Source organism: Catenulispora sp. GP43, from assembly GCF_041260665.1.
Lineage (GTDB): Bacteria > Actinomycetota > Actinomycetes > Streptomycetales > Catenulisporaceae > Catenulispora.
On the sequence record NZ_JBGCCT010000008.1, the window covers coordinates 1 to 55948 of the forward strand.

General features: G+C 70.7%; 55 protein-coding genes (1 of these 55 cut by a window edge). 32 read left to right on the forward strand and 23 right to left on the reverse strand.

Annotated features, from left to right (window positions below; genetic code table 11):
• Positions 1-172: 172 nt before the first annotated feature.
• Entirely contained in the window at positions 173-781 is a 609-nt protein-coding gene (locus ABH926_RS17650; RefSeq protein WP_370366733.1) for an NAD(P)-dependent oxidoreductase, read from the reverse strand.
• A gap of 89 nt (positions 782-870) precedes the next feature.
• Between ABH926_RS17650 and ABH926_RS17655 the strand changes: the two genes are divergently transcribed.
• Positions 871-1317, forward strand: a complete 447-nt coding sequence (locus tag ABH926_RS17655; protein ID WP_370366734.1) for a winged helix-turn-helix transcriptional regulator — start codon at positions 871-873, stop codon at positions 1315-1317.
• 316 nt (positions 1318-1633) lie between these two features.
• Here ABH926_RS17655 and ABH926_RS17660 read toward each other — a convergent pair whose 3' ends face one another.
• A complete protein-coding gene (locus ABH926_RS17660; RefSeq protein ID WP_370366735.1) occupies positions 1634-2374 on the reverse strand; it encodes an anti-sigma factor domain-containing protein in 741 nt (246 codons plus the stop codon).
• A gap of 8 nt (positions 2375-2382) precedes the next feature.
• Positions 2383-2964 (reverse strand): ECF RNA polymerase sigma factor SigK, encoded by a 582-nt coding sequence (gene sigK / locus ABH926_RS17665; RefSeq protein ID WP_370366736.1) that lies wholly within the window; start codon positions 2962-2964, stop codon positions 2383-2385.
• A 215-nt stretch (positions 2965-3179) separates the two neighbouring features.
• Between sigK and ABH926_RS17670 the strand changes: the two genes are divergently transcribed.
• The 4 genes from ABH926_RS17670 (at position 3180) to ABH926_RS17685 (ending at position 8984) form a co-directional block, all read left to right on the forward strand.
• Entirely contained in the window at positions 3180-4805 is a 1626-nt protein-coding gene (locus tag ABH926_RS17670; protein ID WP_370366737.1) for a molybdopterin-dependent oxidoreductase, read from the forward strand.
• Between the two features lie 126 nt (positions 4806-4931).
• Positions 4932-5594: a fasciclin domain-containing protein gene (locus tag ABH926_RS17675; protein ID WP_370366738.1), complete on the forward strand. Its 663-nt coding sequence runs from the start codon at positions 4932-4934 to the stop codon at positions 5592-5594.
• Between the two features lie 106 nt (positions 5595-5700).
• Positions 5701-7899: a DUF6461 domain-containing protein gene (locus tag ABH926_RS17680; protein ID WP_370366739.1), complete on the forward strand. Its 2199-nt coding sequence runs from the start codon at positions 5701-5703 to the stop codon at positions 7897-7899.
• Between the two features lie 32 nt (positions 7900-7931).
• Complete coding sequence (locus ABH926_RS17685) at positions 7932-8984, forward strand: hypothetical protein (RefSeq protein ID WP_370366740.1); 1053 nt, start codon at positions 7932-7934, stop codon at positions 8982-8984.
• Positions 8985-8988: 4 nt separating this feature from the next.
• Here the strand turns inward: ABH926_RS17685 and ABH926_RS17690 are convergent, their stop codons facing one another.
• The 4 genes from ABH926_RS17690 to ABH926_RS17705 are packed head-to-tail and all read right to left on the reverse strand — an operon-like array spanning position 8989 to position 12334.
• The gene (locus tag ABH926_RS17690) at positions 8989-9405 is read right to left on the reverse strand and encodes a hypothetical protein (RefSeq protein ID WP_370366741.1); all 417 of its coding nucleotides are present in this window, start codon (positions 9403-9405) and stop codon (positions 8989-8991) included.
• A 48-nt stretch (positions 9406-9453) separates the two neighbouring features.
• Positions 9454-10263 (reverse strand): DUF1295 domain-containing protein, encoded by an 810-nt coding sequence (locus tag ABH926_RS17695; protein ID WP_370366742.1) that lies wholly within the window; start codon positions 10261-10263, stop codon positions 9454-9456.
• 2 nt (positions 10264-10265) lie between these two features.
• A complete protein-coding gene (locus ABH926_RS17700; RefSeq protein WP_370367060.1) occupies positions 10266-10994 on the reverse strand; it encodes a DUF1365 domain-containing protein in 729 nt (242 codons plus the stop codon).
• The gene (locus ABH926_RS17705; RefSeq protein ID WP_370366743.1) at positions 10991-12334 is read right to left on the reverse strand and encodes an NAD(P)/FAD-dependent oxidoreductase; all 1344 of its coding nucleotides are present in this window, start codon (positions 12332-12334) and stop codon (positions 10991-10993) included. The genes ABH926_RS17700 and ABH926_RS17705 overlap by 4 nt, the downstream gene beginning before the upstream one ends.
• Positions 12335-12514: 180 nt before the next feature.
• On the opposite strand from ABH926_RS17705, the gene ABH926_RS17710 reads away from it, so the two are divergent.
• Both ABH926_RS17710 and ABH926_RS17715 read left to right on the forward strand, forming a co-directional pair.
• A complete protein-coding gene (locus ABH926_RS17710) occupies positions 12515-13897 on the forward strand; it encodes a deoxyribodipyrimidine photo-lyase (protein ID WP_370367061.1) in 1383 nt (460 codons plus the stop codon).
• Positions 13898-14043: 146 nt separating this feature from the next.
• Positions 14044-14595: a hypothetical protein gene (locus tag ABH926_RS17715; RefSeq protein WP_370366744.1), complete on the forward strand. Its 552-nt coding sequence runs from the start codon at positions 14044-14046 to the stop codon at positions 14593-14595.
• A gap of 6 nt (positions 14596-14601) precedes the next feature.
• On the opposite strand, the gene ABH926_RS17720 is transcribed toward ABH926_RS17715, so the two are convergent.
• From ABH926_RS17720 to ABH926_RS17730, 3 genes are all read right to left on the reverse strand, one after another.
• Positions 14602-14943 (reverse strand): transcriptional regulator, encoded by a 342-nt coding sequence (locus ABH926_RS17720; RefSeq protein WP_370366745.1) that lies wholly within the window; start codon positions 14941-14943, stop codon positions 14602-14604.
• Positions 14940-15398, reverse strand: a complete 459-nt coding sequence (locus tag ABH926_RS17725; protein ID WP_370366746.1) for a hypothetical protein — start codon at positions 15396-15398, stop codon at positions 14940-14942. Before ABH926_RS17725 ends, ABH926_RS17720 begins: the two co-directional genes overlap by 4 nt.
• 69 nt (positions 15399-15467) lie before the next feature.
• A complete protein-coding gene (locus ABH926_RS17730; protein WP_370366747.1) occupies positions 15468-15905 on the reverse strand; it encodes a DUF2000 domain-containing protein in 438 nt (145 codons plus the stop codon).
• A 106-nt stretch (positions 15906-16011) separates the two neighbouring features.
• On the opposite strand from ABH926_RS17730, the gene ABH926_RS17735 reads away from it, so the two are divergent.
• Positions 16012-16473: an Lrp/AsnC family transcriptional regulator gene (locus ABH926_RS17735; protein WP_370366748.1), complete on the forward strand. Its 462-nt coding sequence runs from the start codon at positions 16012-16014 to the stop codon at positions 16471-16473.
• A 67-nt stretch (positions 16474-16540) separates the two neighbouring features.
• On the opposite strand, the gene ABH926_RS17740 is transcribed toward ABH926_RS17735, so the two are convergent.
• A complete protein-coding gene (locus ABH926_RS17740) occupies positions 16541-17206 on the reverse strand; it encodes a DUF4097 family beta strand repeat-containing protein (RefSeq protein ID WP_370366749.1) in 666 nt (221 codons plus the stop codon).
• Positions 17207-17331: 125 nt separating this feature from the next.
• Between ABH926_RS17740 and ABH926_RS17745 the strand changes: the two genes are divergently transcribed.
• On the forward strand, positions 17332-18141 hold the full coding sequence (locus ABH926_RS17745) for a phosphotransferase (RefSeq protein ID WP_370366751.1): 810 nt from the start codon (positions 17332-17334) through the stop codon (positions 18139-18141).
• Positions 18142-18250: 109 nt separating this feature from the next.
• Here ABH926_RS17745 and ABH926_RS17750 read toward each other — a convergent pair whose 3' ends face one another.
• Positions 18251-18571 carry an EthD family reductase gene (locus tag ABH926_RS17750; RefSeq protein WP_370366753.1) on the reverse strand — a complete coding sequence of 107 codons (321 nt, stop codon included), beginning with the start codon at positions 18569-18571 and terminating at the stop codon, positions 18251-18253.
• A gap of 98 nt (positions 18572-18669) precedes the next feature.
• Between ABH926_RS17750 and ABH926_RS17755 the strand changes: the two genes are divergently transcribed.
• Positions 18670-19662: a cupin domain-containing protein gene (locus ABH926_RS17755; RefSeq protein WP_370366754.1), complete on the forward strand. Its 993-nt coding sequence runs from the start codon at positions 18670-18672 to the stop codon at positions 19660-19662.
• Between the two features lie 39 nt (positions 19663-19701).
• On the opposite strand, the gene ABH926_RS17760 is transcribed toward ABH926_RS17755, so the two are convergent.
• Together ABH926_RS17760 and ABH926_RS17765 are read right to left on the reverse strand one after the other, a co-directional pair.
• Positions 19702-20190, reverse strand: a complete 489-nt coding sequence (locus ABH926_RS17760) for an inorganic diphosphatase (protein ID WP_370367062.1) — start codon at positions 20188-20190, stop codon at positions 19702-19704.
• Positions 20191-20226: 36 nt separating this feature from the next.
• The gene (locus ABH926_RS17765) at positions 20227-21684 is read right to left on the reverse strand and encodes a cellulose binding domain-containing protein (RefSeq protein ID WP_370366755.1); all 1458 of its coding nucleotides are present in this window, start codon (positions 21682-21684) and stop codon (positions 20227-20229) included.
• Positions 21685-22031: 347 nt separating this feature from the next.
• Here ABH926_RS17765 and ABH926_RS17770 point away from each other — a divergent pair, with 347 nt between their 5' ends.
• The 5 genes from ABH926_RS17770 (at position 22032) to ABH926_RS17790 (ending at position 28526) form a co-directional block, all read left to right on the forward strand.
• Complete coding sequence (locus ABH926_RS17770; RefSeq protein WP_370366756.1) at positions 22032-23078, forward strand: lytic polysaccharide monooxygenase; 1047 nt, start codon at positions 22032-22034, stop codon at positions 23076-23078.
• Between the two features lie 170 nt (positions 23079-23248).
• Entirely contained in the window at positions 23249-24043 is a 795-nt protein-coding gene (locus ABH926_RS17775) for a hypothetical protein (protein ID WP_370366757.1), read from the forward strand.
• On the forward strand, positions 24043-25251 hold the full coding sequence (locus tag ABH926_RS17780) for a cellulose-binding domain-containing protein (RefSeq protein WP_370366758.1): 1209 nt from the start codon (positions 24043-24045) through the stop codon (positions 25249-25251). The genes ABH926_RS17775 and ABH926_RS17780 overlap by 1 nt, the downstream gene beginning before the upstream one ends.
• Before the next feature lie 73 nt (positions 25252-25324).
• Positions 25325-27433: a cellulose binding domain-containing protein gene (locus ABH926_RS17785; RefSeq protein ID WP_370366759.1), complete on the forward strand. Its 2109-nt coding sequence runs from the start codon at positions 25325-25327 to the stop codon at positions 27431-27433.
• Between the two features lie 91 nt (positions 27434-27524).
• The gene (locus ABH926_RS17790; protein ID WP_370366761.1) at positions 27525-28526 is read left to right on the forward strand and encodes a hypothetical protein; all 1002 of its coding nucleotides are present in this window, start codon (positions 27525-27527) and stop codon (positions 28524-28526) included.
• Positions 28527-28553: 27 nt separating this feature from the next.
• Here ABH926_RS17790 and ABH926_RS17795 read toward each other — a convergent pair whose 3' ends face one another.
• The gene (locus tag ABH926_RS17795; protein ID WP_370366762.1) at positions 28554-30347 is read right to left on the reverse strand and encodes a condensation domain-containing protein; all 1794 of its coding nucleotides are present in this window, start codon (positions 30345-30347) and stop codon (positions 28554-28556) included.
• 120 nt (positions 30348-30467) lie between these two features.
• On the opposite strand from ABH926_RS17795, the gene ABH926_RS17800 reads away from it, so the two are divergent.
• The 3 genes from ABH926_RS17800 to ABH926_RS17810 all read left to right on the forward strand — a co-directional run bounded on the left by ABH926_RS17800 (position 30468) and on the right by ABH926_RS17810 (position 33735).
• Complete coding sequence (locus ABH926_RS17800) at positions 30468-31142, forward strand: hypothetical protein (protein ID WP_370366763.1); 675 nt, start codon at positions 30468-30470, stop codon at positions 31140-31142.
• A 183-nt stretch (positions 31143-31325) separates the two neighbouring features.
• A complete protein-coding gene (locus ABH926_RS17805; protein WP_370366764.1) occupies positions 31326-33023 on the forward strand; it encodes a carboxylesterase/lipase family protein in 1698 nt (565 codons plus the stop codon).
• Positions 33024-33186: 163 nt separating this feature from the next.
• Positions 33187-33735 (forward strand): hypothetical protein, encoded by a 549-nt coding sequence (locus ABH926_RS17810; protein ID WP_370366765.1) that lies wholly within the window; start codon positions 33187-33189, stop codon positions 33733-33735.
• On the opposite strand, the gene ABH926_RS17815 is transcribed toward ABH926_RS17810, so the two are convergent.
• The 7 genes from ABH926_RS17815 to ABH926_RS17845 are packed head-to-tail and all read right to left on the reverse strand — an operon-like array spanning position 33722 to position 41782.
• A complete protein-coding gene (locus tag ABH926_RS17815) occupies positions 33722-34591 on the reverse strand; it encodes a phytanoyl-CoA dioxygenase family protein (RefSeq protein WP_370366766.1) in 870 nt (289 codons plus the stop codon). The two genes, ABH926_RS17810 and ABH926_RS17815, sit on opposite strands and share 14 nt — an antisense overlap.
• A 20-nt stretch (positions 34592-34611) precedes the next feature.
• Positions 34612-36417, reverse strand: coding sequence for an IucA/IucC family siderophore biosynthesis protein (locus tag ABH926_RS17820; protein ID WP_370366767.1), 1806 nt, complete (start codon positions 36415-36417; stop codon positions 34612-34614).
• On the reverse strand, positions 36414-36971 hold the full coding sequence (locus ABH926_RS17825) for a GNAT family N-acetyltransferase (protein ID WP_370366768.1): 558 nt from the start codon (positions 36969-36971) through the stop codon (positions 36414-36416). The genes ABH926_RS17820 and ABH926_RS17825 overlap by 4 nt, the downstream gene beginning before the upstream one ends.
• Entirely contained in the window at positions 36968-38290 is a 1323-nt protein-coding gene (locus tag ABH926_RS17830) for a lysine N(6)-hydroxylase/L-ornithine N(5)-oxygenase family protein (RefSeq protein ID WP_370366769.1), read from the reverse strand. Before ABH926_RS17830 ends, ABH926_RS17825 begins: the two co-directional genes overlap by 4 nt.
• On the reverse strand, positions 38287-39807 hold the full coding sequence (locus tag ABH926_RS17835) for an aspartate aminotransferase family protein (RefSeq protein ID WP_370367063.1): 1521 nt from the start codon (positions 39805-39807) through the stop codon (positions 38287-38289). Before ABH926_RS17835 ends, ABH926_RS17830 begins: the two co-directional genes overlap by 4 nt.
• Positions 39808-39842: 35 nt before the next feature.
• Positions 39843-40766, reverse strand: a complete 924-nt coding sequence (locus ABH926_RS17840) for a siderophore-interacting protein (RefSeq protein ID WP_370366770.1) — start codon at positions 40764-40766, stop codon at positions 39843-39845.
• 5 nt (positions 40767-40771) lie between these two features.
• Complete coding sequence (locus ABH926_RS17845) at positions 40772-41782, reverse strand: ABC transporter substrate-binding protein (protein WP_370366771.1); 1011 nt, start codon at positions 41780-41782, stop codon at positions 40772-40774.
• A 143-nt stretch (positions 41783-41925) separates the two neighbouring features.
• On the opposite strand from ABH926_RS17845, the gene ABH926_RS17850 reads away from it, so the two are divergent.
• The 13 genes from ABH926_RS17850 (at position 41926) to ABH926_RS17910 (ending at position 54859) form a co-directional block, all read left to right on the forward strand.
• Complete coding sequence (locus ABH926_RS17850) at positions 41926-42990, forward strand: FecCD family ABC transporter permease (RefSeq protein ID WP_370366772.1); 1065 nt, start codon at positions 41926-41928, stop codon at positions 42988-42990.
• On the forward strand, positions 42987-44012 hold the full coding sequence (locus tag ABH926_RS17855; RefSeq protein ID WP_370366773.1) for a FecCD family ABC transporter permease: 1026 nt from the start codon (positions 42987-42989) through the stop codon (positions 44010-44012). The genes ABH926_RS17850 and ABH926_RS17855 overlap by 4 nt, the downstream gene beginning before the upstream one ends.
• Before the next feature lie 32 nt (positions 44013-44044).
• Positions 44045-44884, forward strand: coding sequence for an ABC transporter ATP-binding protein (locus ABH926_RS17860; RefSeq protein WP_370366774.1), 840 nt, complete (start codon positions 44045-44047; stop codon positions 44882-44884).
• Between the two features lie 425 nt (positions 44885-45309).
• On the forward strand, positions 45310-46410 hold the full coding sequence (locus ABH926_RS17865) for an ABC transporter substrate-binding protein (RefSeq protein ID WP_370366775.1): 1101 nt from the start codon (positions 45310-45312) through the stop codon (positions 46408-46410).
• Complete coding sequence (locus tag ABH926_RS17870) at positions 46407-47507, forward strand: ABC transporter permease (protein WP_370366776.1); 1101 nt, start codon at positions 46407-46409, stop codon at positions 47505-47507. Before ABH926_RS17865 ends, ABH926_RS17870 begins: the two co-directional genes overlap by 4 nt.
• A 168-nt stretch (positions 47508-47675) precedes the next feature.
• Positions 47676-47759, forward strand: a complete 84-nt coding sequence (locus ABH926_RS17875; protein WP_143765908.1) for a putative leader peptide — start codon at positions 47676-47678, stop codon at positions 47757-47759.
• Between the two features lie 125 nt (positions 47760-47884).
• A complete protein-coding gene (gene ssuE / locus ABH926_RS17880; protein WP_370366777.1) occupies positions 47885-48448 on the forward strand; it encodes an NADPH-dependent FMN reductase in 564 nt (187 codons plus the stop codon).
• A complete protein-coding gene (locus tag ABH926_RS17885) occupies positions 48445-49479 on the forward strand; it encodes an ABC transporter substrate-binding protein (RefSeq protein ID WP_370366778.1) in 1035 nt (344 codons plus the stop codon). The genes ssuE and ABH926_RS17885 overlap by 4 nt, the downstream gene beginning before the upstream one ends.
• Before the next feature lies 1 nt (position 49480).
• The gene (locus tag ABH926_RS17890; RefSeq protein ID WP_370366779.1) at positions 49481-50305 is read left to right on the forward strand and encodes an ABC transporter ATP-binding protein; all 825 of its coding nucleotides are present in this window, start codon (positions 49481-49483) and stop codon (positions 50303-50305) included.
• A complete protein-coding gene (locus ABH926_RS17895) occupies positions 50298-51134 on the forward strand; it encodes an ABC transporter permease (protein WP_370366780.1) in 837 nt (278 codons plus the stop codon). The genes ABH926_RS17890 and ABH926_RS17895 overlap by 8 nt, the downstream gene beginning before the upstream one ends.
• A gap of 20 nt (positions 51135-51154) precedes the next feature.
• Entirely contained in the window at positions 51155-52519 is a 1365-nt protein-coding gene (locus tag ABH926_RS17900) for an LLM class flavin-dependent oxidoreductase (protein ID WP_370366781.1), read from the forward strand.
• Between the two features lie 14 nt (positions 52520-52533).
• On the forward strand, positions 52534-53448 hold the full coding sequence (locus ABH926_RS17905) for a TauD/TfdA dioxygenase family protein (protein ID WP_370366782.1): 915 nt from the start codon (positions 52534-52536) through the stop codon (positions 53446-53448).
• Between the two features lie 310 nt (positions 53449-53758).
• A complete protein-coding gene (locus ABH926_RS17910; protein ID WP_370366783.1) occupies positions 53759-54859 on the forward strand; it encodes a hypothetical protein in 1101 nt (366 codons plus the stop codon).
• 62 nt (positions 54860-54921) lie between these two features.
• Here the strand turns inward: ABH926_RS17910 and ABH926_RS17915 are convergent, their stop codons facing one another.
• Entirely contained in the window at positions 54922-55701 is a 780-nt protein-coding gene (locus ABH926_RS17915; protein ID WP_370366784.1) for a helix-turn-helix transcriptional regulator, read from the reverse strand.
• Positions 55702-55769: 68 nt separating this feature from the next.
• Here ABH926_RS17915 and ABH926_RS17920 point away from each other — a divergent pair, with 68 nt between their 5' ends.
• Positions 55770-55948 carry the 5' end (the start) of a zinc-binding dehydrogenase gene (locus ABH926_RS17920; protein ID WP_370366785.1) on the forward strand. Its footprint extends 874 nt past the window's final position, so 179 of the gene's 1053 nt are visible here — the first part of the coding sequence; it begins with the start codon at positions 55770-55772; the stop codon falls past the right edge of the window.

Genomic DNA, 55948 nt, shown 5'->3' on the forward strand with positions numbered 1-55948 from the left:
GGGGGGGGGGGGGCGCGGGGGGCGGGGGGGGGCCCCCGCCGGGGGGGGGGGCGGGGGGGGGGCCCGCGGGGGGGGGGGGGGGGGCCCCCCCCGCCCCCCCCCCCCCGGGGGGCGCCCCCCCCGACGCCCTGGCCGCGCGGCTTTCACCAGTAGTCGGAAGGAGCCAGCCGCTTTAGTTGGCCGCGGTGAACCGCTGCCGCCGGAACGCGGGCTTCTCGATCTCGTCCAGCATCGCGACCGCGTAGTCCTCGGCGGAGATCGCGTCGCCGGCGGGGGAGTCGGTCGCGGTCTTGTACTCGCCGGTGCGGGTGCCCGGCTGGATCAGCGGGGCCGGGCTGAAGTAGGTCCAGTCCGCGCTCTCGCCGAGGCCGCGGATGTAGTCCAGGGACTCCGCGCCGATGAGCGCCTCGGCCTTGTACAGGTCGGGGAACTCCGGGTCGTCGACCAGGCGGTGGTCGCCCACCAGCAGCGAGCCGGCGCCGCCGACGACGAGCAGGCGCGCGCCGCCGAGCGTCTCGGCCAGGGTGCGGACCTGGGCCAGGAACTCGCGGCGGTCGCCGCCGGTGCGGCTGGGGCCGATGGCCGAGACCACGACGTCGGCCTCGGCGGCGACGCGCTTGGCCAGCTCGGCGTCGCCGGCGTCGCCCTGGACCGGGTGCACGCCCTCGGGCAGCGCGGCGGCCGAGCGGGTGATGCCGGTGACGGCGTGGCCGCGGGTCAGGGCCTCGGCCACCACCCGGCTGCCGATCATGCCGGTGGCCCCGTAGACGGCGATCTTCATGGTCGTGTCTCCCTCGTTGCTGGTCTTTTGCTCGGTACGAGGACAGTAACCATTGGTAACTGATTACTTCAACGTGCTATAAGTACCTCATGGTTACTATCGCCCCACCACGGCTGGTCGACCGCTTCCGGGCCGCCCGCCGCACCGGCGAGCGCGGGGACCTGTTCGACGCCGACTGCCCGACCCGGCTCCTGCTGGACCGGATCGGCGACAAGTGGACGGTCCTGGTCGTCCTGCTGCTCTCCGACGGCCCGATGCGCTTCACCGAGCTGCGCACGCACCTCGGCCGCGTGGCGCCGAAGGTCCTGACCCAGTCACTGCGCCGCATGGAACGCGACGGCCTGGTCACCCGCCGGATCTTCGCCGAGGTCCCGCCGCGCGTGGAGTACACCCTCACCGAGCTGGGCCACTCCCTGGCCGAGCCGATCGCGGTGATCGGCGACTGGGCCGAGCTGAACATGCCCCGGTTCATCGCCGCCCAGCAGGAGTACGACGCCGCGCACGCGGCTCCCGGCGAAGGCTCGGAGTCGGAGTAGTCGGAGTCGGAGTCGGAGTCGGCGCCAGAGTCGGAGGCGGCACCGGAGACTGCTGGCGGCGGCTGATCTGCCTGATCCGCAGCTCGCTTAGGGCCACGCCTGGCCGGCCGCTCAGCAGCCGGACGGTCCCAGCCACCCGAGGATGCCGGCTGCTCGAAGCCCTCGGCGGCCGGAGCTCCCAGCTGCTCGTAGCTCTCAGCAGCCCGGAGCTCCCAGCTGCTCGTAGCTCTCAGCAGCCCGGAGCTCCCGGCCGCCCGAAGCCCTCAGCGGCCCGGAGCTTCCAAAGCTCCCAAAGCCCCCGAACCTCCCGCCCCCGTCACGCCGGCATCGGCAGCAGCATCACCGGCTCCGTGGTCGGCTGCGCCGAACCCCCGGCCGGCTCCACCGTCAGCCCGATCGTCCGCGCGTCGCCGAGCCCGTGGGCCAGCACCGAGTCGAACGCCTCGGCCGTCACCGGCACCACGCCGCCCGAGCGCGCCCCCGACGGACCCATCATCCACAGCTGATACACCTTGCCCGGGGCCAGCCGGCTCAGTCCGCTGACCGTGATCGCCGCCTCGTCGCGGGAGCGGGACACCAGGACCCGGCCGTTGCCGCCGGTGCTGACGTTCACGCTCTCGGCGTGCACGTCGGGGGCGGCCAGCAGGGTGGAGATCGCCGTGCTGCGCTGGCGGGCCTGGTCGATCTGGTTCTGCTGGTCGTTCAGCCGGACGCCCAGTACCGCGACCACCGCGGCCAGTCCGGCGGCCAGGCCCCAGCCCAGGGCGGTGAACCAGCGGCGCCGCGGCCGGCGGTCGGCCTGCCGGGCCGGTTCGTGGCTGACGACCGGCGGGATCTGCCGGGTCACCGCGATTCGCGCGTCGACCGCCGCCTTCAGGCGCGGCGGGGGAGTCTGGGCCGCGGCCGAGGCCAGCAGCGCCGCCGTCTCCTGGAGCTCGGCGACCTCCTGGACGCAGGTGGGGCACCGGGCCAGGTGGCGCTCGAACGCCTCGAGCTCGGCCGGCTCCAGCGCGTGGCACACATACGCGCCGGTCAGGGAGTGGACCTCCGGATCCATCGCGTTCATCATCCCACCCCCAGGCAGTCGCGGAGCCGGGCCAGGCCGTCGCGCAAGCGAGTCTTCACGGTTCCCAGCGGGCTGCTCAACAGATGCGCCACCTGCGAATAGGTGTACCCGCCGTAATACGCCAGCGTCACCGACTCACGCTGTAATTCCGTGAGGCCCTCCAGACACCGCCGCACCCGCTCCCGGTCCAGCCGTGCCTCCACCGCCTCCACCACCTCGTCGAACGGCGGCACGACCATCAGCTCCGCGGCGCGCGCCTCGCGCCGGGCCGAGGCGTCGGCGGACCGGACGCGGTCCACGGCGCGCGCGTGCGCCATCGTCAGCGCCCAGGCGCGCGCCGACCCCCGGTGCGCGTCGAAGCGGCTGGCGGTGCGCCAGATCTCGACCAGCACCTCCTGCGCCACCTCCTCGGCCTGCGCGGGGTCGCGCAGCACCCGGCGCGCCACGCCCAGGACCGGGCCGGCCAGCTGCTCGTACACCGCGTCGAAGGCGTCGCGGTCGCCGAGGGCGACGCGGTGCAGCTGCGCCTCCAACGTCGCCTGCTCCTCCGAAGCGGTCCTGGAGCCGGCACGTCCGAGCATGGGCTGTGGTCTCCACTCGTCGAAGTCGTCGGGGGCGCGCCGGCGCGCTGCCTGTCCCAATTCTCGCCTCACGACAGCTATTCGGTGCCCAGGCCGTGCCGGATTGGTCCGGACGTGTCGCCGGTTCCGGGACGGACCGGTGCTGCCGACCCTCGATCGGGTGACGCCCGGCGCGCCATTCCAATCCGCGGCGCGCGCCGTTCCGAACGGCTGGCATGAGGCGCTTGGGCAGGACGGTCGGCATAGCGGTCGGCACGGCGGTGGGGGCAGCGGCAAGGGCGCTGCGACGGGCCGCGGTTCTCGCCGGACCCGGCGCGGTGATCGGCCTGATCACGGCCGGTCTCGCGGTCGGCGTGGGAGAGCTGGCCGCGGTGTGGTCCGGGCCGCAGACGGCCCCGGCGATCGCGGTCGGCTCGGCGGCGATCGACCTGACGCCGACGCCGCTGAAGGAATTCGCGATCCGGAACTTCGGGACGGATGACAAGCTCGTCCTGCTCACCGGGATCTACTTCACGCTCGGCCTGATCGCGGTCGCCGCTGGCCTCATCGCCGTGCGCCGCCTCGGTTTCGGGGTCGCGCTCGTCGCGATGTTCGGCGTGGTGGGCGCGTGGGCCGCCTTGTCTCGTCCCACGTCGCAGAGCGGCGACCTGTGGCCGTCGTTGCTCGGGGCCGCTGCGGCCGCGGTGGCGATGTTCCTGCTGGTGCACAGCTATCGGGCTGCGAGAGCACCAGCATCGGAAGCTCCGCCGCCCTCGCGCCTGCCGGTCTGGGCCCAAGGCCGTCGAGGGTTCCTCGCCCTGGCCGTCGGCACCGCCGGCACGGCCGCGGCGACCGAGCTGGTCGGCCGGGTCGCGGTGGACCGGCGCTACGACGTCGCGGTCAAGCGCTCCCGGGTTCGGATCCCGACGCCGGCGGTGCGGGCGCCCGCGATCCCGGCCGGCGCGCATCCGAACGTCGTCGGTCTGTCCGAGTTCATCACCCCGAACTCAGAGTTCTACCGTGTCGACACCGCGCTGGTGCTGCCGCAGGTGGACCCGGAGGCCTGGACGCTGCGCATCCGCGGGCTGGTCGACCGCCCGCTGGAGCTGTCCTTCGCCGACTTGCTGTCCCGGCCGCTGATCGAGCACGACCAGACGCTGTCCTGCGTCTCCAACGAGGTCGGCGGCCCCTATGTGGGAACGGCGCGCTGGATCGGCGCCCCGCTGGCAGACCTGTTGCGCGAAGCCGGCGTCCAGCGCGGTGCGGACCAACTGGTCGGCCGCTCGATCGACGGCATGACCATCGGCACCCCGGTCGAGTCAGTGCTCGACGGCCGCACCGGCCTGCTCGCGGTGGCGATGAACGGCGAGCCGCTGCCGATCGCGCACGGTTTCCCCTGCCGCATGCTGGTCCCCGGCTTCTTCGGCTACGTCTCGGCGACCAAGTGGCTGGTGGACCTGGAGCTGACCACCTTCGCGAGCTACGACAGCTACTGGGTCCAGCGCGGCTACTCGAAGACCGCGCCGGTGAAGACCGCCTCGCGCATCGACGTGCCCAAACCGTTCGCGCACGTCCCGGCCGGCACCGTCACCGTCGCCGGGGTGGCCTGGGCCACGCACCGGGGCATCGACGCCGTCGAGGTCCGCTCCGACGGCGGTCCGTGGACGCTCGCGCGCCTGGCCCAGGCCGACACCCCGGACACCTGGCGGCAGTGGACGTGCTATCTGGATCTGCCGCCGGGCTTGCACCAGCTGGAAGTCCGCGCGACCGACGCCACCGGCGCCGTGCAGACCGCGCAGCGTGCCGACACCTTCCCCGATGGCGCCACCGGCTGGCATTCGGTGGTCTTCACCACCACATAAGGGCTTTGCAATCGCTGTCTCACACAGCGTTGGAAGTCATGAAAAACACTGACCAATCCGGATCCGCAGCGGCTCCGAATACCGATCGTCAGCAGCACCCGGACACCCGAATCAAGGAGCTAATCCATGTTCTCCACCCGCAGCAAGACCGCCGCCGCCCTGCTGTGCTCGGCGGCGATCGCGGTGAGCGCGAGCGCGTGCAGCAGCAGTACGAGCAAGCCCGCCGCCGCTCCGGCCGCGTCGTCGTCGAGCTCGATGCCGGTCGCCGCCTCGTCCAGCTCCTCGGACATGAGCACCGGCTCGACGGGCTCGGCCGACGCGCCGTTCGGCACGGCCTGCTCGGCGGTGCCCAGCACCGGCCCGGGCAGCTTCACCGGCATGGCCACCGACCCGGTCGCCACCGCCGCCTCGCACAACCCGGTGCTGTCCACGCTGGTGACGGCGGTCGGGGCCGCGGGCGTGGGGGACACCCTCAACTCCGCGCCGGGCATCACGGTCTTCGCGCCGACCAACGACGCGTTCGCCAAGATCCCGGCCGACACCCTCAAGTCGGTCCTGGCCGACAAGGCCCAGCTGACCAAGATCCTGACGTACCACGTCGTGTCCGGGCGGCTCTCGCCGAGCCAGCTGGCCGGCACGCATACCACGCTGGAGGGCGGCACGGTCACCGTCACCGGATCCGGCCAGTCGTTCAAGGTCGACAACGCGAACGTGGTCTGCGGCAACGTGCAGACCGCGAACGCCACCGTGTACATCGTCGACTCGGTGCTGATGCCGCCGACCAGCTGAATCAGGACTCGCTGAATCAGGGCTCGACGACGTGGCGGCTGCGAAGGTGTCGGAGCCCTCTGACATTCTGATGCCGATCAAGTGGATCGGCAGGGGTGGTGGAGCGATGTACGGGCCGACGACCGGGCTTCCGGAGACCGTGATCGACGCGATCGCGCAGGTGGCGGCGGCGGAACTGAACCGGGTGGCGCAACTGGTTCCGCCCTCGCCGGCGGCCGAGCTGGGCCGGCTCGGCCGGCCGCAGCCCGACCGCGGTCCGCTCGGGCCGCGGTCGGCCCGGGTTCTGATGCCGTCGGGCGTCCAGCAAGGCTCGGCGGCCAGGGCCGGGATGGCCGGCCTCCAGCCGTTGCTCGCCGAGCGGTTGCTCGGCGCCCTGGAGCTGACGGTGGCGGCACTGGATCTCCCCGTGCCGCAGCTGGTTCAGGTTCTGCCGGACGGCGGCCCTTCCGGCCGCAGGGCCCTCACCGTGGCGGTCGGGAGCCAGGGCGAGATGGTCTCGGAGCTGTCCAAACTGGACGGCCTCGTGCCCGGTGCCACCGACATGGTGGCCTCCGTCGTCGCCGCCGTCGCCGAGCACCCCTTGGTGGCTCCCCAGTTGACCGGCACCGGTTCGGACGAGGCCGGCATCGCCGCGGCCCACGGTGCGCGGCACCTGGCACTGACCGTCGTGGTCGCCACGATCGTGCTGCGGCCGCTGTGGCCCGCCGTCACCGCCCCCGCGATCATCGGTACGGCGCTCGGGGTCGTGGCGCCGATCCTGCGTGACGCGTCCATGCCCGCCTCCTACGCCGAAGCCGCGCTGGCCAAGCGCCGGGCCGAATACCTGATGCCGCGCTACGGCAACGGCCGGGCCGTCGTCGCCGATCACGTCTTCACCCTGGCCGAAGGGCCGCTCGAATCCACTGCGGACTTCTCGGAGAACGGTCTGGTCGCGGTGCTCCCCAACGGGATCGCCGTTCGTACCGCACAGGAATCCGGTTCCGTCTCCGTCGGATTGCATGTGGTCAAGGAGCCACCGGAGCCGGATGCCTCCAGGTGGGACGAGATCGTCGAGGTCGGCTGGCGCGCCCCGGCCGGCGGCGCGGCGCTGTCCGGCAGCGGCGAGACCACCCAGATATCTCAGGCAGTACAGATCACGCCCCCGTGGCCCGGCGAGTATCGGGCTCGGGTCTGCGCATCCGGCCGGGACGGCGAGAACCATCATGAGTCCTACCAAGTCGTGGTCTGGCGCGCGGAGGCCGCTGATCCCGTGGTCCACAAGCATTCCGACCGGCTCGGGTATTCACTGCGGGGCGAAGCCGCGCCGCCGGTTGTCCGTACCCCCGATGAGGTCTACCACTGGATCGAGCGCAGCCACCTGTCCCAGGCCGCCACGGTCACCTTCGTCGCGGGCAAGTCCGGTTCCGAGGTCTTGCGCGCTTTCGGTGCCGACGAGTCCGCGCCGGCCCCGATTCGCGAGTTCGAGCGCCGGCACTACAGCAACACCGATCCGTGGGCCTGTGTGCTGGACGTACCCGGCGGCGCGGTCGCCGTCGAGTTCAACGGCTGGGAAGGCAGTAACAGGCCGGTGCTGCGCGCTGCGTCGTCCCCGGACACGCTGGCCGCGAGCATGTTCTGGAACATCAACGCCGTGCGCCGGTTCTCCTTGGCCCGCAACGGAAACGTGCTGACCAACACCGATCTGTACCTGGACGAGATCGACGCCCCGGAAGCCCTGGAACTCTTGGCAGACCTCGATGTGGAGGGTCGGCACCGTAACGCCGTCGGGTTGCTGGCCGCCAGCCGGTTCACCGGCGTCTGGCTCTCGGCCGAGGATCTGGACCGCATCCAGGCCGTCGACATCGGCTACCCGATCCTGCCGCTGCTGCCCGAGTTGTACGCGGAGCGGCGCCTGCCGGACGGCTCACGCAGCTGGCCCGGCCAGGGCCCGCTCGGTGCGGACACCGACCGCCTGGCCACGCTGCCCGATGACGAACTGCGCGAGTTCGCATGGTGGGTCGCGGCCTTCGCCGTCGAGCACTCCGAGCACTCCGAGCATTCCGAGCTGTCCGAGCACTCGGTCCTCACCGCGACGCTGGCCGCCCGGTCCTTCTCACCCGAAGCCGAGGAACTGGCCCGCCGCTCCCAACTCCACGACCACAACAAGCACCGATGGCTCTGGACGACCCTGCACCAGGCCACCAACCCCGATCCGCTGGGCGCCGCCATCCGGGCCCTGGACGCGGCACGCAACGCCGTGGCCGGCCATGCCGCCGAACTGCTGGAGCAGGCACAGGCCCGGCTGCCCGGGCAAGCCGTTCGGTAGCAAACGGCCATCGGCTCACAGGGGCGTCAGTCATGTCGAAACTCGGTACGGCGGTCGACACACTCGTCGAGCGCCTGGAAACCTACGAGGCCCGGATCGAGGAACTCACGGAGAACGTCAAAGCCCTGACGGAGAAGGTCGCCACGCTCGAAGCCCGGCTGGTGAAGGCGACCACCGCCGACGTGGGCTTCGAGCTCGTGCCGATCCGCGACGAGGCGACCATCGCCCTGGCCGAGTACCGGCGCCAACTGGACGACGTGCCGTTCTCACCCGAGGCCGACGGCGTGACGCCGGCCATGCGTGCCGAACACTACGCGGCGGCCGACGCCGTGGCCCGGGCGGCGAGCTGGGTCGCGCAGTCCGGCCCGAGCCGCGACAAGGAGATCTACGCGGCTATCGGCACCGGACGCAAAGCCCTGATCCGCCTCACCGCGATGCTCGAACGCCGGCCGATCCCCATGCCGCTGCTGACCGCCGACGAGCTCTCCGGCCACGTCAACGCCGCGACCGACGTCCACACCGGCGACCGGTTCCGCTGGGAAGGCGACGGCGACGCCGAATTCCTGGTGGACCGGCCGGTGCCCGGCAAGCCCGTGCTGCTCGAGGTCGTCTCGCTCGGTGAGCGCCACCTGGAGCTGAACGTCGTCCAGGTCGAGCGCACCGACCGCAAACTGGAGGAACACCGTTCGGGGTCGGCCGGCCGGGGGTTGGTCTTCAGGAAGATGGCACGCCCCGAGGTCACCCATCTGCGCATCACCGGCAGCGGATCCTGGCGCGCGCGGGTGGTCCAGCCCGACGAGCTGCCGCCGATGGAGCGCGTGACGACCGGACAGGGCGAGGCCTGGTTCCGGCACACGCTGGGCGCCAGGAAGGTCGCGATCCAGGGGGCCGAGGGCGGCTCCCTGGAGTTCGTGCCGGACTGTACCTGCAGGGGCATCTGCACCAACTACGACCACTGCACCCCGAAAGCCCTCACCTACTACAGCGGCGAATTCCGGGAGGACAGGACTTTGCCGCGCAAGAACGGAATGCTGTCCGTGTCGATGTATCCGAAGTCGGTGTGGTCGGTCACCATTCTCCGCTAGCGGGCTATCGCTGCGCCGCGCGGGCAGTCGCCAGTTCTTCGCGCAGCCGGTCGGCCTCGGCTTCGGCGCGCTCGGCGCGGGCCTGGTGCGCGGTGGAGGCGGAGGCAAGGGCTTCGGACCTGTCGGCGTAGGCCTTTTCCAGACGGCGGACTTCCTCGGCGTGTCGGTGGGCCTCGTCCTCTTTGGTCTGGACGGCAGCGGCGGCGCGTTCCTCGGCGCGGGCCTGCTCGATCTCAGCGTGCTGCTGTGCGGCGCGGGCGGTGGCGACGTCCGCCTCCGCGCGCTGCTTCACCGTTTCGAAGAGCTGCCCGAGCGCTTCACCCGCGGCGGTGGCGATCTCCGGCTCGTCCATGGTCGTCATCTCTTCGAAGAGCTTTGTGATCTTCTCTTCGGCGGTCGGCTCCGACTGTTCGCTGCCCATCCGTGGCCCCTCGTGAGTTGTCGGACGGCACGAACGTACCTCCACGCCCTAGGTCTGCGGCGGCCTGGGAATGAAACCACTGGTACGCGCCGCGTACTCGGCGTACCCGGGACGCGTCGCCTTCAGATGCGCCTCCACCAACGGCTTGCCGCTTCCGGACGTCAGCAGCCACGTCATCAGCACCGGCGACAGGATCGTCAGCAGCGTGGGCCAGGCGCCCACGCCGATGAGGAACAGGCCCCACCACACGCAGGCGTCGCCGAAGTAGTTCGGGTGCCTCGTGTAGCGCCACAAGCCTTCGGTCATGAGGCGGCCGCGGTTCGCGGGGTCGGCTTTGAAGCGGGCCAGCTGCCAGTCGCCGACGGTTTCGAAGCCGAGTCCGAGCAGCCACAGCGCCACCCCGATCACGGCTGCCGTCAGACCCGCACCTGACGCGCCGGTCGCCACAAGACCGACCTGCACCGGCAGGGAGATGAACCAGACCAGGACCGCCTGCAGCAGGTAGACCCGGGTGAAGGCGGTCCAGGCCGGGTTGCCGCCGGCCTTGGCCAGCATCGCGGCGTAGCGGGGGTCCTCCGGGGCGCCGCGTCCGCGCCGCGCGATGTGGACCGAGAGCCGCAGCCCCCACACCACCGTGCAGACCGCCAGCAGCCAGCGGCGCCAGCCGTCGCCGTGATCGGTCGTCAGCGCCGCTGTGACGACGGCGACCAGCGCGAACGCCGATCCCCAGACGGCGTCGACGTAGCGGTGGCGTCCCCGGGCCATGCCGACGACGAACACGCCGCTGAACGCGATCAGCAGCACCGCCGCGTCGATCGCCGAGACGGCGGCGAAGGCCCCCACGGATTCGGCCCGCATCCTCATCGTCCTCCAGATCTTGCGGTTCGCGTTCGGGGTACCACCGGCAGACCGCGCAGGAACAACGCGATTCCCTGCCGCCGGATCCGCGCGGCGACCGCGAGCGGCGCCATCGGGTGCCGGGCGGCCAGGCGCAGCAGTTCGCGGCCGGTCGCGGCCCGGCGCTCGCCGTGCACGCTGGCCACGAACGGCGGCGCCTCGGGCAGGTCCAGCCGGATCGCCAGGCTCAGCCGCTCGCCGGGTTCGGGGACGCGCATCCGGTAGACGCCGCCGTCGATCGGCAGGAACGGCGAGACGTAGAAGTCCTTGGCGACGTCCGCGCGGCCCTTGTCGTCGGGGAACAGCAGGTAGGCGTGGCGTCCGCCGTAGGTGTTGTGCACTTCGGCGACGACGCACACCAGCCGCTCCTCGGCGTCGCGGCACCAGTAGACGGTCAGCGGATTGAATACGTACCCGAACACCCGGGCCGCCGTGAGCATCAGCACCCTGCCGTCGCGGAGGAACACGCCGCGATCGGCGAGGAAGTCCTCCAATCCCGCGCGGATGCTCAGGTCGTGGCCCGAGAAGTGGTCGGCGGGGACGAACCCGGCGAACGGACGCAGCGGGCCGGGCAGGTGCGGCAGGTCGTCGAGATCGACCAGCCACAGGTAGGAGGAGTACGTGAAGTCGTTGGCGACCGCGCCGCGCCGCGTATGGCGGATGCGGCACTCGTACAACGCGGCCGACCTCACCACGTCACCCCGAAAGCCGCCGCCGCCGCCACCCCCGAGGCGCAGCCGTCCTCGTGGAAGCCCCAGCCGTGATAGGCGCCGGCGTACGCGGTGCGCGCGGTGGTCAGCTCCGCCAGCCGTGCCTGCGCCGCGACCGACTCCGGGGTGTACACCGGGTGCTCGTAGCGCATGCGGTCGATCACCCTGGCCGGGTCGATCCGGTCGGTGGCGTTCATCGTGACCAGGTACTCGATCGGCGCGTCGAGGTGGTGCAGCTGGTTCATCGCGTAGGTGACAACGGCCCGGTCCGGCGCTCCGTGCGGCGTTCCGTGCGGCGTTCCGTCCGGGGCCGCCGCGCCGCCGCCGGAGCAGGACGGCAGCAGGTAGTTCCACGAGCTGTACGCCGCCCGCGTCGAGGGCAGCATCCCGGTGTCGGTGTGCAGCACCGTCTCGTTGACCGAGTACGGGATCGCCCCGAGCACCGCCCGCTCCGTCGGGCTCGGATCGGCGAGCAGCCGCAACGCCTGGTCGGAGTGGGTCGCGACGACGACCTTGGCGACGGTGTGCACCTCGTCGGCGTCGTCGCGGATCCGCACGCCGTCCCCGGTACGGCTCAGCGACCGCACCGGGGTGCTCAGGTGGACCGCGTGCAGGTTCTTCACCGTCCGGTCCACGTAGGTTTTCGAACCGCCGGTGACCGTCCGCCAGCTCGGTGAACCGGTGACGGCCAGCATCCCGTGGTGGTTGAGGAACTGGAACAGGTAGGCGGCCGGGTAGCGTTCGGCGGTCTCGCGGCCCGAGGACCACACCGCCGAGACCAGCGGCAGGATGAAGTGGTCGGCGAAGAAGCGCGAATAGCCGCCGGCGGCCAGGAACTCCCGCAGAGTGATGCCCGACGCCGCCGGCCGAGGCGTGTCCGCCAGCAGCTGCCGCGCCTCGCGGTGGAACCTGCGCACCTCCAGCAGCATCCGCACGAACCCCGGCCGCAGCGCCCGGCCCGGGGTGGCCAGCAGGCCGCGCGGGCCCTTGGCGCCGGCGTACTCCAGGCCGCAGCCCTCGCAGCGCACGCTCATCGACATCTCGGTCGGCTGGGTGGCCACGCCGAGCTCGTCGAACAGCCGGATGAGGTGCGGATAGGTGCGGCGGTTGTGGACGATGAAGCCGCTGTCCACCGACAATATGCGGCCGGACTCGGCCACCTCGTGGGTGTGCGCGTGGCCGCCGAGGCGACTGTCGGCTTCGAACAGCAGCACGTCGTAGCGGCGCTGGAGCAGGTAGGACGCCGTGAGTCCGGCGACGCCGGATCCGATCACCGCGACCTGCTCGCGGCGGGCGTCCCGCCCTGGTGCCGAACCGGTCACCGATACCTCCCTCGACGATGTCTCGACAGGAGGTATTCGGTGCCGGACGGGATCCGGATTGGGGTTCGCGGGGTGGTTTCGCCGATCGCGGCCAATCCGCGGCGTGTTCGGCGCCGAATCCCGGGTGTCGGCCGGGATTCGGGTGTGCTGAGCTGGTGGAATGGAGCGGTGAGTAAGCCAATGCCTTCGTCGTCGTCACCTTCGCGGGCCGCGGTCGCGGTGTTCACCCGTGATCTGCGAGTCCATGACAACCCGGTCCTCGCCGCCGCGGCGGCGTCCTCCGACGGGCGGGTGGTGCCGTTGTTCGTGCTCGACGGCGGCATCCTGCCGCGGATCAGCCCGACGCGGCGAAGGTTCCTGGAGGAGTCGCTGGCCGATCTGGACGCCGGGCTCCGCCGGCTCGGCGGGCGCCTGGTGCTCCGCTCCGGCGATGTCGTCGCAGAGGTCTGCCGGATCGCGCACGAGGCGGACGCCGCCGAGGTCCACATGGCCTGCGACGTCACGGCCTACGCGCACGAGCGCCAGGACGCCCTCGCCTCGGCGCTGCGGGCCCAGGGCGCCGAACTCCATCTGCACGACCAGGTCCACACCATCCAGCCGCCCGGCGATCTGCGGCCCGGCGACCGCGACCACTTCTCGGTCTTCACCCCCTACTGGCGGCGCTGGGCCGAGATCCCGCTGCGTCCGCCGGCGACCGCGCCGCACCTGAGCGTGCCGGACATCGCCGGCCAGGAGCTGCCGATCCCCGCGGACGCCGAGCGGGCCGGGGGACTGCGCGGCGGCGAGACCCAGGGCCGCAAACGGGCCGAGCAGTGGCTGGACAAGACGGTGGAGGAGTACGAGGGCATCCACGACGACCTCGCCGCCGACGCCACCTCGAAGCTGTCGCCGTACCTGCACTTCGGCTGCCTGTCAGCCACCGAACTCGCCGCCCGGGCCGGTCGCGACCACCCCGGCTCCGGCGCCGAGGCCTTCCTGCGCCAGCTGTGCTGGCGCGATTTCCACCACCAGGTCCTCGCGGCCCGCCCCGACGCCCCGCACACCGACCTGCGTCCGCGCGGCCCGTGGCGCGACGACCCCGAGGCCCTGGCCGCCTGGTCCGAGGGCCGCACCGGCATCCCGATCGTCGACGCCGGCATGCGCCAACTCGCCGCCGAGGGCTGGATGCACAACCGCGCGCGCCTGATCACCGCGAGCTTCCTGACCAAGACCCTGGGCATCGACTGGCGTCCCGGCGCGGTGCACTTCGCGCACCACCTGCTCGACGCGGACGTCGCCAACAACGTCCTGAACTGGCAGTGGGTCGCCGGAACCGGCATGGACACCCGCCCCAACCGGGTGCTGAACCCACTGCGGCAGGCGGCGCGGTACGACCCGGCGGGGGAGTACGTGCGGCGCTATGTGCCCGAACTCGCCGACGTCGCCGATCCGGGGCACGTGCACGAACCCTGGCGGCTCGGCGAGAGCGCTTTGAAGGAGCGCGACTATCCGGCGCCGATCGTCGAGGTGGGCGGCGGAAAGGTGGGCAAGCGCGTGGACGAGCCCGGCGAGGCGCTGTTCTGAAGCCGAGACCGCGGCAGGCAAACGGCGGGTTACCCGCTCCGTACCTATAACTGAATCTTGATATCAGGGCCTTGCGGTCTTCGGTACTCGTGGGTAGCTTCCCCGGCGAAGCCCCCCTTCGCCACCGACCGGAAGGCTCCATCCCCATGCCCCACGCGATATCGCGCCGCTTCGCCGTGCTCGCCGCCGCTTCCGCGGCCGTCGCCGGAACCGCGATCTTCTTCGGCCCCGACGCGCCGGCCGCGCACGCCGACATCACCTGCTCCACCGCCTACCTGCCGCTGCCGGACCCGGTCTGCACCCCGGGCGCGCTGAACCCGGACGTCACGCAGGACACCATCGACTCGACGATATGCGTGTCCGGCTGGACCGCGACCGTCCGTCCGCCGACGTCGTACACCAACGCGCTGAAGGTGAAGCAGATCGCCGAGTACGGCTATAGCGACACCAGCACCAGCGACTACGAGGAAGACCACTTCATACCGCTGGAGCTCGGAGGCGCCCCGCGCGACGCGCAGAACCTGTGGCCCGAGCCGCACTACAGCAGCGACGGTTCGGGGAACACCTCGTACACGAAGGACCAGGTCGAGAACAAGCTGAAGAAGGCTGTGTGCGACGGCAGTGCCGGTCTGAGCGACGCGCAGAACGCGATCGCGACCGACTGGACGACGGCGCTGGCGACGCTCGGGCTGAGCTGAGCCGGCCTATTCCTCTTCCACCTGTGCGGCCTGTGCCCGCCCCGCCTCGGTGAGGCGGGCCAGCGCCGCCAGGTGCCGGTCGAAGGCGGCGCGTCCGTCGGCCGTCAACGACAGCCAGGTGCGCGGCCGCCGGCCGACGTGGCCCTTGCGGATGCGGACGTATCCCGCCTCCTCCAACGCCGTCGCCGCCTTAGACAGTGTCGGCGCGGCGATGGCGCAGGTCTCCGCGACCGTCCCGAACTCCGCCTCGGCGCACCCGGCCAGGAACGCGGCCAGCTTCAGCTTGGGCAGCGTCCCGAAGGCCTCGTCCGGCTCGGCCTGTCCGTCAGGTCCCGGCCCGGTGATCACCGCGCGGCCTGCCGCGCGAGCCGCCGCCACGTCGTGGCACCGAGTACCAGGCCGGCCGCGATCTCGATCCAGCCCCAGTGCGCGCCGACCACGAGCACCATCGCCGCCGCCGTTCCCGCCGCGGCGATGCCGAACGTGCGCAGACGCTGACGCCGCCGCGCCGGATCGTCGACGCAGTCGTCGAACCTCGGCACCACCCCGGCCCGCCGCCATCCGGCGACCACCGGCAGCATCGTCGCGAACGTCACCAGCACCAGCGCCGCCCCGGTCAGCCCGCAGATCCGCGCGAGCGTCCCGTGCAGCAGGAAGCTGACGCCCATCAGCGACAGCGAGGCGGCGTAGCCGATGCCGATGGCCGGCGGGAACCAGGCCGGGAAGGCGGGCCGGTCGGCGGCGGCGCGCAGCGCGGTCGCGGTGTCGAAGGCGGCTGCGGGGGTCAGGTCGTCGTCCGTCATACGTTTCACTCTAGCATCTAGTTTCCATTTGGAAACTAGATGCCGATCGGAGGGTCGGCCGCCGCCGGCTCAGCGGTAGAGCGGCAGGCTGCCGCTCAGCTTCTGCACCGCCTTCTTCGCGCCGACCACCGCGACGCCGACGTACACGTGCTCCTCGGCGCCCGTGTCCTGCATGGCCTGCATGTACGAGCCGTAGTCCCGGGCCGCCTGGGCCGAGGCGGTGAAGTCCACCAGGAACACGTCCGGCTCCGCGAGCGCCTTGGCGACGATGCCGCGCAGCACCTGCGGGTCGGCCTTGAGGACCGGCAGCGGTACCTCGGTGATCGGGTGGTGCAGCTGGCCGTCGCGGTCCTTGACCTCCGGTCCCAGCGCGGATTCGCCGTACGCGTCGCCGATCGAGAGCGCCAGGACGGCCGCGGCGTTCATCGCCAGCCCCGTGGGCAGCGCCCCGTCGACGACGATCGCGCACTTCTCGAAACGGGGCAGGGCGGCTTCGGACATCGGCATGGGGAACTCCTCGGGATCGAACCATCACCGGACTCGGGGGCCGAGCGTAGCTCGTGGTGCGGATCAATCGCTCAAGATCCGAATTAAGTTCTGCTAGGTTGCCAGGGTGACCGATTTAGACGCCATTGATTCGGCGCTGCTGGCGCTTTTGCAGAACGATGGACGGCGTACGAACCGCGAGCTGGCCACGATGCTGAACATCGCCCCGTCGACCTGTCTGGAGCGGATGCGCTCCCTGCGCCGGCGCGGCCTGATCGTCGGGTACCACGCGCAGGTGGACCTGGCGGCCATCGGCCGGACGCTGCAAGCGCTCATCGCGGTGCGGGTCAGGCCGCCGAACCGGGCCGTCATCGACGGGTTCCGGGCGTTCGTGGAGCAGCTGCCCGAGGTGCTGTCGGTGTTCGTGGTGTCCGGCGGCGACGACTTCCTGATCCATGTCGCCGTCAAGGACACCGATCAGCTCCAGGCTCTGGTGCTGGACAAGCTGACGCGGCGCAAGGAACTCGCGGACGTGAGGACGTCGCTCGTGTACGAGCACTTGCGCAAGACAGAGATCGCACCGCTATAAGGCTCGGCGGCCGGGCTGGGCAGCTTCTGCCCCGACCCGGCCGCCGTCGGCCGCCCTCACCGGCGCGTCACAGGCTGGTGGCCGTGATGTCGCCGGTGGACGTGGTGGCCTTGATGGTCAGCGCGGCGTCGGCACCCTCGCTGTTCGCCAGCGCGTTGGTGATCCGGCCGCGGCTGGTGCCGGCGTCCAAGGTGGCCGCGACGCCGTGGGCGGCGCGCACGGTGATGCTGCCCGCCTCGGTGCGCAGCTCGACCGCGCCGGCGACCGCCTCGGCGACGGTGATGTCGCCGGTGCCGTTGCTGATCCGCGCCGGACCGGTGAGCCGCCCGACGGTGACCTCGCCGGTGTGCACCGTGAGCCGGAGGCCGGCGACCTCGGCGAGGTCCACCGTGCGGTACCCGCCGTCGAAGACGACCTCACCGAGCCGGCCGGTGCCGTAGAGCTCGGCCGCGGCGGCCTTGCCCTGGAGCCGGGAGCCGGCGGGGACCTGGATCGTCACGTCCACCGAGCCCGAGCCGAGCAGACGGCCGGCCTCGGCGGTGACGACGCGCAGCACGCCGTCGGCGAACTCGACCGAGGTCTGCTCGGCGGCCTTCACGTCCCGCTTCTTCGAGGCCTCGGCCGGCAGCACCTCGACCGTGGACTCGGCGCGCTCGCCGGCGACCAGCCGGACCCGGCCCGCCGGGATGTCCAGGACCACGAGGACCGGGCTGGCGGTGGCGAAGGTGTTCATGGTGTTCTCCCTGTCTGCGCCGCGGGCCCCGTCGGCCCGCTGTCGTGTCTTCACTTTCGGCGGGCGCGCTGACACGGGCCTGACCCGGTCCTGACAGCACCGCTGACACGGTTGACACGGCTGACATGGCTAGGCTGGTGGCCGTGGACGGAGAACTGAGCGGCGGAATCACGAACGCGGGCGCGGTCTTCCGACGCGGCGAGTTCGTGGATCGGCCGGCGCAGGCGCACGCGGCGGCCATTCATCGTTTCCTGGAGGCCTTGCCGGAACACGGTTTCACCGGCGCCCCCACGCCTGTCGGCCTGGCCGACGGACGCGAGCAGCTCACCTACGTGCCCGGCGATGTCGCCCTTCAGCCGTATCCCGCCTGGTCCATGACCGAGGCGGCACTGACATCGGTCGGCGCGCTCCTGCGGCGATTCCATGACGCGTCGTCGGCGATTCCGCTGGAGCCGGGCGTCCCGTGGACTACGGACCTGGCCGATCCGCGCGGTGGCACGATGCTGTGCCACAGCGATGCCTGCGTGGAGAACGTCGTCTTCCGCGACGGCGAGGCCTACGCCCTGATCGATTTCGACATGGCCGCACCGGGCCGTCCGCTCTGGGACGTCGCGATGGCCGCACGCTACTGGGTCCCGATGCTCGATCCCGAGACTGCCGCGCAGTTCCCGTCCTACGTCGGGCTCGATCCCGTGCGCCGCCTGCGGATCCTCGCCGACGGCTACGGGCTGTCGGCCGACGATCGATCTGTGTTGCTGAGTGTCATTGACGAGGTGACGGTGGTCGAACGCGCGGAAATCGCAGCCCGGCTCGAAGCCGGTGACACGTCATTCGCCAAGGCCTTCGACAAACACGGCGGATGGGCTACCTGGGACCGGTTGCAGGCCTGGCTCGTGGATCAGCGCGCGACCTTCCTTGCCGCGCTGCTCCGGTAGACGGCCCACTACAGCATGGCCATAAACAGCACGGCCCACAACAGTCCGAGGCCGCCGGGGCCGGTTCGGGAAACCGGCCCCGGCGGCGATCAGCGGATCATCCGTGCCCTTACTCGCTCTCCAGCACCTCGGCGAACGCGATGATCACACCGCCGGTGGCGTGCTGCTTGGTGGCGCCGACCAGCGGGCCGGCCTCGGCGGCGGCGGCGCTGGCCGCCGCGTAGTCGGCGAAGTACAGGTCCAGGATGCGGTGGGCCGGGGTGGGGCTGCCGTCCTCCTTCGGCCAGACCTTGGAGGCCTCCAGGCGGACCAGGCCGGGGAGCTTGCGGGCCAGGGCGAGCTGGTCGGCGTAGGCGGCCTCGAAGGCCTCGGGGTCGGTCGGGTTGGAGTACACGAAGGTGATCTTGGTGGGGTTGCTGTACCCGGACATGGTGGTCTCCCGTTGAGTTGCTCGAATGAGGTTCGTGGTTCCGTAAGGTGGCCCCACTCACTGTTCGACGAGCGTATTCAGAGGAATGGGCAGGGACTATGACCGCTCCGCCGGAAAACCTTGCAGATCGTCCAGCGGCCGTCGCGGGTGTCGGCGAGACCCACGACCTGCTGTCGGAACTCCTGCGAAGCGTCCGGCTCAGCGGTGAGCGGATCGTCGCCTACGCCCCGCCGCCGGAGTTCTCCATCGGGTTCGCCGACCGGGGCAGCCTGCACATCGTCGAGGAGGGCGAAGTCACCCTTCAGATCGAGGGTCATCCGCACGTCGAGCATCTGCGGGGCGGCGACTTCGTGCTGTTGCCGCGCGGCGATTCGCACTCCATCAGCGGTACCGGCAGCGGTACCGGCAGCGGTACCGGCAGCGGTACCGGCAGCGGTACCGGCAGCGGTACCGGCAGCGGTACCGGCAGCGGTACCGGTCCGGGCGCGCGATGGCTGTGCGGCACGTTCACCATCGGTGACCCGCAGGCCAGCCACCTGCTCGGGAGCCTGCCGGCGGTGATCATCCTGCGCGGCTCCGGCGGTCCGGATCTGGAGGCGCTGGAAGGGCTCGAAGTCGCCCGCCGGATGATCGTGCTGGAGATGCAGTCGCCGTCGCAGGGTTCCGCGGTGATGGTCTCCCGCATCCTGGATCTGATCTTCATCCAGATCATGCGCACCTGGGCCGCTGGTGCGGACGCCGAGCCGAACTGGCTGGCCGGCGCCTTCGACCCGCAGATCGGCCTGGCCCTGAGCGCCATCCACCGCGATCCCGGCCACGACTGGACGGTCGACGAGCTGGCCCGGGCCTGCGCCCTGTCGCGCTCGTCGTTCGCCGCGCGCTTCGTGGGACGGGTCGGCAAGCCGCCGGCCACCTACCTCGCGCACGTGCGCCTGGACGCGGCCACCAGCCTGCTGCGCGACACGTTCCTGCCGGTCGCGCAGGTCGCCGAGAACGTCGGCTACGCCTCGGAGGCGGCGTTCAGCCGGGCGTTCCGGAACCGGTACGGCACGCCGCCGGCCCGTTGGCGGCGCGACGTCCGGGTCCGCTGACGGGGCCCGTCCTGTCAGGCCTCTGAGCTATCGGACTTATCAGGCCTCTGAATCAGCCAGCCGCTTGCGGTCGGCGGTGATGACCGCCTCGGCGGCGGCGCGGTCGGCCCACGTGCCGGGCTGCGCCTGCCGCCCGGGCTCGGTGTCCTTGTAGATGTCGAAGAAGTGCCCGATCTCGTCCAGCCGCTCCTGGGGCACGTCGGACAGGTTCTGGATGTCTTCGTAGCGGGGGTCGCCGGCCGGGACGCACAGGATCTTGTTGTCCTCGCCGCCCTCGTCGTGGGAGCGGTAGAGGGCCACCGGCCGGACCGACACCTCCACGCCGGGAAACGCTGGATCGTCCAGGAGTACCACGGCGTCCCGCGGGTCCCCGTCCAGGGCCAGCGTGCCGGGGATGTAGCCGTAGTCGGCCGGGTAGCTGGTCGAGGTGAACAGCTGCCGATCCAGCCGGATGCGGCCCAGACGGTGGTCCATCACGTATTTGTTCCGGGAACCGGCCGGTATCTCGATCACCACGTCGAATCGCATCATGGTCTTCACGTCGAACGCGGTACCCGGGTTGGGTCAGGAGGAAACGCAGGAAATGCCGCTGAGTGGCTGGTTCGCTCCGTTGATCACCATTCCCCACGACGTCGCTGCTCCCGGCGCCAGGGATCCGTTGTACGAAACGGAGTCCGCGGTCACCGCCTGGCCGGATTGGCTGGCCGTCACGTTCCAGGAGCTGGCGATCGTCTGCGCACCGGCGAAGGAGAAGCGCACAGCCCAGGCGGAGGTGGCGACGGCACCGGTGTTGGTGACGGTGAACGCGAGCTGGTAGCCGCCTGACCAGGAGCTGGTCACCGAGGAGGTGACCGAGCAGCCGGCGCCTGCGGCCGAGCTGGAGGGCGAACTGGGTGAGCTGGGTGAGCTGGGTGAACTCGGCGGCGAGGAGTCGCTCGAACTCGGCGTCGAGCTCGGGCTGGAGCTCGGCGAACTGGAACCCGACCCCGGCGCTGTCGTGTACGTAACCGGCGTATAGGCGGCGCCGCAGTTGCTCCCGCACGAGGACGGCAGCGAGAAGCTGTACACCTGCCCGCCGTTGACGAGGTTGTCCGACGCGTCGGTCACACGGATCTGGTAGCTGGACCCGGCCGCGACCGTCGGCCCGATGATGTAGGCCTGCCCCATGTCGCTGTCCATGGCCGCCGAGACCCAGGTCCCGTTCGCCGACAGGTACTGCACGCCGTGGATCCCGTTGGCCAGGTGCGACACCGAGATCGCTGGCCAGTACACCTGCGCGCCCTGCAGGAAGCCGATGTTGATGTCGCCGCTGTAGCCCGGCGCGTTGATGAACTGCCAGCTCACCTGCCGGTTGTTCCAGTGGTCCAGCAGGTCGCCGACCGCTGCGCCGTTCAGCTGGAAGCGGTCGATCGAGTCGGTGTGCAGGTCGAGGTGGTACGGATCGTCGCGGCACCAGGCGTTGGAGTCGCCGCAGCTGTCGGCGACCAGCATGTTCAGCGTCGCGCCGTTGTACTTGTCGGCGACCCACGAGCCGTTCCGGCAGAACGGCTCGTTCTGCGCGCCGTCGTTGGTGCCGGTGCAGAAGTCGCCGATGGTGACCTTCACCCAGCGGCCGCAGTTCAGGCCGTTGTCGAACATGCCCAGGATGCCCGCCTGCGCCGGCGGCACCGGCCGGGGGAACTGGCCGTAGTTCCCCGGGGTGTTGAAGACGTTCAGGGCGATGAAGTCCTGCGAGTCCAGGTTCGCCTGCGGCATGCCGCATCCTCCGTAGGGCGCCCCGAGCCCGTCGAAGTGGGTCGCGTTGCCGCTCACCGGCGAGGGCGTGCCGCCGACGCCGAGCGCCTGGGCCGGGGTGCCGAGCAGCGCGGCGGCCAGGGCGACGATGAGGGCGGCGGCCGCGGCCAGGGCGGTGCGCAGGATCGCGCGGTGGCGGCGTCGGTGAGGGCGTGGGCGGTGAAGGCGAGAGCGCTCAGGGCGAGGGCGGCTGGGCTGCGGCGGTGATGCCGGTCTGATGTGGCGCACGGTGGCGGCTCCCTCGGTCGGGTCCGTGGACGCGGGCGGGCCGGGTTCTCGGGCGGGCCCGGCAGTGGCATGGTCGGCCGCGGGTCCGAACAGCGTCAAAGCTCTGCGAAGTCCTCGCAGGTCACCGCGGCCGTATCGCGAAACTTTCGCGGCGCCCGGTCCGGGCCGCCGCGAACCGCCGCGCGCCAGTACGGCCTCTGACATGCCCGTTCGACGAGGTTCGACGAACTGCCCGCCGAGCAGCGGTTTTCCCGTCCCGTAACGGTCCGCGGCGACAGAGCTACGCTCCGCCCGACACAGTCCGCCACATCTGTATCTGTGGAGAGGCGAATGGAAAGGCGAGCGATGTGAGCAGAAAGATCCCCAGGAAGCTGGCCGGCGTGCTGCTCGCGCTGGCCGGCCTGATCGGGACCACCGTCACCCTCGCGCCGACGGCCTCGGCGCACGGGGCGATGATGATCCCCGGCAGCCGGACGTTCTTTTGCTACGAGGACGGCCTGACCTCCACCGGCCAGATCGTCCCGCAGAACCCGGCCTGCCAGGCGGCGGTGGCCACCAGTGGCACCACCCCGCTCTACAACTGGTTCGCGGTCGGCAACCGCAGCGGTGCCACCAGCGGCGGCACGGTCGGCTTCATCCCCGACGGGAAGCTGTGCAGCGGTAACAGCGACTACTACGACTTCTCAGGGTTCGATCAAGTCAGCGCCGACTGGCCGGTCACACACCTGACCGCCGGCGCGGACATCACGATCGACTACAACCGGTGGGCCGCGCACCCGGGCACCTTCAGCCTGTACATCACCAAGGACGGCTGGGACCAGACCAAGCCCTTGACCTGGGCCGACCTGGAGCCGGCGCCGTTCTCCACGATCACGAACCCGCCGAACACCGGCACCGTGGCGACGCTTCAGAGCTACTACTCCTGGAACGCCACGCTGCCGGCGAACAAGACCGGCCGCCACATCATCTACTCGGTCTGGGCCCGCTCCGACAGCCCCGAGACCTTCTACGGCTGTTCGGACGTCGTGTTCGACGGCGGCACCGGCCAGGTGACCGGCATCGGCGCGACCGCACCGCCGCCGCCCTCGGTGCCGTGTCAGGCCACGTACTCGGTGACCAACTCCTGGAGCGGCGGGTTCCAGGGACAGATCACCGTGACCAACCCCGGCACCACCCCGATGAACAAGTGGACGGTCGGCTGGGTGCTGGCCGACGGCGAGACCGTGGTCAGCGCCTGGAACGGGACGGTGTCGCAGTCCGGGTCGCTGGCGTCGATGAAGTCGGCGGACTGGAACTCGCAACTGGCCGCCGGAGCGAGCACGAACTTCGGTTTCGTCGCGAACCAGACGGCTGCTCCGACCCAGCCGGAGAGCCTGTCCTGCACCAGTCCGTAGGGCCGGACTGTAGGACCAGACCGTCCCTGCCGTCTGCGATGAAGGGTCCTGTCATGTCCATGCCGGTCACTCGTCTGCTCCGTCGTGCGGCCATTGCCGCTACGGCTGCCGTGCTCGCCTGTGGGCTGGCGGCCTGCAGCCACTCGTCGGGGGCCAAGAGCATGTCCGGCATGGACATGAACGGCATGGACATGCCGGCCATGGGAGCGCCCAGCGGCCCGAAGATCGCCCCGGCGGTGGCCGCCGACAATGGGCTCCACGGCGGCGTCGGCGACTATTCCTACGTCGTCGGCGCCTCGCCGCCGGCAGCGGGTTCGCCGGCGCCGTACACGTTCCACATCACTGGCCCCGGCGGTCAGACCGTCACCCGGTTCCAGCCGTACGAAGGTCAACTGCTGGTGTTCTACCTCGTCCGGACCGACCTCGGCGACTTCCACCAGCTGACCGCCTCGATGCGCGCCGACGGGACCTGGACGGTCGAACTGCCGGCGCTGACGGCCGGCTCGTACCGCACCTACATCACGTTCGCGGCGCCCGATTCCAGCGTCGGAACCCCTTTGTCCTACTCGCTGTCGCAGCCGCTGACGGTGCCCGGTACAGCGACCGTTGCCGATCTGCCCGCAGCAACCGACTCGGCTACCGCTGACGGTTATGCGCTGAAGCTGACCGGCGCGCCACACCGGGGATCCGAGACGGACCTCGGAGTCGCCGTCACCAAGGACGGCAAGCCGGTCCAGCAGTTCGACCGGCTGCTCGACGGCTACGCGCACCTGACCGCGTTCCACGCCGGGGACGCGGCCTTCGCCCGGGCGCTGTCCACGGGACGCTCCGCCGGCGGCGCCAGCGGGGCCGGAGCCCTGACGGCGCAGATCCTCTTCCCCGAGGCCGGCACGTGGCGGTTGTTCGTCCAGTTCCAGACCTCGGGAATCGAACACACGGCCGCGTTCACGGTGGAGGTGCCCTGATGTATGTGCGCAGCATCCGCACTCTGGCCTTGGTGGCAGCGGCGGTTCTGGCCTTGTCGGCGATGTTCGTCTTCGGATCGAAACCGGCCGAGGGCGCCGGTACCGGCTGCACGGTCGCCTACCAGGTGAACCAGTGGAGCGCCGGCTTTACCGCCGACGTGACGGTGACCAACAACGGCCCGGCGCTGAGTGCGTGGACCGCGACCTGGTCCTGGAGCGGGAACCAGCAGGTGACTTCCGCCTGGAACGCGCAGGTCAGCCAGAGCGGACAGCAGGTCAGCGCGGCCAGCGAGCCCTACAACGGATCGGTCGCGGCTGGGGCCACGGTCGGATTCGGCTTCCAGGCCACGTATTCCGGGGCGAACGGAGCGCCTGCTGACTTCGCGTTCAATGGTGTGCCGTGCAGCGGCATCGGAACGCCGAGCTCGCCTTCCAGCTCACCGCCGACCTCGCCGACCTTGCCGTCCACGTCGCCGCCGACCTCGCCATCCAGCCAGCCGAGCAGCGGCCCCTGTCCGGCGAGCGCGGTGTTCTGCGACGGCTTCGAGAATCAGACCTCTAATGTGCCCTCCGGCCGATGGTCCGTCGTCACCCCGAGTTGCTCCTGGACCGGCACCGCCGCGATCACCACCGCGCAGGCGCACTCCGGCCTGAAGTCCCTGGAGATCGACGGTCACGGGACGTACTGCGACCACGTCTTCGCCGCCGACTCCACCGACATGCCGGCCGCCGCGCCGACCTGGTACGTCCGCTTCTGGATGAAGCACACCGCGCCGCTGCCTACCAACCACACCACATTCCTGGCCATGAACGACTCCGCGCATGGCAACACCGACCTGCGCCTGGGCGCGCAGAACGGCGCCCTGATGTGGAACCGCCAGTCCGACGACGCCACGCTGCCGGACCAGAGCCCGGCCGGCGTGGCACAGAGCGTCGTGTTCCCGACCGGTACGTGGGAGTGCCTGGAGTTCTCCGTGGACGGCACCAGCGGTCAGATCCACACCTGGTACGACGGAAGCCCCGTCGCGGGCCTGACCGAGGACGGCGTGTCCACGCCGGACGTCGACGACCAGTGGCTGTCCGGCAGCGGGGCCTCATGGCGTCCGCAGCTCACCGATCTGAAGCTCGGCTGGGAGGACTACAGCGCCGGCGACGACACCTTGTGGTTCGACGACGTGGTGCTGAGCACGAGCCGGATCGGCTGTTGAGGTTTGCAATCCCCTGATAACCGTTTCAGCAGTTCCATCGAAGGGAGTCACTGGTTTGAGAGTGGGGAGATTTGTGAGCGGGGGCGGATTCTCGAGCGGGAGCAGATTCGGCACGCTCGCCGCGGCCGGGCTGCTCGCCGTCACCGGCGTCGTGGCCGCCGTCCCGGGCGGCAGTGCCGCGGCGTCCACCGCCACGGCCGCCACTGCCGCCGCGCAGGTCGATGTCACCGTCAACACCATGGAAGGCCTGGGCACCATCCCGGCCACCGGCTACGGCCTCAACAGCGCGGTCTGGGACAGCCAGATGAACACCCCGGCGGTCCAGGGCCTGCTCGGGCAGGCCGGGATCGGGATGCTGCGCTACCCCGGCGGCTCCTACGGCGACATCTACGACTGGCAGACCAACACCGCTCCCGGTGGCTACGTGGCCCCCGGCACCGACTTCGACTCCTTCATGGGCACGGTGAAGAAGATCGGCGCCCAGCCCATCCTGATCGCCAACTACGGCACCGGCACGCCCCAGGAGGCCGCCGACTGGGTCCAGTACGCCAACGTCACCAAGGGCTATGGCGACAAGTACTGGGAGGTCGGCAACGAGAACTACGGCAACGGCTACTACGGCAACGGCTGGGAGGCCGACGACCACAGCAGCAAGAGCCCGGCCACCTACGCCCAGAACGTCATCCAGTACAGCAAGGCGATGAAGGCGGTCGACCCCACGATCAAGGTGGGCGCCGTGCTCACCCTGCCCGGCAACTGGCCCGACGGCGTGGTGGCCGCCGGGGATTCGGCCGACTGGAACCGCCAGGTGCTCTCGATCGCCGGCTCGGCGGTCGACTTCGTCATCGTGCACTGGTATCCGAACGGCGGCGGCGCCGCCACCGCGCTCGGCGAACCGGTGCAGCTGCCGGGGGAGCTGGCGCAGCTGCGGAGCGAGATCAGCGAGTACGGCGGGGCCGGCGCCTCCCGCCTCGGTATAGCGCTCACTGAGGTGAACGCCGGTGTCGACGAGGACACGCAGCCGGATGCGCTGTTCGGGGCCGACACCTACCTCACGGCGCTGGAACAAGGCGTGTTCACCGTCGACTGGTGGGACACCCACAACGGACCGACCCAGATCAGCACCGCGCCCGACGGGGCCACGGACTACGACGACTGGGGCGTGCTGTCCAGCGGCGCCTGCGTGGGCTCGGTCTGCGAGCCGGCGATGAACACGCCGTTCCCGAGCTACTTCGCCATCAGCATGCTGAGCAAGCTCGGGCGCCCCGGCGACCAGATGGTCCGGGCCGGCACCGATCTGCAGCTCGTCGCCGCGCACGCGGTCAAGCAGGCCGACGGGAACCTGGCCGTGATGCTGGTGAACAAGGATCCGGCCAACAGCTACACCGTGAACCTGCACTACGCCGGGTACACGCCGAGCACCGCGACGCCGACCGTCTACACCTACGGCGACGAGGGCACCGCGATCACGGCCGCGACGGCCGGGACCAGCGCCGTCCAGACGCTGCCGCCGTACTCGATCGAGACCGTCGTGCTGACCCCGTCCGGCAACCCCGTCAGCATCCTGACAGCGCCGGGCTCGTCGGCGGTCTCGCAGGTCACCGGGACGCAGGCGACGGTCAGCTGGACCCCGTCCACCGGCGGCACGGCCACCCGCTACGAGGTCTACCGGCAGTTCGGCACGACCAGCGAACTGCTCGCCGAGTCGACCTCCACCTCGGCGACGATCGCCAATCTGGTTCCGGGCACCGGCTACACCCTCAACGTGCTGGCCACCGACCAGAACGGCGATCTGTCCCCGCCCTCGGACCCGCTCACGTTCACCACCGGAACGCCGGCGGCCGGTACCTGCGCGGTGGACTACCAGGTGACGACGGGCTGGGGGAACGGCTACGTCGCCTCGCTCACGGTCACCGACACCGGACCGGCCCCGATCGACGGCTGGTCGCTCACCTTCACCTTCCCCAGCGCCGGTGAGTCCCTGTCCTCCGGCTGGAACGCGAACTGGTCCGGTACCGGCCAGAACGTCGAAGCCACCAGCCTGAGCTGGAACGCGAACCTGGCGGCGGACGGCGGCAACTCAGCCAGCATCGGGTTCGTCGGGAACAACACCGGGGCGTATCCGTCCCCGGCGGCGATCAGCCTGAACGGCACGATCTGCACGACCACCTACAGTTCCTGATCGCAGGCTCCTGCGCCCCGGCTCCGGCTCCGGCTCCGATGCCGGGCCGGGGCGCTTGCGGCTATAGCTCGGCAGGCGATATATATCGTCCATGAGTTCATCGAGTGACCCGGCGGGGGATCGCACGAGCGAGGTTCTGCAACGGCGGTATGACAGGCTTCTGACGGTTCTGCCGAAGGCATACCGCGCCGAGCGCGGGGAGGAACTGCTCGCCGTGCTCATGGACAAGAGCGGGCCGCGGCAGCAGTGGCCGACGATCGGCGAGGTGTTCAGCCTGGCCGGGTTGGGGATCCGCGTCCGGTTCGGGGCGGAGCACCGGCCGGCGTCGGCCGCCGGCCGTGCCGAGGTCGTCCGCATCGTGGCCTTGCTCAGTGTTCTGCTGATGGCGGTGCAGGGGATCGTCGAGGCGGCCCTCATGGCCCGGTTCATCCTGTACGAATCGGGCAGTGTGCCGCCGGTGTTCAGGATGGGCACGGCGCGGGAATGCAGCGCCTTGGCCCAGGCCGGCTGGCCGGTCGCCTTTGTGGCGCTGATCGCGGGGTGGCGGCGCACGGGCATCGCGCTGGTCGCGGCGTTGGCGGCCGGCGCCATACTCACCAGGGATTCGTCCGCTATGGGGATGTCGCCGTACGCACGCCTGTATGGCGCGATTCCCTATGTGGTGACCGCCGGCGCGGTCGTGCTGTCCTTCCGGCGCGGCGCCGCCCCGGTCCGCGACCCCCGGCGTTGGCTCGCGGCCCTGATCCCCACGGCCGCCTTCGGCGTCGCGAGCCTCGCCGACGTGCTGCCGCCGATCGTGCACCGAGCCGCCCCGGTGACCGGCAGCGAAGTCACGTACGCGATCCTGCTCGCCTCGGCGCTGGCGGTCTGCGTCCAGGCTTGGAGCTCGCCGGTGTGGCCGGTCGCCGCGGCGACCGGCGTCCTGGGCTGTCTCGCCCCGGAGCTGGTGGAGGAGATGACCGACCCCTTCTTCAGCATCGGCTCGTTCGCCGCGGTCGCGGCCGCGATGAGCGTCGGTTTCCTCGTGCTGGCCGTGCTGTCCGCCGGCAAGCAGCGCATGGCGCTCCGGGACCTGCCTTCCCAGCGGGGGTGAGGCAGGTCCCGGGAGTTCGCGATGCTGTCAGCGGGCTGATATGCCGGTGCTCAGCCCCGGCTGCGTCGCCGCCGTCACCGCGACCTCCTCGACCTCCCGCACCAGGTGCTCGATCTGAGCCGGCGACATGCCGCGGGTGTCGGCCTCCACCAGCAGGGTGACGGCGTCCGGACCGTCGTCGACGTGCAGGAACAGCCGCTCCACCGGATCGTTGCGGCGCTGGGTCCAGATGAAGCGGCTCGCGGCGCGCGCCGCCGCGAAGTCCTCGGCGGTCGGTGCGGGGGCCGGGGTGTCGGTGTCGGTCGCCGGGGCGACGCGGCGGTCGTTCAGGAACGAGGCGATGTCCAGCTCGGCGCCGCGTTCCCGGCCGATGGCCTCGGTCATCTCGTTGAGCTGCTCCGGGTCGAAGTAGCTGTGCTTGAGGGCGTTCATCGCCGCCGGGCCGGCGCGGTCGATCACCTCCTCGACGGTGGCGTCGGCGACGTCGAGCAGGACCAGGCCGGCCTGGGCCGCGTGGCAGACGACGTCGGCCAGCTGGTGCCGGAAGCGGTTGCCGATGACCGGCCGGAACAGCACCGGGTGCACGCCGGTGACGTGCGCCAGCGCGATCGCGTACACCGCGAACAGGATCCGGGTCGGGTCGGCGCCGGTGCGCTCGCGCAGCGCCGCCAGCGCCGGCCGCAGCGCGGGGGAGTAGTACTCGGCGCTCCAGTAGCGCGGCCGGCGCGGGTCGGCCGAGGCCGGGAACGTCGGGGTCGGCATGACCCGCAGGATGTCGGCGAAGTGTCGCAGGGTCCTGTCGCTGTGCCGGCGGCCGGCGGGCGAGCGCTGCCAGGCGCTCTGGTCCAGCTGCTGGAGCCCGGAGGGCGCCGCGGTGGCCCGGGTCGCGACATCGCGGAGCATGATCTCGGCCCCGCCGCCGTCCAGCGCCAGGTGGTGCATGGCGACGATCATCCGCGTCGCCTCGCCGCCCTGGCGCACCACGCCCATCCGCACCGGCCATTCGTTGCGCAGGTCGTAGGGCTGGTGCTGGTAGTGGGCCGAGACGGCGGCGGCGAGCTCGTCGACGGCCTCGGGGTCGGCGTCGGCGTCCAGGTCGAAGACGTCCAGGTGCGTCGATCCGGAGCCGAACAGCTCCTGGGTCAGCCGGCCCTGCGGGTCGAAGCGCAGCCGGGTCCGCATCGAGGGGAAGCGGTGGTGCAGATACGCGAGCTCCTCGGCGATGGCCTCGACCGGCGTGCCGGGATCCACCGGCCGCCAGCCGCCCAGCGGCAGCCAGTTCCCCTGCCGGGTCATGGACTGCCAGATCTCGTGCTGCCCCCAACTCAGCCCGGCGACGCCCTCTCCGTCGCCGGCGAACTCCACCGGAACGTGCTCCGTCGGCACCGGCACCGGATCCACGGCCGGCCCGACCCCGGGCAGCCGGGCACCGGCGATCTCGGCGACCTGGTGCTGCCAGATCAGGGTCCGGCGATGGTCGAGCTCATCGGCCGGCTGGTCCCGATCGGCCCCGAGCACCAGGACCCGGCGCAGCGTCGCGGCCTCGGCCCCGGTGAGCGCGGCCAGCACGGCCGCCTCGTGGTCGTCGTCGGGATCGACGCCGGGCCGCAGCGCCAGCAGGACGTCGGTCTGCACGCGGCCGCGCAGCCGCGCGGAGGCGACGAGACAGTCGTGGAACTGCGGCGCGCCGTCCAGGATGCGCTTCTCGACGGCCGCGGGATCGAGCTGGTGGCCCTCGTCGAGCTCGACGGGGTCGTAGGGGATGAATGCGGGCTCTGTTTCCGGGGCGTGCCCGCTGGTCGGGTGCGAGCCAAGATGCATAGCGCATCATATCCCGTTCATATCAGCAGTCGTCGATAGCCTCGGGAGACTGTCTCGCGGAGCGGCGTCGCGGCCGCCTGACCGCTGTTCCTCAACGGTTTCGGCTCGTACGCTGCCGCCATGCCGAACGCGAAGCGTGCGCAATCGATGCTCTCGACAACCGGTTTGGGAAAGGCTCCCGCACGGGGTCGAGCGACGCGTCCATGGCAACGCGGCGGCAAACCGGTGGGCGTCCGACAGGCCGCGCTCGACCGGAAGGCGGCCGAGCTCTCGCTGAAGTACTTTCGGCGCGGCTCGGCGCTTCCGCGCCGGACCAGTCACCTCGCTTCCGCGGATGCCAGTCCCCGCCCTTTCGCGGTGAAAGCGGACGTTATGTATGAGCGTGCTTGTTTGCAGATCCTCTGGGACGGCAATGCTCTGAGCATCTTCGGTGGGCGGGGGTACACCTGGCCTGTCTCGTCCGGCGGCGTCGAGTCCGACTTCCTTCCGCCCGCGATGGGCAGCCCCAAGAGTGTCACCTCCGCGCCCTTGGCCAACGCCCCTGTCGTCGTCGGCCTCGCTCTCCTGAAGTCGGCGTCGCGGCCGATCGACCTGCTTCTGTTCCTCGACAGCCGCTCGCGCCGGCTGGGAGCCGTGCACGTCCGCGGCTTCAGCGAGGCGGCGATTTCCGACGTGGCCCGCAAGGCTGGTGTCGAACTCAGCGTCTACGAGCTGCCCGCCCGCTTCGGCCGTTCCGGCCGCTCCCGCCAGGCGGCGGTCACGGCCATGTTCCCCCGGTCTGTTCTGTACCGGTAGTCACCGAGCGGCGGTCGGCTCCACCCCCGGGGTGGAGGCGCGCCGCCCACCTGCGTCCCTGGGCCCCTCGGGTGGAGATCCCGTTTTCCACCCGCGCGCCGATGCCCGCACGGGTTCCCGATCGCCAAGCTGGGACGGCTGGGATCACTCGGGCCCCGGCGACGGGATGAAGGGGATTGCTTCGTGTTCCACAAGACCATCAGGGGCAGGGCGTGGCCGATGGCGGCCGCGCTGAGCCTGCTGCTGGGCGGCGTGCTCTGTGCGGCCGGCCCGGCGGCGGCTGTGGGTGATGTTGCTACTGCTACTGCTACTACTGCTGCTGCGCGCGGCGTACTGAGTAGCCGTGATTGCGACGCCGGCACCACGCTCGGCCGCGTGCAGGGCCTGGCACAGGGCACCACCTGCGCCTACCTCGGTGTCCCGTACGCCGCACCGCCCACCGGCGCGCGCCGCTTCCTGCCGCCGGCGCCGCCCGCGCGCTGGCACGGCACCCTCCAGGCGACCGCCGCCAAGCCTGGCTGCCCGCAGGACCTCAGCGGCGGGGGCGGCGGCAGCGAGGACTGCCTCTACACCCAGATCTGGCAGCCGCGCTCCGGCGGCGCGAACAAGCCGGTGCTGGTGTTCCTGCACGGCGGTGCGGACGAGTTCGGCGCGGCGAGCGAGCCGGTGTTCGACGGTTCGGCGCTGGCGGCGCGCGGCGACGCGGTCGTGGTCAGCGTCGACTACCGGCTCGGGATGCTCGGCTGGACCGAGCTCGGCGGCCTGGACCGGCGGTACGCGGGCTCGGGCAACAACGGCTTGCGCGATGAGATCGCGGCCCTGACCTTCGTCCAGCGCCAGATCCGCGCTTTCGGCGGCGATCCGCGTGAGGTCACCGTGTTCGGCCAGTCCGCCGGCGCGGTCTCGATCTCCGCGCTGCTGGCCGGAGACCACCCCGAACGCTTGTTCCGGCGTGCCATCGTGGAGAGCGGTCCCGGCTACCTGGTCCACACTCGGCAGTACGCCGACGATGCCGCGGCGCATCTGTTGAGCGTCGGGAACATCACCAGCGTGGCCCAACTGGACGCGATGAGCACCCAGCAGCTGATGGAGTTGCAGAACAAGGCCCAGCAGGGAGTGTCAGGCCTCGCCGACGCCCTGTTCTTCGGCCCCGCGATCGACGGCACCCTGATCCCGGGCCCGGTGGCGGACCGCATCGCGGCGGGCAGCGCCCGGAACGTCGACCTGATGGTCGGCACTACCGAGAACGAGACCGACTACTGGGCCCTGTTCGCACCCCAGGTGCTGGACTTGCCCCTGTCGGCGTACCGAAGCTTCCCGACGGTCCTGGCCCCCCAGAAGCAGGCGATGTTCGACCAGTACGCCGCCGACCGCCCCGGCCTGCCACCCGGCCGCGTGGTGAACGCCATGCTCACCGACCAGATCTTCCGCGTCCCCACCCTGCGCATGGCCCAGGCCCAATCTTGCTGGCGGCCCACCTACGTCTACCAGTTCGACTGGCACGTCCCCTATGTCAGCGGCCTGCCGGAAGCCCAGAACCTCGGCGCGATGCACACCGAGGAGATCCCCTTCGTCCTGGGCAACCTGGACCTCGCCGGCTACCCGCGCGGCGCCGCCACCCTGGCCGCCGAGCGCCCCCAGCTCACCACCCTGTCCCGGGACATGATGGACGCCTGGTCCGGCTTCGCCCGCGACGGCCGGCCCGGCTGGCCGAGCTACACCCCGGCCACCCGCGCCACGAAGATCTGGGACGTGCCGGAGCGCGTGCAGGACGGGCCGCAGGAGGCTGAGCGTGCGATGTGGAACGCGTATTCGTTCCCGTCGTGGGACTTGGAGCCGTGGGTCGCGGCGCCGGGGGAGGAGTTAGGCGTCGCTGGCTGATGCGTGCGCGGTAGGGTGCCGCGGTGGACATGCCGGCCTATTGGCTCCGCAGACCTGAGCTGCGCCGTGACGGCGCGACCCTGGCGGCGGTCGACCAGTTGTTGGCCCGGGCGCTCGAACAGGGCCCGGGCCACCCCGTCGACTATCGGCTCGACCTGCCGAAGTGGCAGTTCCTGTGCCATGCGGCGGAGCGCGCGGACCTGGTGCTGCACGCTCGGGCGACCCCGGCATCGCCCGGTTCGAGCCGCGCCAGCCGGACGACACGCTCGAGTTCAGCAGCCGCCGCGCCGTCTTCGCCGCTGCCGACGGCTTGTGGCCGATGTACTACGCGGTTCTGGACCGCGAGCACCATCCGATGATGCTATGCAACTCCTGCGTCCGGCTCGGCTCGCAGATCGGCGAACTGAGCGAGCCGTACTACTACTTCTCGATCAGCGACACGGCGCTCGAACAGAATCCGTGGCGTACGGGGATGGTCTATCTGCTGCCGGCGGCCACCTTCGAAGCCCAGCCGCCGCTCGCGGTCGGGGATGCGCAGGCCCACGTCGCGCAGGCGGCGAGTCCGGTCCCGGTGGAGCCGTTGGCCAAGCTGGCGGTGGGTCCCGAAGACTTCCCCTTCCTGGACCGGATCCGCGGTCACCGGGATGCGGACCTGCAAGCACGTATTGCCGCGGATCCCAGTGGGTTCCCCTGGGTATCTACAGCGCCTTGACCATCACCGCCACGCCGCCCCGCTGCGAAGCGATGACCCGCCGCCCCGGCGCGAGTTCCGAGTCTGTCAGCTCCGCCAGCGGGATCCGCCGCCCGGAACCGTTTCGGAGCAGCGTCGAGTCGTCCACGTCGAGGGTCACGCTCTCCCCGTCCTCGCCTTCGATGCGGACCGAGGCCGCGTCGACTGCGGCGATGTAGCCGACGACCGCGGCCGGCGCCGCCGGGTGCTGGAACCGTACGTCGATCGACAGCCGCAGGCCGTCCGGCGAGCGGTTCGGCAGGCCGGTGTGGACCAGGGCCTCGTGCATGAGCACGACGTCGCCCGGTTCGTACACGGCGCCGCGCCACAGGTCCTCCAACGGCGGTAGTTCCTCCAGCGGTACGCAGCCCTGGCGGTGGCTGCCGGCCGCCACCGCCAGGCCGCCGAGTTCGGCGTCGACGGCCATCAGCGGGATCCAGGCCGTGGTCATGTCGAATCCCGGATTGAGCAGCGCGTCCTGGTGGATCAGGGTCGCGCTGCCCGGCGCCATGACGCGGTAGCGGGCCAGCGGGATGAAGCGGACCGGTGCGCCGGCGACCTGCGTGAAGAAGGCCGCCACCGATGGGGTGGCGACCAGACGCTCCCAGAGCTGCTGCTCGTTCAGTGCGTCCTGGAGTCTGGCGTCGTCCTCGCCCGACAGCGGCATGCGCTGAACGAGTCCCCGTTCGACCAGTGTTCGGACCACCTGGCGGCCGGCGGCCAGCACCGCGTCCTGGTCCAGGACGTCGCGGAAGAACAGGTATCCCTCGTTCTCGAACAGGGCTCGAAGGTGCGGCGGATCGCCGAGGTGGTCATTGGCCACGCGCAGCTCGGACACCAGCTGTTCGTACCCGGCCCTCAGCCCGCCAACCGGCCGAAGTGGGCGATCGGGTTCTCCAGCGTCCCCGCGAACTGCAGTGCCCCCGAGGGATCGGTGAGGTCCAGCATCTGCTGGTTGTCGCGCAGCTGAAGCCGGTTCAAGCACGACAGATCGAACTGCGGTGCGAACATGTCGAAACGCTGGAACCGGTCCGCCGGCTCAGGTGAAGCATGGCCATAAGAATCCTGATAAGCGTGAACGCACTCGGCGACCGTCCGCCAGAACAGATCTTCGGCCAAGACCTCCCGCTCGGCCAGGATCGCGTTGAGATACCGCAGGAAGCAGTCGAACACATCAGTGAAGATCGACAGCAGCCTGACATCCTCCGGCACCTCCGCCCGGATCCGCTCGACGCTCGGCGGCAGCGCCACCGCGGGATCCATCACCACGATCTCCTCGGCGATGTCCTTGAACACGACCCGCTCGACCGCGCCGCCGTCCAGGACCAGGATGACGTTCTCGCCGTGCGGCATGAACGCCAGCCCGTACGCGTAGAACGCATGTAGCAACGGCGTCAGGTATGCCTCCAGATACCGCCGCAGCCACACCTCCGGCGCCAGCCCCGACTCCGCGATCAGCGCCGCCGCCAGCGAGCCGCCGTCCCGGTCGACGTGCAGCAGACTGGCCATCGTCGCCAACCGCCGCCCCGGCTCCAGCGCCGGCACCGGGCTCTCGCGCCACAACGCGGCCAGCATCTTCCGGTACGGCGACGAGGACGTCGTCGCCGCCTCGAACTGCCGGTGCCGGTAGCCCACGGCCGCCCGCTCCCGGATCAGCGACAGCCCGGTCTGCTTCAGTACGGCGTCGTCGGCGATCAGCGCGGCCAACCAGTCGTTGATGGCCGGCGTGGCCTCCATGTACGCCGCCGACAGCCCGCGCATGAAGCCCATGTTCAGCACCGACAGCGCCGTCTTCACATAGTGCTTCGACGGATCGGTGACGTTGAAGAACGTCCGAATCGACTGCTGCGCCAAGTGCTCGTCATCGCCGGGTCCCAAGCAGACCAGGTACTGCCGGGCGATGTCCCCGGCGAACGTCATCGACAGCTTGTTCCACCACTGCCAGGGATGCACCGGGATCAGCAGATAGTCATCCAGATCCAGCCCCAACCCGGTCATCACCTTGCCGAACAACCCCAGCAACTCCTCCCCGAGCTCGGCCCGGATGAAGCTCTCGTACTCGGTGCCCGCGCAGGCCGTGAACGCCGCGTGGTCGCGATGCGCGGCCACCCAGACCAGGTGCACCGGATGCGCGGCCTCCGGCGCGTACCGGCGGAAGTCGTCGACGCCGAAGCCGAGCCGGCCGTTGCCCGCGACGAACGTGGGGTGTCCCTCGGTCATCTCCGTCTCGATCCGCTGGAACTCGGCGCGCGCCAACTCCGCCGCGGACACCGGCGGCTTGCTCAGCTTGTAGGCGGTACTCGCCAGTGTGGAAGCGATCTCCTCCAGGTAGACCGGCAGTACCGAGTCACTCAGGCCGAGCGCGCCACGCATTTCGATGCAGAAGTCGGCCGCATCCAACGGCGCCTCCTCGCCGCCTCGAATGCGAACGATGCTCTCGGCGTCCACCTGCCAGTGGTTCAGCGCCAGCACCTTGGTCGAGAAGCAGTACGCCACGGTGTCGTCGTCGCTGTGTACTGCGAACTCATGGTCGGACCCGGTCAGCGGCTGCGGTGTGAGCAACCGCTCGTGGGAGAACTCTGCGATCGCTTTGCGCACAAGAAGCCGGTTGGCGCGCTCCCAGTTCTCCGGGGTCAGATGACGGACGGCGTCACGGGGGTTCATTCGAAGGCTCCTATGCGCGGAATGACGGCTGCAGCGGTGGCGGTCTGGAAGTCATGCCAGGTGCAGACGCTCAACAGCGCCTGCTTCTCGGGCTTGGCGATCGGCCCGACGACGCGGAACCCGACCGCCGCGTTCAGCGCCTGGACCGCGGCGTTGCGCACATCCGGCTCCACGACCACGCGCGGCACGTCGGGGTCGGAGAAGATCCAGGCCAGCACGGCGGTGAGGACCGCCCGGGTGAAGCCGTGGACCGGGGTGTCGGTCGGCGCGCACAGGAAGTGCATCCCGACGTCGCCGTCTTCGTGTTCGTACAGCCCGACCAGCTCGACGCGGCCGGGGTCGTAGCGCTCGGCCAGGAACGCCGGATCTCGGTCCACCAGCCCGAGGAACGCTTCGTGATGCGGATGCCCGGCTATCCGGCGGTATTCGTCGCGCACCTGTTCGACGTCGAAGTCCTGCATCAGCCAGAACGCCGCCTTGGGATGGGTGACCCAGCGGTGCAGCATCTCGATCTCGGCGTCGGAGTCCACATCGATCGGACGGAAGGTGATCATGTGAGCAGTCCGTCCGGCGCGCCGAACTCCTGGAAGGCGATGGACTTCTCCGCCGGGTAGTGGTCCCGGCCCAGCATCTCGTTGATGATCCAAGAGTTCCGGTAGGCGCCCATGCCCAAGTCCGGCGAGGTGATGCTGTGCGTGTGGGTGCCGGCGTTCTGCAGGAAGATCTCGCGGCCTGCCACGTCGATCGTGTAGTTGCGCGCGACGTCGAAGCGCCCACCGCCGTCGAAGCGGATGCGGTCCCGGACCGGCTCCAGAAACTCAGGGACCTGATACCGATACCCGGTGGCCAACACCAACCCCTGCGTCGCGAGCGAGAATCCGCGCTCCTGCTCCTCGTGGTGCAGATCCAGGGTGTAGGTGCCGCCTGCCTTGTCGTAGGACGCGCCGCGCAGCTCGGTGTTGGTCACCAGCCGGGTCGCCACCGGACCGCGCACGCTCTTGAGGTAGAGCGTGTCGAAGATCTCGTTGATCAGCACCGCGTCGATGCCCTTGAACAGGCCCTTCTGCTCGGCCTCCAGCCGGTACCGGGTCGCCTCGGGCAGGGCGTGGAAGTAGTCGACGTAGTCCGGCGAGGTCATCTCCAGTGTGAGCTTGGTGTACTCCAGCGGGAAGAACCGCGGGGACCGGGTCACCCAGCTCAGGTGGTAGGTGTCGGCTCCGGCGTCGGCGAGCAGGTCCAGGTAGATCTCGGCCGCGCTCTGGCCGCTGCCTACCACGGTGATGCTCTCCTTGCTGCGCAGCAGCTCTCGATTGGCCAGGTAGTCGGCGCTGTGGACCAGGTCGCCGCCAAGCCCGCGGCAGGGTTCCGGGATGTGCGGCGGAGTCCCGGTGCCCAGCACCAGACGCCGCGCGCGGTCCTCGGCGGCCACGCCGTCCTCGGTGCCGACCGAGCGGACGACGTAACAGCTTTCTGTCTCGTCGTACTCGACCCGCGTCACCGACCGGCCGAAGCGGACGTTGTGCAGCCGCGCCGCGGCCCAGCGGCAGTACTCGTCGTACTCGGCGCGGACCGGATAGAAGTTCTCCCGGATGTAGAACGGGTAGAGCCGGCCGGTCTCCTTCAGGAAGTTGAGGAACGAGTACGGCGACGTCGGATCGGCCAGCGTGACCAGATCGGCCATGAACGGCGTCTGCAACGTGGCCGAGGCCAGCAGCATCCCGGGGTGCCAGGCGTAGCCGGCCTCGGGGCGGGCCTCGAGAAAGAGCCCGTCGAGCCCGTCGAGCCCGTCGAGCCCGTCGAGCGGCTCGGTCAGACAGGCCAGGCCCAGGTTGTAGGGTCCCAGGCCGATGGCGATGAAGTCGTGCATGCTCACCGGGCGCTCCGTCGTTCGACGTACTCGGCGGCGTGGTCCGCGATCAGGTCCAGGACGTGCGCGATGTCGTCGACGGTGGTCTCGGGGTTCAGCAGCGTGAACTTCAGGTAGTGCCGGCCGCCGACCTTCGTCCCGGCCACCACCGCGGCGCCGGAGGCGGCCAGTGCTTCGCGGGCGTACAGGTTCGCGCCGTCGGCCAGGTCCCGGGCCGGGCCCTCCGGCGGCAGGTAGCGGAACACCAGGGTGCTGAGTTGGGACCGGGTCACCACCTCGAAGCGCGGGTCGACGGTGAGCAGCACCCAGGCCTGCGCGGCCCGGTCGACGACCTCGTCGAACAGCTCGCCGACGGCGTCCGGGCCCATGATCCGCAGCGTCATCCAGAGCTTGAGCGCGTCGAAGCGGCGTGTGGTCTGGATGCTCTTGTCGACCTGGTTGGGGATGCGCTGCTCGACCATGCGCGCCGGGTTGAGGTAGTCGGCGTGGTAGGTCGCGTGCGCCAGCACTGCGCGGTCGCGTACTACCAACGCGCTGGAGCTGACCGGCTGGAAGAAGGACTTGTGGAAGTCCACGGTGACCGAGTCGGCGCGCTCGATCCCGCCGAGCAGGCCGCGCCGGGAGCGGGAGACGAGCAGGCCGCAGCCGTAGGCGGCATCGACATGGAACCAGGCCCCTGATTCAGCGCACAGAGCCGCGATCGCGGGCAGCGGATCGATGGAGCCGAAGTCGGTGGTGCCCGCGGTGGCCACGACCGCCATCGGGATGAAACCGGCCCAGCGGCACTGTTCCAGCTCCCACTCCAACGCCTGCGGACGCATCCGTTTGCGGGTGTCGGTCTGGACGCTCACCACGGCGTCCGGGCTCAGGCCGAGCATCTTCGCCGACTTGCGGACACTGAAGTGGCCGGCCTCGGAGACGAAGATGCGCAGCCGGTCCATGACGTCCCGCCTGCCGTCGAACGGCCGCACTGGGCGTCCCGGTGCCGGTTCGGCGGCGGCCGCCTTCGCCAGGATCTCCTCCCGGGCCAGCAGCAGCGCCTGGAAGTTCGACTGGCTGCCGCCGCTGGTGAACACCCCGTCGGCGGCCGGGCCGAACCCGATCCGCCCGGCGGTCCAGTCGATCAGCCGGCGCTCGATCAGCGTGCCGCCGGCGCTCTGGTCCCAGGTGTCCAGGGAGGAGTTGACCGCGGTCAGGACGGCCTCGCCGAGCAGCGCCGGGATCACGACCGGGCAGTTGAGATGCGCGAGGTAGCGCGGATGATGGAAGTAGACGGCGTCGCGCAGGTAGAGCTCTTCGAGCTCGTCCAGCGCCGCCGCCGGATCCGCCAGCGGCCGGTCGAGATCGACGCCGGAGACGCCGGGGGCGAGGTCGTCGGGGGTGACGCCGCTGAAGGGGCGGTCAGTCCGGGCGATCCGGTTCGCGACGCGCTCGACGCCCTCGGCCATGCTGTGCCGGTAGCGGTCCAGCGTCCGGTCGTTGAACAGGTGCCCGGCGGCTTCCTCGACGGCGGGGGAGAAGATGGCGCGCGCGGTCGCGACGGCCGAGGTCTGAGGGCTCACCGGGCTTCCCCCGCATCCTGGGCGACAGCCTCGGTGATCTTCTCGGTCCGCAGATCCTCCTCGGTCGCGCCCAAGCGCCAGTACCCGGAGAACTCCACACGCCCTCGGTCGATGCCGCGCTCGCCGACCAGGTGGCGTCGCAGGGTTCTGACCATCCCGGACTCGCCGGCGATCCACGCGTAGGGTGCGCCGTCGGGGAACACGGCGCCGCCGATCTCCTCGGCCAGCAGGGATCCGGGCCGGCGCAGCGGGTCGCGGATCAGCCAGGTGATGTCGGCCTCGGCGGGGCTGAGCAGCTCCTGGGTGTCCTTGAGGTCCGGGACCTCGATCCAGGCCCGGGCGCGCAGTCCCTCCGGCAGCCATTCCAGGATCGCGGCGGCGGCCGGCAGCGCGGTCTCGTCGGCGGCGAGCAGGACCCAGTCCGTCCCCTCCGGCGGCTGGAAGCCGATGCTGCGGTTGTCCTCGGACGCGGGTCCCAGCAGCACCGCACGATCGCCCGGCACGGCCTCGGCGGCCCAGCGCGAGGCCGGTCCGGCCGGTCCCGAGGACGAGGAACCGGTGCCGTGCAGGACGAAGTCGACGTCGACCTCGTGGTACCGGCGGTTCTGGGACCGGACGGTATAGGACCGCATGACGGCCCGCTCGTCCTCGGGCATCGCCCGCCACTGCGCGAACCAGCCGTCGCCGGCGTCGAAGGGGACGATCGGTGCGTGCTGCCCCGGCTGTGGCAGGAAGAGTGAGAAGCTCTGGTCCCGGCCGCCGCCGGCGAACTCGCGCAACGCGTCGCCGGCGAACGTGATCCGGACCATGGAGGGACCGAGGCGGCGGGTCGCGACCACGCGGACCGGGAAGAAGCGGAACTTGCCGTGGACGAGTCCGGAGGCTGATTCGTAAGCGGTGGACGTCGACGAAGCGGTCATGGGCGTCAGCTCACCTTCTTCGCGTTCTGAATCGCCTTGGCGAGGCTCTCCAGCAGGGGAGCGGCGCCGGCGTAGGAGAAGCGCGGCACGGCGTCCCAGGGCGTGACCTGGCCGGCCTTCACCGCGGGCAGCACGTTCCACGACGGCTTGGCGGCCAGCGCGGCGGGCTGCAGTGCGGTGGAGCGACTGTCGAGCAGGATCAGGTCGGCCTTGTACTTGTCGGCGTTCTCCCAGCTCAGGCTCTCGAAGTAGGCACCGGAGTCGAGTTTGTCCGGGACGATCAGGTCCACGCCGAGCTCGGCGAAGTACATCAGGTCGGCGGCGATGCCCGGATTGGACGCGTAGAAGGTGTCGGGGCTGCCGGAGGCGGCCAGCACCTTCAGGCCGCCGGCCGCCTTTGCCGCCTTCGCCGCCGTGCGCAGCGTCTCGGCCGCGGTCTGGAACCGGGTCTTGGCGTCGGTCACCTTCTTGGCTCTCAGATCCGCCCCGAGCGATCGCGCCAGCTCGGCGTAGCGCTGGATCGGCGTGGGCAGCGAGACCTTGGCCACGTTGACGGCCACGCTCGGGGCGAGCTTGGCGATCTGGCCCTTGCTCTCGTTCGGCACGTACCACAGGGCTCCGGGGTCGTACATGTGCGTGACGAGCAGCTGGGGGTTGAGGGCGGCGTACTTCTCCACGTTGAACTCGCCCCAGGCGTTGCCCAGCACCGTCACCTTGCCCACGTTGAGGTCGCCGGCCTGCGTGGTCTCCCCGAAGACGCCGACGATCTGGTGGTCGAGGCCGAAGTCGACGAGCGCCGCGGCGGTGCCGGTGTACGCGACGACCCTCGTGGGCGCCGAGGGGGCTTTCACCATCTGCTTCCGGTCGTCGGTGAAGGACCAGGAACTGGGACTGCCGCTGTTGCTACTGCTTTTGCCGTTGTCGCAGGCGGCGAGCGCGGTAACGACGGCGCCGCCCCCGACGGCGGTCAGCATGCCCCGGCGAGACAAAAGGGAAGCAGAGGGTGAATAAGGCATGAATGTCGCTTTCGTGCAGGGGAAAGGAAGGGTGCGCGAACCCGGCGTCGGTGAAGCGAGGCCGGCGAAGTTAGGTTAGCCTAACCTCATTACTCACCCAAGGGGGGTCGCCCCCCTCCGCGCCGTCGAACCGGAGCCCGGTCTTGTCCGCCACCACACCACCGCAGGCCCCTGAGGCCGCCGCTGTCCCGATAACCGGACGCCCGCCGGGCCCGGCCCGCCGTACCCTGGCCCGAGGCGCGGGTCTGGTGGCCGCGGCCGTGCTGCTGCTGGCGATCCTCGTCCTGAGCATCTGCTTCGGAGCCGAGGCGCTCTCACCCGGCCAGGTGTGGCACGGCCTGGCCGACTCCGGCTCGCCGTACTACACGGTCGTGCACCAGATGCGGCTGCCCCGGACCCTGCTCGGCCTGACCGTCGGGCTGGCCCTGGGCCTGGCCGGCGCGGTGATGCAGGCCCTGACCCGCAACCCGCTGGCCGACCCGGGGCTGCTCGGCATCAACGCCGGCGCCTCGGCCGCCGTCGTCACCGCCATCTGGCTGCTCGGGATCGGGAGCTTCAACGGCTACATCTGGTTCGCCCTGGCCGGCGCGGCGATCGCCACCACCGCCGGCTACCTGGTCGGCGGCGGCCGCTCGGCCACGCCGGTCCGGCTGGCCCTGGCCGGCGCCGCGCTGAACGCCACCTTGTTCTCCTTCGTCAGCGCCGCGATGCTGCTGGACTCGGCGTCCCTGGAGGCCATGCGGTTCTGGACCGTCGGCTCGCTGGCCGACGCCACGTCCTCCACCGTCGTCAGGGTCCTGCCGTTCGTCGCCGTCGGCCTGGTGCTGGCCCTGGCGCTGGCCAGGCCGCTCAACGCGCTGGCGCTCGGCGAGGACTCGGCGCGCGCCCTGGGTTCGCGGCCGACCGCGGTGCGTGCGGCGGCGATCGCGGCGGTGACGCTGCTGTGCGGGGCGGCCACCGCGGCCTGCGGGCCGATCGTCTTCGTCGGGCTGATGGTGCCGCACGTCGTGCGCTCCATCACCGGCCCGGATCTGCGCTGGCTGCTGCCGTACTGCGCCGTGCTGGCACCGGTGGTGCTGCTGGGCGCCGACGTGCTCGGGCGCGTCGTGGCCCGGCCCGGCGAGATCCAGGTCGGGGTGGTGACCAGCGTGGTCGGCGGGCCCGTCTTCCTGTACTTCCTGCGGCGCGCGAAGGCGGTGCGGGCATGAGGGTTCTGCGAACGGCGGCCGTCTCCGTCCGCTACCGGCCCCGGGCCCTGGCCGCCTCGATCGCCTGTGTCCTGCTCGCGTTCGCGGCCACGGTCATCACCCTGGGCAGCGGCGACTATCGGATCCCGCCGGGGGAGGTCCTGCAGACCCTCGCCGGGGGCGGCTCGATGGCCGACCACTTCATCGTCGTGCAGCTGCGCCTGCCGCGCGTGGTGACCGCGCTGCTGGTCGGAGCCGCGCTGGCGCTGGCCGGCGCCGCTTTCCAGTCGCTGGTCCGCAATCCGCTCGGCAGCCCGGACATGCTCGGCTTCACCGCGGGCGCGGCGACCGGCGCGCTGGTCGTGGTGGTCGCCGGGGGCAGCAGTCTGGCGCTGGCGTGCGGGGCGGTGGTCGGCGGCGTGGCGACCGGGGTCGGCGTGTACGCCCTGGCCTGGCGCCGCGGGGTGCACGGCTACCGGCTGATCCTCGCGGGCATCGGGGTCTCGGCGATCCTGAGCGGCGTCAACGGTTATCTGATGACCAAGGCTCAACTGATGGACGCCGCGCGGGCGATGCTGTGGCTGACCGGGAGCCTGGACGGCCGGGGCTGGGGCGACGTGGTGCCGTTGGCGGTGGCGATGGCGGTGCTCGCACCGCTGATCGTCGCCGGGTGTGGCAGGGCCCTGCAGGTGATGGAGATGGGCGATGACGTGGCGCGCGCGCTCGGTGTGCCGGCCGAGCGGATCCGGCTCACGGCGCTGGCCGCCGCGGTGCTGCTCACCTCCTTCGCCGCGGCGGCGGCCGGACCGGTGTCGTTCGTCGCCCTCACCGCACCGCAGGTGGCCCGGCGGCTGACCCGCGCGCCGGGGCCGAACCTGGTGCCGTCGATGCTGGTCGGCGCCGTGCTCCTCACGGGCGCCGATCTCGTTGCCCAGCATGCGGTTCCCGGGCGGCAGCTGCCGGTCGGGGTGGTCACCGGCGTCCTCGGCGGCGGCTATCTGATCTGGCTGCTGGCGGCCGGGCGCAAGGCGGGGCGGATCTGACTGTGACGAGGAATCCCAAGGAGACGAGCGACATGACGATGGTGAGCGGCCCGACCGAGAAGGTCGCCTTCCGCCTGGCCGGCACCGGCCTGACCCTGGCCTACGACGGCCGCACCGTCGCCGAGGACCTGTCCGTGGCGATCCCGGACCGGTCCTTCACGGTCATCATCGGCCCCAACGCGTGCGGCAAGTCCACCCTTCTCAGGGCTCTGTCCCGCCTGCTGAAGCCGAAGGCCGGCACCGTGGTCCTGGACGGCGCGGACATCGCCTCGCTGCCCACCAAGCAGGTGGCGCGCATCGTCGGCCTGCTGCCGCAGTCCTCGATCGCCCCGGACGGCATCACCGTCGCCGACCTGGTCTCCCGCGGCCGCCACCCGCACCAGGGTTTGCTGCGCCAGTGGTCGCGCGAGGACGAGCAGGTGGTGGCCGCCTCGATGGCCGCCACCGGGGTGTCGGACCTGGCCGAGCGGGCGGTGGACGAGCTGTCCGGCGGCCAGCGCCAGCGTGTGTGGACGGCGATGGTGCTGGCGCAGCAGACGCCGCTGCTGCTGCTCGACGAGCCCACGACGTACCTGGACATCGCGCACCAGATCGAGATCCTGGACCTGTGCGCACGCCTGCACGAGGAGGAGGGGCGCACGCTGGTGGCGGTGCTGCACGATCTGAACCAGGCCGCGCGCTACGCCACGCATCTCGTCGTGCTCTGCGACGGCCGGGTGGCGGCCGGCGGACCGCCGGCGCGGATCGTCACGGCCGAGCTGGTGGAGTCGGTGTTCGGCCTGCCGTGCCGGGTGATCGAGGATCCGGAGACGGGCACCCCGCTGGTCGTTCCGGGTGCCCGTCGGCGGTCCGGGGTGCCCTCGCTCGGCTGACCAGGAGGCTTGAGACTCCCGTCGTCGAGCCCTGCGACACCTCGGCTGCGATCAAGGTCCGAAGGGTACTGGAAATATCGGTCCGGAAAAGGTTCGGACACCGATATTAATGGCCCCAGAAATAGTGGATTTCCGAAGCCTTCGAGGTGTCCATATATCGGACAGGAAATAGACGGGAATCCGAGACCGTGCCACTCTCTAGCCATGTCCCGCGATGGAGTGGCCCTGGTCGGTCGGCGATACGTCGACTTCGGACGGCTGTCCAGTGCGTGCTGTCCGGCGGCGTCCTGACCCGCCCGTGCCTGTCTGGGTCCGGTTCGCACTTTCCGTGCGGTTGATCGGCCTGCCTTTTCCTTTTCCTTGATTCCAGCGGCTGCGCCAAGCCGCCCGCCGGTGTGCCCGGCGATCCTTTCGGGAGCCTTCCTGTGATAGACATCAAGACTCTGGTTCGTACGGTCGCGGCGTTCGGCGCCGCCCTCGGGATCGTCGCCTCGGCCGCCGCGTGCGGGTCGTCGAAGAGCTCGGATTCCGGGACGAAGAGCGCCGCCGCCGTCTCCGGCGGTTCGGCCGCCTCGGAACTGCGCCTGGGCTACTTCGCGAACGTCACGCACGCCACGGCCGTCGTCGGGGTCGCGCACGGCGACTTCGCCAAGGCGCTGGGCGCCACCAAGCTCACCACGCAGATCTACAACGCCGGCCCCGCCGAGATGACCGCGGTGCTCGGCGGCCAGCTGGACGCCGCCTACGTCGGCCCGTCCGCGGCGCTGTCCGCCTTCGTGCAGTCCCACGGCGAGGCGCTGAAGATCGTGGCCGGGGCCACCGAGGGCGGCGCCGAACTGGTCGTCAAGCCGTCGATCACCTCCGCGGCGGACCTCAAGGGCAAGACCCTGGCCACCCCGCAGAAGGGCAACACCCAGGACGTGGCGCTGCGGTACTGGCTCAAGCAGCAGGGCCTGACGGCCAACCTGGACGGCACCGGCGACGTCTCGGTGAACCCGCAGGACAACGCGACCACCCTGGACCAGTTCAAGGCCGGCCACATCGACGGCGCCTGGCTCCCCGAGCCCTGGGCCTCCCGGCTGGTCAGCGAGGCCGGTGCCAAGGTGCTGGTGGACGAGCGCAGCCTGTGGCCGAACGGCCAGTTCTCGACCACCACCCTGGTGGTGGCCACCAGCTTCCTGACCAAGCACCCGGACACCGTCAAGGCCCTGATCGACGGCCAGATCGCCGCCAACTCCTGGATCACCTCGGACCCCGCCGACGCGCAGAAGCTGGTCAACAGCGAGCTCAAGCGCCTCACCGGCAAGGCCCTGACGGACGCCGAGATCCAGCGCTCCTTCAGCGAGCAGAAGGTCACCAACGACCCCGAGGCCTCCACCCTGCAGACCTCGCTGGACCACGCGGTCGCGGTGAAGCTGCTGAAGGCGACCGACCTGCACGGCATCTTCGACCTGTCGATCCTGAACGCCGAACTGGCGAAGAACGGCCAGGCGGCGGTCTCCGACGCGGGGCTGGGCGCGAAGTGAGCCAGGAGGACCCGAAGGCCGGCGCGGTGGCTGAGGCCGCCGAGGTCGAGGTCGAGGCCGAACCGGATAGCCTGGCTGCCGCCGAGCCTGCCGCCGAGCCTGCCGCCGAGCCTGCCGCCGAGCCTGCCGCCGAGCCTGCCGCCGAGCCTGCCGCCGAGTCGGAAGCCGCCGAAGCTCCCGAGCCCGGTCTCAGCCACCTGGCTGCTGCCGAGCTTGAGCCCGAGCCGTCTGCCGCCGATCCCGAAGCCCCCGACGCGCTCCAAGAAGTCGAGGCCGGCCTCGATGCCCTGGAAACCACCACCGTCCACGAATCCGGCCGGCTCGCAGCGATCCTGCGTGCCGCCTACCCGCCGATCCTGGCCATCGTCCTCATCGTCGCCGTCTGGCAGATCCTTTACGCGGCCAAGATCTGGCCGGACTGGAAGCTGCCGGGCCCCTCGGAAACCTTCTCCTCGCTCAAGAGCACCTTCTCCAGCGGCGACGCGCTGCCCTCCGTCGGGCACAGCGTCGAGCACGGCGCGATCGGCTTCGGCGCCTCGGTCGCCATCGGCACGCCGCTGGGCCTGCTGGTCGGCCGGCTGCGGCCGGTGCGGGCGGGCCTGGGGCCGATCCTGTCCGGGCTGCAGTCGCTGCCGTCGGTGGCCTGGGTGCCCCCGGCCCTGATGTTCTTCGGCCCGAAGCCCGCGATGCTGTACGCCGTCGTGCTCGCCGGCGCCGTGCCCTCGATCGCGGTCGGGGTGGTGTCGGGGCTCGATCAGGTGCCTCCGCTGTACCTGCGGGTGGGCCGCAACCTCGGCGCACGCGGTCTGGCCTCGGTGCGCTATGTGCTGCTGCCCGCGGCGCTGCCCGGGTACCTGGCCGGGCTGCGGCAGGGCTGGGCGTTCTCGTGGCGTTCGCTGCTGGCCGCCGAGATCATCGTGGAGTCCGCGGATCTGGGCCACTCGCTCGGTTTCCTGCTGAAGAACGCCCAGGACTCCAACGACATGGCCGGGGCGTTCGCGGCGATCGTGCTCATCCTCACGGTCGGCGTCGCGGTCAACCAGCTGCTGTTCGTGCCGTTGGAGCGGCGCGTGCTGCGAAGCAGGGGTCTTACATAAAGTCAATTCCTGTCCGACACTCGCGTCGGACCCCGATGAATACATCGGGGTCCGACGCTTTTTTGTGCCGTCTCAAGCGTTCTCGAATGACAGGCGGCGGACTTCCGGGATGCGAGACCGCCGGAACATCCATTGACGGAGGTGCAGTTCCGCTGTCATTCTCATGCTATGAACCAGGGCCGACTTCTTGTGGCTCGCCGTCACGTCGATCTGCGACGGACCGCGAGCGCCATCTGTCCTGACGTCCCGTAGCCCGCGCCCCGGCTATTTCTGTACGGCTCGCGCCGCCGCTTCGGCGTGCCCTTCTCTTGTGTGAGCGCTTTGCTGAACGGCTTTAGTGTTCCCGCTTTTTCTCGTCCTTTTCTAGGAGCTTCACCATGCCCTCGATCCTGGCTGTCTCCGGCAGCCCGTCGCCGACTTCCCGGACGGCCGCGGCCCTGGACCACGCTTCGGCGTGGCTGGCCTCGCACGGCCACAAGACCACGCACCTGGCCGTCCGCGACCTGCCGCCGGCCGACCTGCTCGCCGGCACGCGCGCCACCCTGGCCGTGCGCGAGGCGATAGCCGCCGTCGCCCAGGCCGACGGCGTCATCATCGCCACGCCCATCCACAAGGCCTCCTACACCGGCGTCCTGAAGGCGTTCCTGGACCTGCTGCCGGAGAACGCGCTGGCCGGCAAGGTCGTCCTGCCGGTGGCCACCGGCGGCACCGTCGGGCACCTGCTGGCCATCGACTACGCGCTGCGTCCGGTGCTCACCGCGCTGGGCGCCGACCACGTCGTGCCGGGCAGGTTCCTGCTGGACTCCGACATCGTCCGCGGCGAATCAGGGGACGCACACCTGGCCCCGGAGGCCGACCGGCGCCTGACCGACACCTTGGAGCGCTTCTCCGACGCCCTCGGCCTCTACGGGGTCCGCGAGCTGGCGGCGGTCGGGCGATGAGCGTCCTGACCACGGTCCCGTCCGCCCCCACCAGACGCGGGTTCCTCGGCCTGATCGGGACCGCCGCGCTGGCCGCCGGATGCGGCTCGTCCTCCGGCGGGTCGGCCAAGAAGACCACCCGATTGCGCTACCAGGGCTCGGCCGGCTCCATCACGCCGCCCGAACTGGCCGCCGATCTGGGATATCTGGGTCCTGTCACGCTGGACTGGGTCGGCAACACGATCAGCGGGCCCCAGGACATCCAGTCGGCGGCCACCGGCCAGACCGACTTCGGCGGGGCGTTCAACGGCGCGGTCGCCAAGCTCCATTCCGCAGGCGCCCCGATCACCGCCGTCATCAGCTACTACGGCGTCGACCAGTACTCCTACAACGGCTTCTACACCCTGAACGACAGCTCGATCACCTCCGCGCAGGGTCTGTTCGGCAAGAAGGTCGGGATGAACACTCTCGGCGCGCACCTCGAGGCGGTCCTGGACATCTACCTCGGTCGCAACGGCGTCTCCGCCGGCGACGTCAAGAAGGTCGAGCCGCTGGTGGTGCCGCCGGTCAACACCGAACAGTCGCTGCGCGCGCACCAGATCGACGTCGCCACACTCGGCGGCATCCTGCGCGACAAGGCCCTCGCCGACGGCGGAATCAAGGCCCTGTTCACCGACTACGACCTGCTCGGCACGTTCAGCGCCGGAACCTATGTGTTCCGCAACGACTTCCTGGCGAAGAACCCTGACACCGTCCACGCGTTCACCTCCGGAGTCGGCAAGGCGATCGAGTGGGCGCGCACCACGCCGCTGCCGGAGGTCGTCGACCGCTTCACCGCGATCATCAAGAAGCGTGGGCGGAACGAGGACGCCTCGACCCTGAAGTACTTCAAATCCTTCGGGATCGCCGGCACCGGCGGCGTCATCGCCGAGAAGGAGTTCGCCACCTGGATCACCTGGCTGGAACAGCAGGGCCAGATCCCCAAGGGCAAGGTCAAGGCGGCCGACGTCTACACCAACAAGTACAACTCCTTCGCGAAGGCGGGGAGCTGAGATGGCCGCGACCGGTACCGCGGAGAAGATCCGCATCGAGGCCGTCAGCAAGACCTTCGAGGTGCGCGGCGGCGAGACGTTCACCGCGCTGGACGACGTCACGCTGCACGTGGCGCCGGGGGAGTTCCTGGTCGTGGTGGGCCCCAGCGGCTGCGGGAAGTCGACGCTGCTGGACCTCATCAGCGGCCTGACCAAGCCCGGCACCGGCCGGATCCTGCTGGACGGCGCGCCGGTGGCCGGGCCCGCCCTGGACCGCGGCATCGTCTTCCAGCAGTACGCGCTGCTGCCGTGGCGCACCGCGCTGCGCAACGTCGAGTTCGCCCTGGAGGCGCAGCCGCGCCCGGACCGGCTCAACCGCAGGAACCGGGCCGAGCGCGCCCGGGAGTACCTGGACCTGGTCGGCTTGTCAGGGTTCGAGGACCGCTACCCGCACGAGCTGTCCGGCGGCATGCGCCAGCGCGTCGCGATCGCCCGGGCGTTGGTCGCCGACCCGGCCGTGCTGCTGATGGACGAGCCGTTCGCGGCCCTGGACGCCCAGACCCGCGACGGGCTCCAGGAGGAGCTGCTGCGGATCTGGCACAAGACCGGCACCACGATCGTGTTCATCACCCACGGCATCGACGAGGCGGTCTATCTCGGGCAGCGGGTCGCGGTGATGACCTCGCGGCCCGGGCGGATCAAGGAGATCGTCGATGTCCGCCTGGGGGACCGGGGAGCCGAGGACGACGTGCGCTCCAGCCCGGAGTTCGCCGCCCACCGCCACCGGGTCTGGAGTCTGCTGCGCGACGAGGTCACCGCCGTCAGGGAGGTCGTTTCCGTTGGCTGAGATACCGTTCACGCCGACCGTCCAGCTGCTCAAGCGGACGGTGCCGGCGCCGCTGACCAAGGCGGCCTCCGGGCTCGCGGCCCTGGGCAAGCGCACCGTCGCCATCGCCGCGTTCCTGGTGCTGTGGGAGGTCGCGCCGCGCGTGGGCCTGGTGGACCGCACCTTCCTGGTGCCGTTCTCCGAGGCCGTCAAAGCCCTGATAGAGCTGGCGAAGGACGGCCAGCTGTGGGACAACACCCGGGCCAGCCTGGTCCGCTCGCTGTCCGGCTTCCTCATCGCGATCGGTGTCGGCGTGCCGCTCGGGCTGCTGATCGGCTGGTACCGGCCGGTCGCCGAGATCCTCGGGCCGCTGCTGGAGCTGTTCCGCAACACCGCGGCCCTGGCCCTGCTGCCGGTGTTCATCCTGCTGCTGGGCATCGGCGAGACCTCGAAGATCGCCATCGTGGTCTACGCCTGCACCTGGCCCATCCTGCTGAACACGATCAGCGGCGTGCGCGACGTCGATCCGGTCCTGGTCAAGTCGGCGCGCTCGATGGCGCTGCCGGCGCACCGATTGTTCGCCAAGGTGATCCTGCCGGCCTGCATGCCGACCGTGTTCACCGGCATCCGGCTGGCCGGGGCGTCCTCGATCCTGGTCCTGGTCGCCGCCGAGATGGTCGGCGCCAAGGCGGGCCTGGGCTACCTGGTCAACGCCTCGCAGCAGAACTTCGCCATCCCCGACATGTACGCCGCGATCATCGCCATCGCGGTGCTCGGGCTGGTCTTCAACCACCTGCTGGTGCTGCTGGAGCGCCGGCTGACGCGCTGGCGCCCGGCGACCGGCGCCTGACCCCCTATCCGAGGACTGACATGACCGCCGACAAACGCCACCTGCACCTGAACGCCTTCCTCATGGCCCCCGGCCACCACGACGCCGCCTGGCGCCACCCGGCCAGCCAGCCGCACCGGGTCACCGACATCACCTACTTCCAGCAGCTCGCGCAGACCGCCGAGCGCGGCAAGTTCGACTCGATCTTCTTCGCCGACGGCCTGGCGCTGTGGGGCGGCCGGGCCGGGGGCAACGTCTCCGGCGGACTGGAGCCGCTGACCGTGCTCCCGGCGATCGCCGTGGCCACCCGGCACATCGGCCTGATCGCCACCGCCTCCACCACCTTCAACGAGCCCTTCCACCTGGCCCGTCGCTTCGCCTCGCTCGACCACGTCTCCGGGGGCCGGGCCGGCTGGAACATCGTCACCTCCGGCAGCGTCAACGAGGCCAACAACTTCAACCTGGACGAGCACATCGACCATGCCGTCCGCTACGAGCGCGCCGCGGAGTTCCTGGACGTCGCCACCCGGCTGTGGGACAGCTGGGCCGACGACGCGGTGGTGCTCGACAAGGCCGCCGGCGTGTACGCCGACCCCGAGCGGCTGCGCGAGATCGACCACGAAGGCTTGTTCTTCAAGGTGCGCGGGCCGCTCAACGTCCAGCGCTCGCCGCAGGGCTGGCCGCTGCTGGTCCAGGCCGGATCCTCCGAGGACGGCAAGGAATTCGCGGCCCGCTACGCCGAGGCCGTCTTCACCGCGCAGCAGACCCTGGCCGAGGCACAGCGCTTCGCCGCGGACGTCAAGGCGCGCGCCGCCGCCCACGGCCGCGAGGGCCTGCCGGTGATCCTGCCGGGCATCTGCCCGATCATCGGCGCCACCGAGGCCGCGGCCCGCGCGCTGGAGGACGAGCTCACCGAGCTCCAGGTCATCGACTACGGCCTGGGTCAGCTCTCGAACATGCTGAACGTCGACCTGGCCGGATACCGCCTGGACGAGCCGCTGCCCGAGGCGGCCCTGCCCACCGAGGATCAGGTCAACGGCAACAAGAGCCGCTTCACCCTGGTCGCCGAACTGGTCCGGGAGCGGCTGACCATCCGGCAGATCATCGCGCGACTCGGCGGCGGCCGCGGGCACCGCGTGGTGACCGGGACGCCCGAGCAGATCGCCGACGCGCTCGAGTCCTGGTTCCGCGCCGGGGCCGCTGACGGCTTCAACATCATGCCGCCGATCCTGCCGACCGGACTGGAGGACTTCGTCGACCACGTCGTGCCCGAACTCCAGCGCCGCGGGCTGTTCCGCACCGAATACAGCGGCACCACGCTGCGCGAGCACTACGGGCTGTCGCGGCCGGCCGACCAGTTCACCGAAGCTGCCGAACGCCTGCTCGTTTCCGCCTCTCAGCACTGAAGGGAAGATCCGCGATGACAACCACCCCGTCCGACTTCGACATCCGCCGCATAGGAGGCCGGATCGGCGCCGAGATCACCGGCGTCGACCTGGCCGGCGACATCGCCGAGGGCATCCTGAAGGAGGTCAAGGGCGCGCTGCTGGAGCACAAGGCCCTGGTGTTCCGTAATCAGAGCCTTGACGACGAAGGTCAGATCCGCTTCGCCTCGCAGTTCGGCGCCCTCACCACCGCGCACCCGACCGTCCCCGGCATCGCCGAGCAGCCGCGGATCCTGCCGGTGGACAGCGAGCGCGGAGCGGCGAACGTGTGGCACACGGACGTCACGTTCGTGCAGTCGCCGCCCAAGGCCTCGACGCTGCGCGGCATCGTGATCCCGCCCTACGGCGGCAACACCCTGATCGCCAACACCGCGGGCGCCTACCGCGACCTGCCCAAGCCGCTGCGCGACCTGGCCGACACGCTGTGGGCCGTGCACACCAACGACTACGACTACGCCGGCCCGCAGGCGAAGGACGACGACGAGCGCCGGCAGCAGTACCGCGACGTGTTCGTCTCCACGAAGTACCGCACCGCGCATCCGGTGGTCCGCGTGCACCCGGAGACCGGCGAGCGCGGCCTGTTCATCGGGGCGTTCGCACAGAGCATCGAGGGGCTGGGCACCACCGAGTCGAAGGACATCCTGCGCCTGCTCCAGGCCTACGTCACGCGGCCGGAGAACGTGCTGCGCGTGCAGTGGAACCCGGGCGACGTCGTGGTCTTCGACAACCGCATCACCCAGCACTACGCGCCGGACGACTACGACTCGCTGCCGCGGCGCCTGAACCGCGTCACCGTGGCCGGCGACGTGCCGATCGGCGTGGACGGCTCGTCCAGCCGCATCCTGGAGGGCGACGAGGCGGCGCACTACACCCCGGCGGCCGCGTCCTGAGCCGGCCAGCGGGGCGCTGAAAGCGGCCGGCCGGACGCGTGGGGGCGCCGGCCGGCCGCAGACGGACATTGCCTTGTCACCATCCGTTGACGTCAACGTCAACTGTTGCTAGTTTCCCGCATCACGGGCGGCGACGATCTCTTCGGCCCCCCGGCCTCGGCCGCCCGTGATGCCACCACCGCCTTGAACGACGGACGCAGTGTTTCGGCGTGCCGCGGCGATCCCGCGCGCGCCGAACCGCACGTCCGGTACGGAACGCCGGTCGCGACCCCGCGCGCCGGCGCGTTTCCCCCACATCGGAAGGAAGCACATGTTCCACGGTTCGTCTCAGCGGCGCCGGGTTGCCGCAGCCGTCGTCGGCTCTTCTCTGCTGGCTCTCGGTTCGGCGGTGGCCACCGACACCGCCTCCGCCGCGCCGGCCGCCTCGGCCTCGGCCGCGGCGCACGCCAACCGCGGCCACGGCTACATGCCGGACGTCGCCGACGCGCAGGCGGCGCGCGCGGCCACGCGGCACGGCTCCAAGACGCTCTCCTACGGCGGCGGTATAGACGGCATCGGCGTGATGGACGGCCAGCCCCAGGTCTACCTCGTGTTCTACGGGAACCAGTGGGGGACGCAGGGCACTGACTCCAAGGGCAACCTGACCTTCGGCAACGACCCCGACGCCGGCGCGCCGACCGCGCAGATGATGTTCAAGGGCATCGGCACCGGCGGCGAGCAGTGGTCCGGGACCATGACGCAGTACTGTGACGGCCCGCTGGTCGCCAAGGGCGCCACCAGCTGCCCGTCCGGCGCGGCGCACGTGCCCTACCCGAGCGGCGGTGCGGGCGTGCTGGCCGGCGTCTGGTACGACAACTCCGCGGCCTCCCCGCAGACCGCGTCGGGCCACCAGCTCGGCACCGAGGCACTGGCTGCGGCCCACCACTTCGGCAACACCACCGCCGCTTCGAACCGGCACGCGTACTACGTGATCCTGTCCCCGCACGGCACCAACCCCGACAGCTACCAGGGTGCCTACTGCGCCTGGCACGACTACAACGGTGACAGCACCCTGACCGGCGGCGCCGTCACCTCCGACGTCGGCGACTTCGCCTTCTCCAACCAGCCCTACAACATGGACTCCGGCGCCGGCTGCGGCGTGAACTTCCTGAACTCCGGCAGCACCGGCACCCTCGACGGTTGGACCATGACCCTGGGCCACGAGTACTCCGAGACCATCACCGACCAGAACCCGCCCGGCGGCTGGACGAACACCTCGAGCGGCCAGGAGAACGCTGACGAGTGCGCCTGGCTCAAGGGCGTGACCGGCGGCGCGGGCAACGTGCCGATGGGGAACGGCACGTACACCGAACAGGGGAGCTGGTCCAACGACACCAACAGCTGCGCGCTGACGCACGCGACGGTGAGCTGACCGGTACTGATGGAAAGCCGGGTCCCGCGGTCGTCGCGGGGCCCGGTCATCGCAGGGCCCCGTTATTCCGCGCCCGGCAGCCGATAGACCACCAGCGTCTGCTCCGGCCGCTCGGCGACATGGAACGCGGTGTGCGCCATGGTGATCACGCCGAGCCGCGGATGCCGGACGCGCTTGTGGCCCGCGCGGCTGAACTGGATGTCGTACAGCGGCCACCACTGCCGCATCTCGGGGCTCGCCTCCGTCAGGTCGGCGACGAGGCGGGTGACGCGCGGGTGGTCGGGGTGACGCCCGGCGATCGCGCGCAGCCGGGCCAGGATGTGGCGGGCCTCGGGCTCCCAGTCGAACAGCACCTCGCGGGCGGCGGGCTCGGTGAACATCCAGAGCACGACGTTGCCGTCGGGCTTCATGCCCTCGAACAGTTCCGCGGCTGCGTCGTTGAGCGCCAGGACGTCATAGCAGAGCCCTGTGACGTACGCCGGATTGGCGCCGAGCAGGGCCGGGACGCCCGCCACCTCCGGCGCGGCCTGCTCGAAGGCGTCCGGGTCGGGAACGCCCTGATCGGATGCGGCCCCTTCGGCGGCCAGGCGGTGCATGTGCTCCTGCTCGGCGCTGGTCATGTGCAGCGCGCGGGCCAGGGCGTCGAGCACCTGGGCTGAGGGGCGCACGTCCCGGCCCTGCTCGAGATACGTGAGCCAGGTCGCGCTGATACCGGCCAGCAGGGCCAATTCCTCGCGGCGCAGCCCGGGCGTCCGGCGGCGTCCGGTGATCGGCAGGCCCGCCCGCGCCGGGTCCGTGCGCTCCCGGCGGCTGCGCAGGAACGCGCCCAGCTCGACGCCCATCCTAGAACCTCCGATACCAGAATAAAGCGATTCTGGATACCACCGTAGCGTGCCGCCAGGCTTGTCTCATGCGAGCTTGGACTATTGCTTCTCAAGACGATGACCTGCGCCTGTCGGACGTTCCCGGGCCCACGCTTCAGGGCGGCGGCGTACTGGTGGAGGTACTCGCCGCACATATCCCGGAGTACACGAAGGCCGTGGTGAGCGGGAACCGCGGCGGACTGCCAGTCCCCCTGACCCTGGGCGT

Excerpts from the sequence above, each read along its gene's own strand:
- ABH926_RS17650 (WP_370366733.1), bottom strand. The coding sequence starts at position 781 with ATGAAGATCGCCGTCTACGGGGCCACCGGCATGATCGGCAGCCGGGTG.
- ABH926_RS17655 (WP_370366734.1), top strand. The coding sequence starts at position 871 with ATGGTTACTATCGCCCCACCACGGCTGGTCGACCGCTTCCGGGCCGCC.
- ABH926_RS17660 (WP_370366735.1), bottom strand. The coding sequence starts at position 2,374 with ATGGATCCGGAGGTCCACTCCCTGACCGGCGCGTATGTGTGCCACGCG.
- sigK (WP_370366736.1), bottom strand. The coding sequence starts at position 2,964 with ATGCTCGGACGTGCCGGCTCCAGGACCGCTTCGGAGGAGCAGGCGACG.
- ABH926_RS17670 (WP_370366737.1), top strand. The coding sequence starts at position 3,180 with ATGAGGCGCTTGGGCAGGACGGTCGGCATAGCGGTCGGCACGGCGGTG.
- ABH926_RS17675 (WP_370366738.1), top strand. The coding sequence starts at position 4,932 with ATGTTCTCCACCCGCAGCAAGACCGCCGCCGCCCTGCTGTGCTCGGCG.
- ABH926_RS17680 (WP_370366739.1), top strand. The coding sequence starts at position 5,701 with ATGTACGGGCCGACGACCGGGCTTCCGGAGACCGTGATCGACGCGATC.
- ABH926_RS17685 (WP_370366740.1), top strand. The coding sequence starts at position 7,932 with ATGTCGAAACTCGGTACGGCGGTCGACACACTCGTCGAGCGCCTGGAA.
- ABH926_RS17690 (WP_370366741.1), bottom strand. The coding sequence starts at position 9,405 with ATGGGCAGCGAACAGTCGGAGCCGACCGCCGAAGAGAAGATCACAAAG.
- ABH926_RS17695 (WP_370366742.1), bottom strand. The coding sequence starts at position 10,263 with ATGCGGGCCGAATCCGTGGGGGCCTTCGCCGCCGTCTCGGCGATCGAC.
- ABH926_RS17710 (WP_370367061.1), top strand. The coding sequence starts at position 12,515 with ATGCCTTCGTCGTCGTCACCTTCGCGGGCCGCGGTCGCGGTGTTCACC.
- ABH926_RS17715 (WP_370366744.1), top strand. The coding sequence starts at position 14,044 with ATGCCCCACGCGATATCGCGCCGCTTCGCCGTGCTCGCCGCCGCTTCC.
- ABH926_RS17725 (WP_370366746.1), bottom strand. The coding sequence starts at position 15,398 with ATGACGGACGACGACCTGACCCCCGCAGCCGCCTTCGACACCGCGACC.
- ABH926_RS17730 (WP_370366747.1), bottom strand. The coding sequence starts at position 15,905 with ATGCCGATGTCCGAAGCCGCCCTGCCCCGTTTCGAGAAGTGCGCGATC.
- ABH926_RS17740 (WP_370366749.1), bottom strand. The coding sequence starts at position 17,206 with ATGAACACCTTCGCCACCGCCAGCCCGGTCCTCGTGGTCCTGGACATC.
- ABH926_RS17745 (WP_370366751.1), top strand. The coding sequence starts at position 17,332 with ATGGCTAGGCTGGTGGCCGTGGACGGAGAACTGAGCGGCGGAATCACG.
- ABH926_RS17750 (WP_370366753.1), bottom strand. The coding sequence starts at position 18,571 with ATGTCCGGGTACAGCAACCCCACCAAGATCACCTTCGTGTACTCCAAC.
- ABH926_RS17755 (WP_370366754.1), top strand. The coding sequence starts at position 18,670 with ATGACCGCTCCGCCGGAAAACCTTGCAGATCGTCCAGCGGCCGTCGCG.
- ABH926_RS17760 (WP_370367062.1), bottom strand. The coding sequence starts at position 20,190 with ATGCGATTCGACGTGGTGATCGAGATACCGGCCGGTTCCCGGAACAAA.
- ABH926_RS17775 (WP_370366757.1), top strand. The coding sequence starts at position 23,249 with ATGGACATGAACGGCATGGACATGCCGGCCATGGGAGCGCCCAGCGGC.
- ABH926_RS17780 (WP_370366758.1), top strand. The coding sequence starts at position 24,043 with ATGTATGTGCGCAGCATCCGCACTCTGGCCTTGGTGGCAGCGGCGGTT.
- ABH926_RS17790 (WP_370366761.1), top strand. The coding sequence starts at position 27,525 with ATGAGTTCATCGAGTGACCCGGCGGGGGATCGCACGAGCGAGGTTCTG.
- ABH926_RS17795 (WP_370366762.1), bottom strand. The coding sequence starts at position 30,347 with ATGCATCTTGGCTCGCACCCGACCAGCGGGCACGCCCCGGAAACAGAG.
- ABH926_RS17800 (WP_370366763.1), top strand. The coding sequence starts at position 30,468 with ATGCCGAACGCGAAGCGTGCGCAATCGATGCTCTCGACAACCGGTTTG.
- ABH926_RS17820 (WP_370366767.1), bottom strand. The coding sequence starts at position 36,417 with ATGAACCCCCGTGACGCCGTCCGTCATCTGACCCCGGAGAACTGGGAG.
- ABH926_RS17825 (WP_370366768.1), bottom strand. The coding sequence starts at position 36,971 with ATGATCACCTTCCGTCCGATCGATGTGGACTCCGACGCCGAGATCGAG.
- ABH926_RS17840 (WP_370366770.1), bottom strand. The coding sequence starts at position 40,766 with ATGACCGCTTCGTCGACGTCCACCGCTTACGAATCAGCCTCCGGACTC.
- ABH926_RS17845 (WP_370366771.1), bottom strand. The coding sequence starts at position 41,782 with ATGCCTTATTCACCCTCTGCTTCCCTTTTGTCTCGCCGGGGCATGCTG.
- ABH926_RS17855 (WP_370366773.1), top strand. The coding sequence starts at position 42,987 with ATGAGGGTTCTGCGAACGGCGGCCGTCTCCGTCCGCTACCGGCCCCGG.
- ABH926_RS17860 (WP_370366774.1), top strand. The coding sequence starts at position 44,045 with ATGACGATGGTGAGCGGCCCGACCGAGAAGGTCGCCTTCCGCCTGGCC.
- ABH926_RS17875 (WP_143765908.1), top strand. The coding sequence starts at position 47,676 with ATGAACCAGGGCCGACTTCTTGTGGCTCGCCGTCACGTCGATCTGCGA.
- ssuE (WP_370366777.1), top strand. The coding sequence starts at position 47,885 with ATGCCCTCGATCCTGGCTGTCTCCGGCAGCCCGTCGCCGACTTCCCGG.
- ABH926_RS17885 (WP_370366778.1), top strand. The coding sequence starts at position 48,445 with ATGAGCGTCCTGACCACGGTCCCGTCCGCCCCCACCAGACGCGGGTTC.
- ABH926_RS17890 (WP_370366779.1), top strand. The coding sequence starts at position 49,481 with ATGGCCGCGACCGGTACCGCGGAGAAGATCCGCATCGAGGCCGTCAGC.
- ABH926_RS17900 (WP_370366781.1), top strand. The coding sequence starts at position 51,155 with ATGACCGCCGACAAACGCCACCTGCACCTGAACGCCTTCCTCATGGCC.
- ABH926_RS17905 (WP_370366782.1), top strand. The coding sequence starts at position 52,534 with ATGACAACCACCCCGTCCGACTTCGACATCCGCCGCATAGGAGGCCGG.
- ABH926_RS17910 (WP_370366783.1), top strand. The coding sequence starts at position 53,759 with ATGTTCCACGGTTCGTCTCAGCGGCGCCGGGTTGCCGCAGCCGTCGTC.
- ABH926_RS17915 (WP_370366784.1), bottom strand. The coding sequence starts at position 55,701 with ATGGGCGTCGAGCTGGGCGCGTTCCTGCGCAGCCGCCGGGAGCGCACG.